This window comes from Hyphomicrobium sp. (assembly GCF_009026145.1).
In the GTDB taxonomy this organism is placed as follows: domain Bacteria; phylum Pseudomonadota; class Alphaproteobacteria; order Rhizobiales; family Hyphomicrobiaceae; genus Hyphomicrobium_A.
Genome location: NZ_WBUE01000004.1, coordinates 1 through 57,671 on the forward strand (window position 1 = coordinate 1; position 57,671 = coordinate 57,671).

General features: G+C 65.4%; 50 protein-coding genes, 1 tRNA gene and 1 pseudogene (1 of these 52 running past the window's edge). 25 read left to right on the plus strand and 27 right to left on the minus strand.

Going from position 1 to position 57,671, the window contains the following annotated elements; translation table 11 throughout:
- From F9K20_RS04595 to F9K20_RS04640, 10 genes and pseudogenes are all read left to right on the plus strand, one after another.
- Nucleotides 1–183: pseudogene (locus F9K20_RS04595) on the plus strand (30S ribosomal protein S6); the annotation flags it as partial.
- Nucleotides 184–186: 3 nt separating this feature from the next.
- Nucleotides 187–441 (plus strand): 30S ribosomal protein S18, encoded by a 255-nt coding sequence (gene rpsR / locus F9K20_RS04600; protein WP_290997854.1) that lies wholly within the window; start codon nt 187–189, stop codon nt 439–441.
- Nucleotides 442–576: 135 nt separating this feature from the next.
- Nucleotides 577–1,536, plus strand: a complete 960-nt coding sequence (locus tag F9K20_RS04605; RefSeq protein WP_290997856.1) for a DUF2232 domain-containing protein — start codon at nt 577–579, stop codon at nt 1,534–1,536.
- A 46-nt stretch (nt 1,537–1,582) separates the two neighbouring features.
- Entirely contained in the window at nt 1,583–2,167 is a 585-nt protein-coding gene (rplI, locus tag F9K20_RS04610; protein ID WP_290997859.1) for a 50S ribosomal protein L9, read from the plus strand.
- Between the two features lie 142 nt (nt 2,168–2,309).
- Nucleotides 2,310–3,821, plus strand: a complete 1,512-nt coding sequence (locus tag F9K20_RS04615; RefSeq protein WP_290997862.1) for a replicative DNA helicase — start codon at nt 2,310–2,312, stop codon at nt 3,819–3,821.
- A 264-nt stretch (nt 3,822–4,085) separates the two neighbouring features.
- The gene (gene alr / locus F9K20_RS04620; protein WP_290997866.1) at nt 4,086–5,294 is read left to right on the plus strand and encodes an alanine racemase; all 1,209 of its coding nucleotides are present in this window, start codon (nt 4,086–4,088) and stop codon (nt 5,292–5,294) included.
- A 74-nt stretch (nt 5,295–5,368) separates the two neighbouring features.
- Nucleotides 5,369–6,745: a DNA repair protein RadA gene (gene radA, locus F9K20_RS04625; RefSeq protein WP_290997869.1), complete on the plus strand. Its 1,377-nt coding sequence runs from the start codon at nt 5,369–5,371 to the stop codon at nt 6,743–6,745.
- 53 nt (nt 6,746–6,798) lie between these two features.
- Entirely contained in the window at nt 6,799–7,461 is a 663-nt protein-coding gene (locus tag F9K20_RS04630) for a CvpA family protein (protein ID WP_290997872.1), read from the plus strand.
- A 72-nt stretch (nt 7,462–7,533) separates the two neighbouring features.
- Nucleotides 7,534–9,039, plus strand: a complete 1,506-nt coding sequence (purF, locus tag F9K20_RS04635) for an amidophosphoribosyltransferase (RefSeq protein WP_290997875.1) — start codon at nt 7,534–7,536, stop codon at nt 9,037–9,039.
- 90 nt (nt 9,040–9,129) lie between these two features.
- Entirely contained in the window at nt 9,130–9,876 is a 747-nt protein-coding gene (locus tag F9K20_RS04640; RefSeq protein ID WP_290997878.1) for an SDR family NAD(P)-dependent oxidoreductase, read from the plus strand.
- Nucleotides 9,877–10,042: 166 nt separating this feature from the next.
- Here F9K20_RS04640 and F9K20_RS04645 read toward each other — a convergent pair whose 3' ends face one another.
- The 7 genes from F9K20_RS04645 to F9K20_RS04675 form a co-directional block, all read right to left on the minus strand.
- Nucleotides 10,043–10,840, minus strand: a complete 798-nt coding sequence (locus F9K20_RS04645) for an MBL fold metallo-hydrolase (protein WP_290997881.1) — start codon at nt 10,838–10,840, stop codon at nt 10,043–10,045.
- The gene (locus tag F9K20_RS04650) at nt 10,837–11,640 is read right to left on the minus strand and encodes a TatD family hydrolase (protein ID WP_290997883.1); all 804 of its coding nucleotides are present in this window, start codon (nt 11,638–11,640) and stop codon (nt 10,837–10,839) included. Before F9K20_RS04650 ends, F9K20_RS04645 begins: the two co-directional genes overlap by 4 nt.
- Nucleotides 11,640–13,265 (minus strand): methionine--tRNA ligase, encoded by a 1,626-nt coding sequence (metG, locus tag F9K20_RS04655; RefSeq protein WP_290997886.1) that lies wholly within the window; start codon nt 13,263–13,265, stop codon nt 11,640–11,642. Before metG ends, F9K20_RS04650 begins: the two co-directional genes overlap by 1 nt.
- Before the next feature lie 130 nt (nt 13,266–13,395).
- Nucleotides 13,396–14,529, minus strand: a complete 1,134-nt coding sequence (locus F9K20_RS04660; protein WP_290997889.1) for a DNA polymerase III subunit delta' — start codon at nt 14,527–14,529, stop codon at nt 13,396–13,398.
- 162 nt (nt 14,530–14,691) lie between these two features.
- Entirely contained in the window at nt 14,692–15,348 is a 657-nt protein-coding gene (tmk, locus tag F9K20_RS04665) for a dTMP kinase (protein ID WP_290997892.1), read from the minus strand.
- A 60-nt stretch (nt 15,349–15,408) separates the two neighbouring features.
- On the minus strand, nt 15,409–16,608 hold the full coding sequence (locus tag F9K20_RS04670) for a D-alanyl-D-alanine carboxypeptidase family protein (RefSeq protein ID WP_290997894.1): 1,200 nt from the start codon (nt 16,606–16,608) through the stop codon (nt 15,409–15,411).
- 65 nt (nt 16,609–16,673) lie between these two features.
- Nucleotides 16,674–17,699, minus strand: coding sequence for a septal ring lytic transglycosylase RlpA family protein (locus F9K20_RS04675; protein ID WP_290997897.1), 1,026 nt, complete (start codon nt 17,697–17,699; stop codon nt 16,674–16,676).
- Nucleotides 17,700–18,047: 348 nt separating this feature from the next.
- On the opposite strand from F9K20_RS04675, the gene F9K20_RS04680 reads away from it, so the two are divergent.
- From F9K20_RS04680 to F9K20_RS04735, 12 genes are all read left to right on the plus strand, one after another.
- Nucleotides 18,048–19,721 (plus strand): diguanylate cyclase, encoded by a 1,674-nt coding sequence (locus F9K20_RS04680; RefSeq protein ID WP_290998459.1) that lies wholly within the window; start codon nt 18,048–18,050, stop codon nt 19,719–19,721.
- 132 nt (nt 19,722–19,853) lie between these two features.
- Nucleotides 19,854–19,943 (plus strand) — tRNA-Ser (locus F9K20_RS04685).
- 326 nt (nt 19,944–20,269) lie between these two features.
- Nucleotides 20,270–21,403 (plus strand): copper-containing nitrite reductase, encoded by a 1,134-nt coding sequence (gene nirK, locus F9K20_RS04690; RefSeq protein ID WP_290997899.1) that lies wholly within the window; start codon nt 20,270–20,272, stop codon nt 21,401–21,403.
- 143 nt (nt 21,404–21,546) lie between these two features.
- Nucleotides 21,547–22,431 (plus strand): SUMF1/EgtB/PvdO family nonheme iron enzyme, encoded by an 885-nt coding sequence (locus tag F9K20_RS04695; RefSeq protein WP_290997902.1) that lies wholly within the window; start codon nt 21,547–21,549, stop codon nt 22,429–22,431.
- A 123-nt stretch (nt 22,432–22,554) separates the two neighbouring features.
- Nucleotides 22,555–23,250: a Crp/Fnr family transcriptional regulator gene (locus tag F9K20_RS04700; RefSeq protein WP_290997905.1), complete on the plus strand. Its 696-nt coding sequence runs from the start codon at nt 22,555–22,557 to the stop codon at nt 23,248–23,250.
- A gap of 117 nt (nt 23,251–23,367) precedes the next feature.
- Entirely contained in the window at nt 23,368–23,820 is a 453-nt protein-coding gene (locus tag F9K20_RS04705; RefSeq protein WP_290997908.1) for a cytochrome c, read from the plus strand.
- A gap of 24 nt (nt 23,821–23,844) precedes the next feature.
- On the plus strand, nt 23,845–25,221 hold the full coding sequence (locus F9K20_RS04710) for a cbb3-type cytochrome c oxidase subunit I (RefSeq protein WP_290997910.1): 1,377 nt from the start codon (nt 23,845–23,847) through the stop codon (nt 25,219–25,221).
- 6 nt (nt 25,222–25,227) lie between these two features.
- Nucleotides 25,228–26,034 carry a CbbQ/NirQ/NorQ/GpvN family protein gene (locus F9K20_RS04715; protein ID WP_290997914.1) on the plus strand — a complete coding sequence of 269 codons (807 nt, stop codon included), beginning with the start codon at nt 25,228–25,230 and terminating at the stop codon, nt 26,032–26,034.
- A gap of 10 nt (nt 26,035–26,044) precedes the next feature.
- Nucleotides 26,045–27,994, plus strand: coding sequence for a VWA domain-containing protein (locus F9K20_RS04720; RefSeq protein WP_290997917.1), 1,950 nt, complete (start codon nt 26,045–26,047; stop codon nt 27,992–27,994).
- A gap of 8 nt (nt 27,995–28,002) precedes the next feature.
- Nucleotides 28,003–28,569: a cytochrome c oxidase subunit 3 gene (locus F9K20_RS04725; protein ID WP_290997920.1), complete on the plus strand. Its 567-nt coding sequence runs from the start codon at nt 28,003–28,005 to the stop codon at nt 28,567–28,569.
- A gap of 4 nt (nt 28,570–28,573) precedes the next feature.
- Entirely contained in the window at nt 28,574–28,843 is a 270-nt protein-coding gene (locus F9K20_RS04730) for a cytochrome C oxidase subunit IV family protein (protein WP_290997923.1), read from the plus strand.
- Between the two features lie 3 nt (nt 28,844–28,846).
- On the plus strand, nt 28,847–29,101 hold the full coding sequence (locus F9K20_RS04735; protein ID WP_290997925.1) for a hypothetical protein: 255 nt from the start codon (nt 28,847–28,849) through the stop codon (nt 29,099–29,101).
- Between the two features lie 106 nt (nt 29,102–29,207).
- Here the strand turns inward: F9K20_RS04735 and F9K20_RS04740 are convergent, their stop codons facing one another.
- From F9K20_RS04740 to F9K20_RS04755, 4 genes are all read right to left on the minus strand, one after another.
- Nucleotides 29,208–30,665, minus strand: coding sequence for a lyase family protein (locus F9K20_RS04740; protein WP_290997928.1), 1,458 nt, complete (start codon nt 30,663–30,665; stop codon nt 29,208–29,210).
- A gap of 80 nt (nt 30,666–30,745) precedes the next feature.
- On the minus strand, nt 30,746–31,642 hold the full coding sequence (locus tag F9K20_RS04745; RefSeq protein WP_290997931.1) for a hydrolase: 897 nt from the start codon (nt 31,640–31,642) through the stop codon (nt 30,746–30,748).
- A 103-nt stretch (nt 31,643–31,745) separates the two neighbouring features.
- Nucleotides 31,746–34,079, minus strand: coding sequence for a hypothetical protein (locus F9K20_RS04750; RefSeq protein WP_290997935.1), 2,334 nt, complete (start codon nt 34,077–34,079; stop codon nt 31,746–31,748).
- Between the two features lie 431 nt (nt 34,080–34,510).
- On the minus strand, nt 34,511–35,449 hold the full coding sequence (locus tag F9K20_RS04755; protein ID WP_290997938.1) for a LysR family transcriptional regulator: 939 nt from the start codon (nt 35,447–35,449) through the stop codon (nt 34,511–34,513).
- A 461-nt stretch (nt 35,450–35,910) separates the two neighbouring features.
- Here F9K20_RS04755 and F9K20_RS04760 point away from each other — a divergent pair, with 461 nt between their 5' ends.
- Entirely contained in the window at nt 35,911–37,245 is a 1,335-nt protein-coding gene (locus tag F9K20_RS04760) for a dicarboxylate/amino acid:cation symporter (RefSeq protein ID WP_290997942.1), read from the plus strand.
- Between the two features lie 56 nt (nt 37,246–37,301).
- Here F9K20_RS04760 and F9K20_RS04765 read toward each other — a convergent pair whose 3' ends face one another.
- From F9K20_RS04765 to F9K20_RS04775, 3 genes are all read right to left on the minus strand, one after another.
- Nucleotides 37,302–38,675, minus strand: coding sequence for a DEAD/DEAH box helicase (locus F9K20_RS04765; RefSeq protein WP_290997945.1), 1,374 nt, complete (start codon nt 38,673–38,675; stop codon nt 37,302–37,304).
- Between the two features lie 264 nt (nt 38,676–38,939).
- Nucleotides 38,940–39,287, minus strand: a complete 348-nt coding sequence (locus F9K20_RS04770) for a hypothetical protein (protein ID WP_290997948.1) — start codon at nt 39,285–39,287, stop codon at nt 38,940–38,942.
- A 168-nt stretch (nt 39,288–39,455) separates the two neighbouring features.
- Nucleotides 39,456–39,914 (minus strand): TerB family tellurite resistance protein, encoded by a 459-nt coding sequence (locus F9K20_RS04775; protein ID WP_290997952.1) that lies wholly within the window; start codon nt 39,912–39,914, stop codon nt 39,456–39,458.
- Between the two features lie 158 nt (nt 39,915–40,072).
- On the opposite strand from F9K20_RS04775, the gene F9K20_RS04780 reads away from it, so the two are divergent.
- Both F9K20_RS04780 and F9K20_RS04785 read left to right on the plus strand, forming a co-directional pair.
- Complete coding sequence (locus tag F9K20_RS04780) at nt 40,073–40,492, plus strand: hypothetical protein (protein ID WP_290997955.1); 420 nt, start codon at nt 40,073–40,075, stop codon at nt 40,490–40,492.
- A gap of 100 nt (nt 40,493–40,592) precedes the next feature.
- Nucleotides 40,593–40,853 (plus strand): hypothetical protein, encoded by a 261-nt coding sequence (locus F9K20_RS04785; protein ID WP_290997958.1) that lies wholly within the window; start codon nt 40,593–40,595, stop codon nt 40,851–40,853.
- Nucleotides 40,854–40,859: 6 nt separating this feature from the next.
- Here the strand turns inward: F9K20_RS04785 and F9K20_RS04790 are convergent, their stop codons facing one another.
- The 13 genes from F9K20_RS04790 to dusB form a co-directional block, all read right to left on the minus strand.
- Nucleotides 40,860–41,960, minus strand: a complete 1,101-nt coding sequence (locus F9K20_RS04790) for a cytochrome c peroxidase (protein ID WP_290997961.1) — start codon at nt 41,958–41,960, stop codon at nt 40,860–40,862.
- A gap of 79 nt (nt 41,961–42,039) precedes the next feature.
- Entirely contained in the window at nt 42,040–44,811 is a 2,772-nt protein-coding gene (locus tag F9K20_RS04795) for a TonB-dependent receptor (RefSeq protein WP_290997964.1), read from the minus strand.
- Nucleotides 44,812–45,113: 302 nt separating this feature from the next.
- Nucleotides 45,114–45,548, minus strand: coding sequence for a hypothetical protein (locus F9K20_RS04800; protein WP_290997966.1), 435 nt, complete (start codon nt 45,546–45,548; stop codon nt 45,114–45,116).
- 154 nt (nt 45,549–45,702) lie between these two features.
- A complete protein-coding gene (locus F9K20_RS04805; protein WP_290997968.1) occupies nt 45,703–46,347 on the minus strand; it encodes a nucleoside deaminase in 645 nt (214 codons plus the stop codon).
- 133 nt (nt 46,348–46,480) lie between these two features.
- Complete coding sequence (locus F9K20_RS04810; RefSeq protein ID WP_290997970.1) at nt 46,481–48,157, minus strand: hypothetical protein; 1,677 nt, start codon at nt 48,155–48,157, stop codon at nt 46,481–46,483.
- A 117-nt stretch (nt 48,158–48,274) separates the two neighbouring features.
- Entirely contained in the window at nt 48,275–49,585 is a 1,311-nt protein-coding gene (gene hflX, locus F9K20_RS04815) for a GTPase HflX (protein ID WP_290998462.1), read from the minus strand.
- A gap of 105 nt (nt 49,586–49,690) precedes the next feature.
- A complete protein-coding gene (gene hfq, locus F9K20_RS04820; RefSeq protein WP_072377609.1) occupies nt 49,691–49,936 on the minus strand; it encodes an RNA chaperone Hfq in 246 nt (81 codons plus the stop codon).
- Between the two features lie 141 nt (nt 49,937–50,077).
- Nucleotides 50,078–50,941 carry a D-amino-acid transaminase gene (locus F9K20_RS04825; protein WP_290997976.1) on the minus strand — a complete coding sequence of 288 codons (864 nt, stop codon included), beginning with the start codon at nt 50,939–50,941 and terminating at the stop codon, nt 50,078–50,080.
- Nucleotides 50,942–50,969: 28 nt separating this feature from the next.
- A complete protein-coding gene (locus F9K20_RS04830; protein ID WP_290997979.1) occupies nt 50,970–52,367 on the minus strand; it encodes a sigma-54 dependent transcriptional regulator in 1,398 nt (465 codons plus the stop codon).
- A 31-nt stretch (nt 52,368–52,398) separates the two neighbouring features.
- Nucleotides 52,399–54,699 carry a PAS domain-containing sensor histidine kinase gene (locus tag F9K20_RS04835; RefSeq protein WP_290997982.1) on the minus strand — a complete coding sequence of 767 codons (2,301 nt, stop codon included), beginning with the start codon at nt 54,697–54,699 and terminating at the stop codon, nt 52,399–52,401.
- Nucleotides 54,700–54,890: 191 nt separating this feature from the next.
- Complete coding sequence (gene ntrC, locus F9K20_RS04840; protein WP_290997985.1) at nt 54,891–56,339, minus strand: nitrogen regulation protein NR(I); 1,449 nt, start codon at nt 56,337–56,339, stop codon at nt 54,891–54,893.
- A 3-nt stretch (nt 56,340–56,342) separates the two neighbouring features.
- A complete protein-coding gene (locus F9K20_RS04845) occupies nt 56,343–57,494 on the minus strand; it encodes an ATP-binding protein (protein WP_290997988.1) in 1,152 nt (383 codons plus the stop codon).
- Nucleotides 57,491–57,671: the 3' portion of a tRNA dihydrouridine synthase DusB gene (gene dusB, locus F9K20_RS04850; protein ID WP_290997990.1), read on the minus strand. The gene runs 827 nt beyond the window's last position; 181 of the gene's 1,008 nt are visible here — the last part of the coding sequence; its start codon lies off the right edge, out of view; its stop codon occupies nt 57,491–57,493. The genes F9K20_RS04845 and dusB overlap by 4 nt, the downstream gene beginning before the upstream one ends.

Below are 57,671 nucleotides of genomic sequence, written 5' to 3' on the forward strand. Positions count from 1 at the left end.
GGTGGTTTCCGCGGCGGCGACCGTGATCGCGGCGGCGGCGGTGGTTACCGCGGCGGTGATCGTGAAGGCTCGACCTTCCGCCCGCGCCCGCCGCGTGACGGCGACCGTCCCCCGCGCGAGGGCGACCGCGCTCCCCGCCCGCCGCGCGAAGGCGGCACGTCTGGCTCCGGCTCGGAGGAATAAAGTATGGCTGAGATCGCAACCCCGGGCGGCGGCGGCCGTCGTCCTTTCCATCGCCGGCGCAAGACCTGCCCGTTCTCCGGCCAGCATGCGCCGAAGATCGATTACAAGGACGTGCGCCTCTTGGGCCGCTACGTCTCCGAGCGCGGCAAGATCGTGCCGAGCCGCATCACCGCGGTATCCGCCAAGAAGCAGCGGGAGTTGGCGCGCGCCATCAAGCGCTCGCGCTTCCTCGGGCTGCTGCCGTACGTGCTGAAGTAGGACAACACGCGGTGTCTGACCCTCCGGTCTGACACCGCCCACCACGTAAGTGCCGTCCACAATGGCCGGCACGAGGTTGGGCCGCGCGGATCCTCGCGCGTCTCTAACCGCGATAACCGCGGGACAGCTGCTTTGATGCCGTATCGTCTCATCATTGCATTGGGGGCCGGGCTCATCTCGGCGGTCGTGTTCGCCTCGGCGGCCACGGGCCCGCTGCTGATGCGCATGGCCCTGTTCCTGTTGACGCCGCTCGCGCTGTTTCTCGCCGGGCTCGGCCTCGGCCCGCTTGCCGCCGCCGTGGCCGGGGTCGCCGGCGCGCTGCTCGTACTCCTCGCCGGCAGCCCGCTGGGCGCGCTCGTCTTCGCCGCCAGCCAGGCGGTCCCGGTGATCCTGCTCACCTACCTCGCCTCGCTCAACCGGCAGATCACCGATGGCGCCGTCGAGTGGTACCCCACCGGCCGCCTGGTCGTCGCCGCCGCGCTGCTCGCCGGCGCCTTCGCAACCCTCACCCTGTTCCTGCTCGGCGGCGACATCGACGCGCTGCGCACGGCGCTGCGCGACATGCTGCAGTCGTTCGTCAACACCGAGCTGCCGAAGATGCCCGATGCGCCGACCCTCGGGCCGGCGGAGATCGACGAGGCGACGGCAATCGCGCTGGCGCTGCTGCCCGCCGCCTCCGGCATCTCCACCATGGGCAGCCTGCTGTTCAATTTCTGGCTTGCCGGGCGCATCACGCTGGCGTCGGGACGCCTGCAGCGCCCGTGGCCGGACCTGGCCGCCATCGTCTACCCGCCGGCGACACCGCTGTTGCTCGCCGTGGCCACCGGCGCCGGTTTCCTCGCCGGGGTGCCCGGCATGATCGCGGCTGGCTTCGCGGGGCCATTGTTTTTTGCCTATGTGCTGCTCGGCCTCGCCGTCGTGCACTACGTAACGCGCGGACGCCCGTGGCGCCCGTTCGCGCTATGGGGGCTCTATGCCTCGCTGTTCATCATGAACACGATCGCCTCGCTGGCCATCGCGCTGCTCGGGCTCGCGGAAGCGGTGTGGCCGATGCGCAAGATCTCACCACCCCCCAACCAACCGCCGACGAGTTGATCGCCGGCTCAACCCAACCCCGCATTAGAGAGAAGGAGTTTTGAAAATGCAGGTCATTCTGCTCCAGCGCATCGGCCGCCTCGGTCAGATGGGCGATGTTGTCAACGTCAAGGACGGATACGCGCGCAACTTCCTTTTGCCGCAGAAGAAGGCACTGCGCGCCACGGAGGAGAACCGCAAGCACTTCGAATCCCAGCGCGCGCAGCTCGAAGCCAATAACCTCGAGCTGAAGAAGGAAGCCGAGGCCGTGGCCGAGAAGCTCGACGGCAAGGTGTTCGTCGCCATCCGCTCGGCCGGCGACACCGGCCAGCTCTACGGCTCCGTCGCCACGCGCGACATCGCCGAGGTGGTGACGGCCGGCGGCTTCACCATCGACCGGCGCCAGGTCATCCTCGAGCGGCCGATCAAGACGCTCGGCCTGCACCAGGTGCGCGTGGCGCTGCACCCGGAGGTCATCGTGTCGGTGACATTGAACGTCGCCCGCTCCGAGGACGAGGCCGAGCGCCAGTCGCGCGGCGAGGACGTGACCATGATCAAGGAAGAGAAGATCGAGCTCGAGACGTTCAATCCCGAGATGTTCGAGGAAGGCGCCGCCCCGGCGGAAGGCGAGGAGCAGCCGAAAGCCGAGTAGCCACTAGTGTCCTGATCGCGAATCGATCACCGCACTGGCGATTCGCCCCCTGCAAAGCAAAATCCCGTCCCCGTGTGCATAACGGGGACGGGGCCCTCCGGGCGCTCGACGGCGAGCCGATTGAATCGGATACCGTCGACCCATGGCAAAAAACGCTCTCCAAGTCGCCGACCGTCTCGCCGCCGCCGCGGCCGACGAGGCCCTCCCCTTCCGTCAGGCGCCGCACAACCTGGAGGCCGAGCAGGCGCTGCTCGGCGCCATCCTCGTCAACAACGAGGCGATGGACCGCGTCTCCGCGTTCCTCGATCCGCACCATTTCTACGATCCGCTGCACCAGCAGATCTACGAGACGGCTGGGAAGCTGATCCACGCCGGCAAGCAGGCGACGCCGATCACGCTGCGCACCTTTTTCGAGACGGCGGAGCCGATCTCGCCCACGCTGACGGTGCCGCAGTACCTCGGCACGCTGGCCGCCAACGCCACGACCATCATCAACGCCGAGGACTACGGCCGCACCGTCTACGACCTCGCCACCCGCCGGGCGCTGATCATCATCGGCGAGGACATGGTCAACAACGCTTACGACAGCCCGGTCGATCTGCCGCCGCAGAAGCAGATCGAGGAATCGGAAACGCGCCTCTACGATCTCGCCGAGCAGCGCAAGTACGGCTCCGGGTTCGTCAACTTCGGCACGGCGCTGACGCACGCCATCGAGATGGCGAACGCCGCATTCGCGCGCGAGGGCCACCTGTCGGGCCTCGCCTCCGGCCTGATCGACCTCGATAGCAAGATGGGCGGCCTGCAGCCGTCCGACCTCATCATCCTCGCCGGCCGTCCGTCGATGGGGAAGACGGCGCTCGCCACCAACATCGCCTACAACATCGCCAAGGCCTACAAGAGCGAGACGCAGCCGGACGGATCCGAGAAGACTGTCGACGGCGCCGTGGTCGGCTTTTTCTCGCTGGAAATGTCGGCCGAGCAGCTGGCAACGCGCATTCTTTCCGAGCAGGCGGAGATCGCCTCGGAAAAGATCCGCCGCGGCATGATCACCGAGAGCGAGTTCCGCAAGCTCGTCGACGTCTCGCAGGAGATGGGCCGCATCCCGCTCTATATCGATCAGACCGGCGGCCTCACCATCGCCCAGCTCGCCGCGCGCGCCCGCAAGCTGAAGCGGCAGAAGAACCTCGGCCTCCTGGTCATCGACTACCTGCAGCTGCTGTCGGGCTCATCGAAGCGCGGCGACAACCGCGTGCAGGAGATCACCGAGATCACCACCGGACTGAAGGCGTTGGCCAAGGAGCTCGCCGTGCCGATCCTGGCGCTGTCGCAGCTGTCGCGTCAGGTCGAGCAGCGCGACGACAAGCGCCCGCAGCTCTCCGACCTGCGCGAGTCGGGCTCGATCGAGCAGGACGCCGACGTCGTCATGTTCGTGTTCCGCGAGGAGTATTACGTCGAGCGCCTGAAGCCATCGGAGGGCACGGCCGAGTTCGTCGAATGGCAGCAGAAGATGATGTCCGTGTCGGGCAGGGCCGAGGTGATCATCGGCAAGCAGCGCCATGGTCCCGTCGGCATGGTGCCGCTGTCGTTCGAGAGCCAGTTCACGCGCTTCGGCAACCTCGCCCGCGACTATCAGGTTCCGAGCTTCGACCGCTAACTCTCGCGCTACTGTCATCCCGGGCGAGCGAAGGCGCAAGCCGAAGCGAGATCCGGGACCCAGGATAGGTGACGCCGCAGGCGTCCAAATTGGGCTACGACGATTCTTGTGCTGGGTCCCGGATAGCCCCGCGTCCATGCGAAGCATGGCTCCCCCATGACGCTCGGCTTCCGGGATGACAGGCGCGGGGGGCGGATACACGCCTCGTTTGCGGCCCGATTCGGCGCTAGAAAGGGTCCTCATCGAGGCCCTGGGAAGCATCCCTTGTCGGACAGGAACGCGCGCACAACCCCGACCATCGACAACCCGCAGCGCGAGGCGCCGCGACGCGTCATCGAGTGGGCGCAGGCCCCGCCGATTCCGCCGGGGGCCACCGGCGTCGTCACCATCGACCTGTCGCAGATCCGCGCCAACTGGCGCGCGCTCGCCAAGCGCGTCGCGCCGGCCGGCTGCGGCGCCGTCGTCAAGGCGGATGCGTACGGCTTGGGCGCGGCGCGCGTCATCCCGGCTTTGTATCACGCCGGCTGCCGCAACCTCTTTGTCGCCACGCTGGCCGAGGCCAAGGCGGCGCTGGCGTACGCTCCCGGCGCGACGGTGTACGTGCTGGACGGGATCCTGCCCGGCGCGGCGCGCGAGCTGGCCGGCATCGGCGCGCGGCCGGTGATGGCGAGCATCGAGGAGGCGCGCGCGTGGGCGGCGCTGGCGCCCCCTGACTCTCCCGCGCCACCGGCGGCGCTGCATGTCGATACCGGCCTCAATCGCCTCGGCCTGAGCGAGGACGAGTTCGCCGCGCTCATCAGCGATGCCGAGCTGATGCGCCGGCTCGATATCGCTCTCATCATGAGCCACCTCGCCTGCGCTGACGAGGCGCAGCATCCGATGAATCGCGAGCAGCTAGACGCTTTCAAGCGTATGCGGAGCAAGCTGCCGAAAGCGCGCGCCAGCCTCGCCGCCTCCGATGGGCTGATGCTCGGCAAGGAGTTTCACTTCGATCTCGTGCGGCCCGGCTATGCGCTCTACGGCGGCCAGGCGAGCCCGCAGCGCGTGACACCGGTCGAACCCGTGGTGCGCGTCTCGGCGCGCATCCTGCAGGTGCACGAGGTGCCTGCCGGTGGCCGCATTGGCTATTCGGCCACCTACCGCGCCGCCTCGCCCCGGCGCATCGCCACCGTCGCTGCCGGCTATGCCGACGGCGTCTTTCGTCACGCCAGCGCCAGCAACGAGACGCCGGGCGGCGCCGTCGCCGTGCGCGGCAAGCTGGCACCGATCGTCGGCCGCGTGTCGATGGACCTCATCACCGTGGACGTCACCGATGTCGGCGATCCGGCGCCGGCGCGCGGCGACTTCGTCGATCTCATCGGCCCCGATCTGCCGCTCGAAGCCGTGGGCCTCAGCGCGCGCACGATCGGATACGAGGTACTGACGCGGCTCGGCACGCGCTTCTACCGCCACTACGTCGATATCGGTGACTGACTAGTGTGATGATCGCGAAATTCGTTCCGATCTCGCCGCACACTGAGACGAATTTCGCGATCAGGACACTAGCGATGGCCAAGCCCAGCAAGACCACCTTTGTCTGTCAGAACTGCGGAGCGGTGTCGCCCCGCTGGCAGGGCAAGTGCCCGGCGTGCGGGGAATGGAACACGCTGACCGAGGAGACGGATGCGATCGGGCCGCCGGGGACGGGGCTCTCTCGCCGCGGCTCGGGACGCGTCATCGTTCTCGAGGGGCTCAAAGGGAGCAAGCAGGAGGCACCGCGCTTCTCGACCGGCATCGGCGAATTGGATCGCGTCACCGGCGGCGGCATCGTGCCGGGATCGGCGCTGCTCATCGGCGGCGAGCCGGGTATCGGCAAATCGACGCTGCTGTTGCAGCTGGCTGCGACGCTGGCGCGGTCGGGGCGGCGCGCCGTCTACTTCTCCGGCGAGGAAGCGGCGGCGCAAGTGCGGCTGCGCGCCGAGCGCCTCGGCCTCTCGGATGCGCCGGTGGCGCTCGCCTGCGAGACGTCTCTCGCCCACATTCTCGCCACCCTCGAGGCCGGACCGCCGCCCGATCTCATCGTCGTCGATTCCATCCAGACGCTATGGGCCGAGGCGATCGAGGCCGCGCCCGGCACGGTCAGCCAAGTGCGAGCAGCGGCGCAGGCGCTCATCCGCCACGCCAAGAGCGCGGGCAGCGCCCTGCTCCTCGTCGGCCACGTCACCAAGGATGGCCAGATCGCCGGCCCGAAGGTGATCGAGCACATGGTCGACACCGTGTTGTATTTCGAAGGGGACCGCGGCCATACCTACCGCATCCTGCGCGCGGTGAAGAACCGCTTCGGCGCCACCGACGAGATCGGCGTGTTCGAGATGGTTTCGGAAGGGCTGCGCGAGGTCGCCAATCCATCCGAGCTATTCCTCGGCGACCGCGAGACATCGAGTCCCGGCGCCGCCGTATTCGCCGGCATCGAAGGCACGCGGCCGCTGCTGGTCGAGATCCAGGCGCTCGTCGCCCCCTCCTCGCTCGGCACGCCACGGCGTGCCGCCGTCGGCTGGGACGCGGGTCGGCTGTCGATGCTGCTTGCAGTGCTGGAGGCGCGGGCCGGCTTGTCGTTTGCCGGCCAGGACGTCTACCTCAACGTCGCCGGCGGCCTCAGGATCGTCGAGCCGGCGGCCGATCTCGCTGCCGCCGCGGCGCTCATCTCATCGCTTTCCGGTGTGGCCATTCCGCGACACAGGGTGCACTTCGGCGAGGTGTCGCTCTCAGGCGCCATCAACGCCACGCCATTGATGAACCCGCGCTTGAAAGAAGCGCAGAAACTGGGGTTTCGCCAGGCCGTATTACCTGCCCAGGGCGAGCTCGACACGGCCGGTTTGAAGCTGCAGACGGCCCGCATTGCGCACTTGAGGGAGCTTGCCGATGAACCGCCGTCATGCGACTGACAGGCAGCGCAGGGGGCTTTCCGAACATGCCGAGTAACGGAGCATTCTAAACCATGCTGGGCCCGATCACATACCTCGACGCCGCAGTGCTCGCGGTGTGCTTCATCTCCGGTCTGCTCGCCATGTACCGCGGGTTCGCGCGCGAGATGCTGTCGATCGTGTCGTGGGCGGTTGCGGCCGCAGCCGTGCTCTACTTCGTCATCTTCCACAAGCCGTTTGCGCAGGACATGGCGGCGCAGATGGGCACCCAAGTTGCCGTGGCGCAGATCGTCGTCGGCGCCGTGATCTTTCTTATCGTGCTCATCGTGGTGCACCTGATCACCGCGCGGCTGTCGGATGCCATACTCGACAGCCGCGTGGGTATGATCGACCGGATATTGGGCTTCCTGTTCGGCGTCGTGCGCGGCTTCGTGCTGATCGTGATCCCCTACATGTTCTATGAGGCCTTCTTCCCTGACCCCAACACGCATTTGCCCTGGGTGCGCGAGGCCAAGACGCTCCCCTACATCAAGGGCACCGGCGATTCGATCCGCTACATGCTGGAGGCCTACATGCCGTCCTCACTGACGGCGCCGCCCGGCGAGCAACCGCAGGAGGAGCAGCCCGCGCAGCCGCAACAGCAGGGCGCACTGGAAAACCCTCGGAGCGACGAATTAGCGCTTGAAGCGCCGATGAGATATCATATTTCTGTCACGTGGCAGGTGCGCGCCAGCTGATCCAGCGGCATCGCCATCGTTAACGCGCGTTCATCGTATCGGGCAGCGGCACGACACCAGCGGGAGGTGGCGATGACTCAAGAGCTCGAAGAAGCCCCCCGGCTTCATGATCAGAAGCTTCGGGGGCCAGGATATCTGCGCTACGGCGACGACAGACTCCGCGAGGAATGCGGGGTCTTCGGTGTTTTTGGGCACCCCGACGCCGCCGCCATCACCGCCCTCGGCCTGCACGCCCTCCAGCATCGCGGCCAGGAAGCCTGCGGCATCGTCGCTTATGACGGCAAGCAGTTCCACTCCGAGCGCCGCATGGGCCTCGTCGGCGACAACTTCTCCCGCGCCTCCGTCATCGAGCGGCTGCAGGGCCACATCGCCATCGGCCACAATCGCTATTCGACCTGCGGCGACGCGGTGCTGCGCAACGTGCAGCCGCTGTTCGCCGACATCGACACCGGCGGCTTCGCCGTCGCCCACAACGGCAACCTCACCAATGCTTTGACGCTGCGCCAAGAGTTGATCTCCACCGGCGCCATCTGCCAGTCGACCTCCGATACCGAGGTCATCCTGCATCTGCTCTCCCGCTCCAAGAAGCGGCGTATCGTCGAGCGCTTCGTCGAGGCGATCCGCGAGATCGAGGGCGCCTACGCGCTCGTCGGTCTAACCAATGAGATGCTGATCGGCGCCCGCGATCCTATCGGCATCCGGCCGCTGGTCCTCGGGCGGCTCGGCTCGGCCTACGTGCTGGCCTCCGAGACGTGCGCCCTCGACATGGTCGGCGCCGAGTTCCTGCGCGAGGTCGACAACGGCGAGGTGGTCGTCATCACCGAGGACGGCATCGAAAGCCACCGGCCGTTCCCTATGCGCCCGGCGCGCCCATGCATCTTCGAGTACATTTATTTCGCCCGGCCCGACAGCGTCATCGGCGGACGCACTGTCTACGACATCCGCAAGCAGATGGGCGTGCAGCTGGCGCACGAAGCGCCCGCCGATGTCGACGTCATCGTGCCGATCCCCGACTCAGGGGTGCCTGCCGCCATCGGCTTTGCGCAGGAGGCCGGAGTGCCGTTCGAGCTCGGCATCATCCGCAACCACTACGTAGGGCGCACCTTCATCGAGCCCGAGCAGCAGATCCGCGCGCTCGGCGTCAAGCTCAAGCACTCGGCCAACGCCAGCGTCATCCGCGGCAAGCGCATCGTCCTGGTCGACGACAGCGTGGTGCGCGGCACCACGTCGAAAAAGATCGTGCAGCTGATGTACGAGGCGGGAGCCAAGGAGGTGCACATGCGCATCGCCTCCCCGCCCATCACGCACCCCGACTATTACGGCATCGACACGCCCGACAAGGTCGACCTCCTGGCGGCCAACAAAGACCTCGAGGGCATGCGCCAGTTCCTCGGCGCCGATAGCCTCGCCTTCCTTTCCGTCGACGGCATCTATCGCGCCGTCGGGCACGACCACCGCGACGCGCGCAGCCCGCAGTTCACCGACCACTGCTTTACCGGCGAGTATCCGACACCGCTCACCGACCAGAGTGGACAGGCGATGCCGCGGCAGCTGTCGCTGCTGGCCGAGGTCGGCTAGGCTCGGCCTGGAGCCTCGAAGGGGTTGCCTCGCCCGCCCAATGACCGTTAGCTGTCTGGGCGGGCGCTTTAGCGTCCGGCGATACAGGTCATGAAGCAAAAAAAACCGCTCAAGGACCGGCTGGCCCTCGTCACTGGAGCCTCGCGCGGCATCGGGCGCGCGGTGGCTCTCGGTCTCGCACACGCCGGTGCTCACGTCGTCGTCGCCGCGCGCACCATTGGCGCTCTGGAGGAGCTCGACGACGAGATCCGCGCCGGGGGCGGCAAGGCGACGCTGCTGCAGCTCGACGTCTCCAAAGGCGACAAGATCGATCAAGTCGGGCCGACGCTGTATCAGCGCTGGGGCAAGCTCGACATATTCGTGGGCAATGCCGGCATCCTCGGGCCGCTGTCACCCCTGCACCATGTGACCGAGGATGCGTGGAACCAGGTGATCGAAGTCAACCTGTCGGCCAACTGGCGCCTGATCCGCACGCTCGATCCGCTCTTGAAGCGCTCGGACGCGGGACGCGCGGTGTTCGTCACCTCCGGTGCGGCGAGCGGCAAGCACGCCTATTGGGGCCCGTACGCGGTGTCCAAAGCGGGGCTCGAGGCGCTGGTCAAGACGTACGCGCACGAGTTGGAGGATACCAACGTGCGCGTCAATCTCGTCAACCCGGGCCCCACCCGCACCGCGATGCGCGCCAAGGCGTTTCCCGGCGAGGACCCCAAGAGGCTGCCCGCTCCGGAGGAGCTGGTGCCGCTGTTTCTGGAGCTCGTCTCGCCCAGTTGCGACTTCTCGGGGCGCATCGTCAACTTCGCCGAGTGGAAGAAGCACCACGCCTCCACCGACGCTTGAGCGCTCGCTCTGTCATCTCGATCAAGTGAGGCGCCTTAGCCGAGCGCGAGCCGCGACCCAGGAGAAATTTCACCGAACGTGACCATAGAGTGTCTTCGACGATTCTCGCGCTGGGTTCCGGGTCATCGCTCGTTTCACTCGCTCGCCCGGGATGACAGGAGTGGGATCAATCGAACTTGATGACCATGCCGTCGTAGGCCGGCTCGACGCCTTCGGGCAGCTCGCGCCGTAGCGCCTCGTAATCGAGGTCGGTGGTCATGTGCGTGAGGATGGCGCGTTTCGGCTTGAGCCGCTTGATCCACTCGAGCGCCTGCTTGACGCTGAAGTGGCTGGGGTGCGCGGTGTAACGCAGCGCATCGACGATCCACACATCGAGGTTCTGCAACAGCGGCACCGAGGCGATGGGGATGTCGCTCACGTCGGGCGAATAGGCGAGGCCGCCGATGCGGTAGCCGAGCGTGCCGATGTCGCCGTGCAGCTGCGGAATGGGAACGACCTCGATGGCGCCTGACGGTCCCTCGACGCGGATCGGCGCCGGCGGATCGATCGGATGCGGCGTGAGGATCGGCGGATAAGCGGAGCCAATCGGCTTCTCGAAGCAGTAGCCGAAGCGCTCGGTCAGGCTTTGCCGCGTCGGCTCGTCGACCCACACGTCGATGCGCTTCTTCATGGCGTAGGCGACCATGCGCAAATCGTCGATGCCGTGCGTGTGATCGGCATGGTCGTGCGTGTAGAGCACGGCATCGAGCGTCTCGCAGCGCACGCTCAAGAGCTGCTCGCGCAGGTCCGGGGCCGTATCGATCAGCACTGTCGTGTGGCGCGGCTTGCCTAGACGCTCGATCAGTGCGCTGCAGCGCGAGCGGCGGTTCTTGGGGTTGGTGGGATCGCACGCTCCCCACATGGAGCCGATGCGCGGCACGCCGCCCGATGAGCCGCAGCCCAAGATCGTGGCGCGGTAGTTCATGCGGCGGCGGTGCTGTGCTGCGCCGGACGCTGCACCTTGCGGAACAGGCGGAAGAAGTTGTCGGTCGTCGCCTTGGCGATCTCGTCCTCCGACACGCCCTTGACCCTGGCCAAGGCCGCCGCCGTATGGGCAACGAACGACGGCTCGTTGGTCTTGCCGCGGTAGGGCTCGGGTGCGAGGTACGGCGCGTCGGTCTCCACCAGCAGCCGGTCGAGCGGCACGGCTTTGGCGATATCGCGCAGCGCCTCGGATTTCTTGAAGGTGACGACGCCGGTGAAGGAGACATAGAGCCCGAGCTCGACGGCGCGTTGCGCGAGCTTTGGCCCGCCCGTGTAGCAGTGCAGGATGGCTGGGAAGGCGCCCTTGGCGTGCTCGTCCTCGAGGATGGCGATCGTGTCCTCGTCGGCATCGCGGGTGTGGATCTCGAGCGGCAGGCCGGTGAGGCGCGCCGCCTCGATGTGGGTGCGGAAGCCCTCGGCCTGCGCTTCGGGCGAAGACTTCTTGTAGAAATAGTCGAGCCCCGCTTCGCCGATGGCCACCACCTTTGGGTGCTGCGACAGGCGCACGATCTCGTCCGCCGCAATGCCGCGCTCCTCGTCGGCGTTGTGGGGATGCGTGCCGACCGAGCAATAGATGTTGGGATGCGCGTCGGCGATCTCCAGCAACGTGGGCAATTGGCGGATGCGTGTCGAGATGGTCACCATGACGCCGACACCCGCAGCCCTGGCGCGTGCGAGGATACCCTCGCGATCGGCGGCGAGCTGCGGGAAATCGAGGTGGCAGTGGTGGTCGACGAGCATCACGCTTTACCCTTGGGACCCTTCTTCGGCTTGTCCGGCTTCTCCGGCGGCGGCTCCGCCTCGGGCGCCACATAGCGCGGGAAGACACCGGACGGCTCGGGAAGCACGGTGCCGGGCTTGAGGCGTCCGCCCTCGCCTAGCGCCCTAAATGTGTGCGCTTCCTCGGGCTGGCCCAAGAGGTCGAGCAGCCTTGTGGCGGCGTGCGGGGTTACGGGTGCGGCGAGAATGGCGATCTGCCGCACCACCTCGGCCGTCACGTAGAGGACGGTCTCCATCCGCTTGGGGTCGGTCTTCTTTTTCGCCCACGGCTCCTGGCCCGCGAAATAGCGGTTGGCGTCGGCAACCACGGCCCACACGGCGTCGAGGTACTTGGTGATCGCCTGGCGGTCCATCGCCTCGCGCGCCTTGCCGTAGAGCGCGTCCGCCGCGGCAAGGATCGCCCGGTCGGCGTCGGTCAGCGCGCCCGGCTCGGGAACGCGAGCGCCGCAGTTCTTGTTGATCATCGACAGCGAGCGCTGGGCGAGGTTGCCGAGGTCGTTGGCGAGATCGGCGTTGATGCGGTTGGCGATCGCCTCCGCGCTGTAGTTGCCGTCCTGCCCGAAGTTCACCTCACGCAGGAAGAAGTAGCGCACCTGCTCGAGGCCGTAGGCGTGCACGAGATCGAACGGATCGACGACGTTGCCGACCGACTTCGACATCTTCTCGCCCTTGCTCAAGACGAAGCCGTGGCTGAACACGCGCTTGGGCAGCTCGATGCCGGCCGACATGAGGAACGCCGGCCAGTAGACGGCGTGGAAGCGCAGGATGTCCTTGCCGATGACGTGCACGTCGGCCGGCCAGTAGTGCCACAGCTCGCTATCCTCGTCGGGAAAGCCGACGCCGGTGATGTAGTTGGTCAGCGCGTCGACCCACACGTACATGACATGCGGCGGCAAGTTCTTGCCCTCCTCGCGCTTGCGCTCTGGTACGGGGATGCCCCAGTCGAGCGTCGTGCGCGAGATCGACAGGTCCTCGAGGCCGCCTTTGACGAAGCTCACGACCTCGTTGCGCCGCTCAGGCGGCAGGATGAAGTCGGGGTTGGCGTCATAGTGCGCGAGCAGCTTGTCCTGGTAGGCGGACAGGCGGAAGAAATACGTCTCCTCCTCGGTCCATTCGACCGGCGTGCCCTGCGGGCCGCGGCGGATCTTGTCCTCGCCGAGGGTGGTCTCGCTCTCATTGTAGAACGCCTCGTCGCGCACCGAGTACCAGCCGGCATACTTCTGCAAGAAGATGTCGCCCGCCTTCTCCATGCGGCGCCAGATCTCCTCGCAGGAGCGGTAGTGGCGCGGCTCGGTGGTGCGGATGAAGTCGTCGTTCGACAGGCCGAGCAGGCCCGCCATCTCGCGGAAGCGCTTGGCGTTGCGGTCGGCGAGCTCGCGCGGCGTCAGCCCCTCTTTGGCGGCCGTCTGCTTCATCTTCAGGCCGTGCTCGTCGGTGCCGGTGAGGAAATAGACGTCCTTGCCGTCGAGGCGCTCGAAGCGCGCGATGGCGTCGGTGGCGATGGCCTCGTAAGCGTGGCCGATGTGCGGCTGGCCGTTGGGGTAGGAGATCGCCGTCGTGATGTAGAACTTGGGGCGCCCGCTCATGGACTATGGGTCCTCGGTATGGGGATGCTGTTGTGCAAATGCAGCTTGCCGGCGCGCAGCCAGGCTACCCGCCTCACATTCGGGCAGGGCGCGGGAAGGCGGTCATGGGCCGGCGCTGCGCGTGCATCTCTCAGGCGGGCTTTCGATCTTGTGCGGCGGCGGCAAGGCCGGCGACGATTTCCAGGATAAGGCTCTTGCGATCGAGGTTGAGCGCAAGCGTATCGGCCTTTTCGCGGGCTACTCTTTCCCACAGGGCGGCAAACGAGGCAAGCCGGCTATCGCCGATCAGCCGGGCGGCCAGCGCGCGCTCCTCCGGGGTGCCCTCGCCCGTCGCCGCGGCGCGGATGAGGCGGGCCAGCGCGGCCAGCAACAGCTCGAAAAACAGCTCGAAGCGGGCCTGCGCGGCAATGGGTTGTAGCTCGTCGGAAAGGGTGTGGACGGCTCGCCAGTCGACGCGCGGCAACAGCTCGATGAGCCGCATGATGCGCGCCTGCAGCTCGATGCCGCCGGATCCGAGCAGGCCGAGGAGGCGACCGACGCTGCCCGCAGCGAGGCGCTCGAGCGGCGCCCAGTCGGCAGCGGCGGGAAGCGGCGCGGCGACGGCGGCAAGCGCCTGTATGGCGGCGGCGCGCAAGGCCTCATCGTCGAGCGGCTGCAGGGCCAGCGCGCGGCAGCGCGAGCGGATCGTCGGCACGAGCTGTCCGGGGGCCGACGACACGAGCAGGAATACGGTACGCCCCGGCGGCTCCTCGAGCGACTTCAGAAGCGCATTGGCGGCATTGACGTTGAGCTCGTTCGCCTCGTCGACGATGACGACGCGCCAGCCGTCGCCGGCAGCACGATGAGCGAGGAACGAGCGCAGGCGGCGCACCTCGTCCACGGGGATGGAGGTGGCAAACCGCTTGGCCTTGACGTCGTAGGGACGGCGGATGAGCAGCAGGCCCGGATGCGAAAGGGCCCGCACCTGCCGGCTGGCGCTCGTCAGTTCCGCGACGGCGAGGCTTTGCCCGGAAGGATGCCGCTCCTCCGGCGTCGCGAGGGCCGCGCGCGCGAAGCGATAGGCCAGCGTCGCCTTGCCGACGCCCTGCGGCCCCGTGAGCAGCCAGGCATGGTGCATGCGCCCGCTGGCCAACGCTTCGGCGAGCGTGCGCTCGGCGCTGGCGTGGCCGAACAGCTCTTTGGTCTCGCGCGGGTGGGGAAAGCCTTCGAGGCGGTCCGCCTCCGGCAGCTCCTCGATCTCAGCCGTGACGGGCGCGCGGGCCATCAGCGTCCCGATTCCGAAGGTCGCCGGAGTTCGCTGCTGGGGCCTGGAGCGACCTTCGGAATCATAAGGGGCACTGAAAGCATATGGTAGCTAGTGTGATTCAGATCGAGAAATTCGCTCGAGACCTCGCTTCTAATGATGGCGAATTTCTCGGTCATCACACTAGCGGGCCAGCGCAAAGAGACGCGTCTGCACCGCCTTCCACACGGCGGCGAAGACGGCACGCTCGTCTTGTCCCGCATCGATGAGCACGCAGCGCTCGGGCTCGGAGCGCGCGATGTCGCGGAAGGCGTCGCGCAGCTTCCAGTGGAAGGCAAGGTCGCGCTTCTCATACGCATCCGCCTCGGTGTCGGGATTGACTTTGTCCACCCGCCGGCTGTGCGCGCGCCCGAGGCCCAGCTCGGCGGGAACGTCGAGGATGATGGTGAGATCGGGAAACGTCGGGCTGACGATCATGTCGTTCAACGCGTCGATGATCTCGCCCGGGAGGCCGCCGGCGACGCCCTGGTAGACGCGCGTTGAATCGATGAAGCGGTCGCAGATCACCCACAGCCCAGCGTTGAGCGCCGGCCGCACCGTGTTGTCGAGGTGGTCGGCGCGCGCCGCATAGAACAGCAGGGCCTCCGACAGGGCCGAATGGGGCGGCATGTTGGGGTCGAGAATGACCTGGCGCAGCGCCTCGGCGAACGGCGAGCCGCCCGGCTCGCGCGTGATGAAGGAATGGACACCGACGCGCCACAGCTGCTCGGACAGGAGCCGCGCCTGGGTCGACTTCCCCGACCCCTCCCCGCCTTCGAATGTAATGAACTTGCCGAGCACGATAATGCGGTCCTAACGCCACAGCCGTGGTGCGTCGGTAACACGCCGCGCGGCGGCGAGCTAGAGCGGCACCCAGCTCAGGGCAAGATGGGCGAGCGCATCGAGACCGCGGCGCATCAGGCCGCCCGGCTCCACGTCCTCGGCCGCATAGAGCGGCACCTCGTTGACGGAGTTGGTCTGGCTTGTCACGCGCAGGATGGCGACCTTGTCGCCCTTCTTGATCGGCGGCTTCAGCGGGCCCTTGTAGACGATCTCTGCCTTGAGGCGCGGGTTCTCCGGCACGCGCGGCAGGATGACCGTCACCGGACCGTCGCCGGTCAACGGCACAAAGAACGTCTTACCGCCCCACACGCGGGCGCTGCCGACGGTCTCCCCGGCGTCGAATAGCTTGAACGGCGCAAAGCTGCGATAGCCCCAATCGAGCAGCTTTCTCGCCTCCGCCGTGCGCTCGTTCTCCGTCGCCAGGCCCATGACGACGACGATCAGCCGCTTGCCGCCCTGCACGGTGGAGCCGGCGAGATTGTAGCCCGACTCCTTGACGAACCCGGTCTTCAGGCCGTCGGCGCCAATGTCGAGCGTCAGCAGAGGATTGCGGTTGTAGAACTTGTGCTTGCGGTACTCGAACAGGCGCTGCGAGAAGATCGGATAATATTCCGGGTAGTCCTTGATGATGTGGCGCGCCAGGATGGCGATTTCGCGTGCCGTCATCAGTTGCCCCGGATCGGGGAGCCCGCTCGGATTGGCGAACGTCGACTTGGTGAGGCCGATGTTGCGCGCTTCGGCCGTCATGCGCTTGGCGAACTGTGCCTCCGACCCCCCGAGGCCCTCGGCGAGGCAGATCGCAGCATCGTTCCCCGATTGGATGATCAATCCTTTCAGGAGATCCTCGATCGTCGCTGCCATGTTGATCGGCACGAACATGGCCGAGGTGCGCGAGGGTGCACCGCCCGTGCGCCAGGCGTGCTCGCTCATCGTGAATTCGTCGGTGAGCTTGAGGCGGCCCTCCTTGAGGGCGCGAAAGACTACGGCAGCCGTCATCAGCTTGGTGAGGCTGGCGGGCGGCAGCAGCTCGTCGGCGTTGTGCTGATAGAGGACGGCACCAGTGTCACCGTCGAGCAGAACGGCGGCCTTGGCGCGGGTCGTGAAACCACCGCCCTGCGCATGCGCCAATTGCGGCACCGACGCGGCGAAGGCCGCCAGGAGCAGCATCATGGGCAGCAGGAGATGGCCGCGAACGCGCCGGCTGGGGAAAAAGAGCATTGCGCTTTTGCACCTTACGGAATGGCGTGACGCACCACGACTATCAAGTCAGTGCGCGGCCCATGTCAACGATCGAGGGCATCCCCTCCCCTAACAGTCTGCGCGCTCGCCTCGGGGTCAAATCCCGCGGCGGCGATTCGAGCCATGGCCGCAGCGGCCGCGACGTCATCATAGGGGCCGAGGCGCACGCGGTAAGCCGGATCGTCACGGGTTCCGCCAACTTCGATGGTGGTGGCGTCCTGCCCCGCCAGAAGATGGCGAAGCCGCTCGGTCTCGGAGCGCGTGGCAAAGGGGCCAACGCGCAGGTAGGTGTCGGCGGTGGACGCACCAAGGGCGGCAGGCACCTTATCTATCTGCGCACCGCGGCGGTACTGCATCACCGACCAGGTGGGCGACGGTGATTGCGACAGGCGTTGCTCCCCGGCGCCCGCCGCGCCGATAGAAGCGGTGGAGATCGAGGCCGTGCGGCCCTCCGCGACCCGCCCGCCGTACCAGCTCTGTGCAGCGAGGTAGCGGCGCTCGGCGCTGTCGTCGCCGTTGAGCGGCGCACGTCCGGCGTAGCGGATCCGTACACGCGCGAGGCCGCGGTTGTGGAACCCGAGCGTGTGCGCCGTCCGATACGACAGGTCGATGAGCCTGTCCCTGGCGTAGGGTCCGCGGTCGTTGATGCGCACCAGCACCGTGCGCCCGTTATGCAGATTGGTGACGTAGGCGTAGGACGGCATGGGCAGCGTCGGATGCCCCGCCGTCAGGGCGTGCATGTCGTAGACCTCACCGTTCGAGGTGCGCCGTCCATGAAAGGCGGCGCCGTACCAGGAGGCGGTGCCGACACGATCGTAGCTCGGGTTCTCGCGCGGGTGATACCAGCGCCCAGCGACGCGGTACGGCCGGCCGACCTTGTAGATGCCCCCGCCCTTGGGAATGGATCGCCCGGCGGCGACGCGTGGGCTGGCGCTGACGCCAAGATCGGCATCTATGGCTCCGCCTCCCGAGCAGGCGGCCAGCCCGGCCGTCAGGAGTGCAGCCAAGACTGGGGCGAGCGGAAGCGGCGCAGGATGACGCGGCTCGGTACGCAACAACGCTATCGTCATGGCCTCACGCAAAACGCCAACTCAAGGGGCCGTTACCTTGCGGAACGACTGTAGTCGCGGCCCGTGGCTCAGCGCATCGCGCGCGGCGAGGGTGATCGCAGCGCTGGAGGATGGCAAAACGCACTTGAGATTGCGTAAAGGCCAGGCCCAGCTTGGGTCGAAGACCAACCTTGCCCGCGGTGCCCAGCGCAGAGGCCACGCGGTGCATTGCGATGTGCGTGAACGCCGGCTGGTACAGCCGGCTCGATATCAACCAAGTCGGCTCTGCGACTCTACTAATGGTGAAAGAGTTGTTTCAGGAATTCCTCGTATCATTTGCGTTGTATCGGCACCGGTGGTCGCCATGTGATGTACCGCGTCCTCACATGCCTAGGGACTGAGCACGACCACTGGCTCGTCAGCCTCGCAGTGCTGGTGTGCGTGGCCACGGCACTCACCTCCTTCTTGATGTATTCCGTCGCCGGCGCCTGCGGTGGCCGCCGAATGCTGTTGTGGGCGGCCCTTACCGGGGTGAGCGCCGGATCGGGCATCTGGGCCACGCACTTCGTCGCCATGCTGGCGTACAGGGGCGCCTTGCCGACCCACTACGAGCCCGTTGCCACCATTGCCTCGCTCCTGATCGCAATCGCGGTCGCGGCCGCGGGCTTTGTCGTGTCGACGGGCCGCAGTCGCCTGTGGGCCGGCCTGGGCGGAATTCTCATCGGGCTTGCCATCGGCACGATGCATTTCGCCGGCATGGCCGCCTTGGTGATCCCGGGGACGATCGCCTGGGATACGACGCTGGTGGCCGCAGCTTGGATCCTGGGCTGCGCCATTGCCGGGGCTGCGCTGCTGGCATTCCATGCCAGCGACGGTTACCGCGCCATCCTGCGTGCCGGCGGACTGCTCGCACTCGCCATCTGCGCGCTGCACTTCACCGCCATGAGCGCGGTGCTGATCGAGCCAGATCCCACCATTGCGTTTCAAGGCTTCGGCATGAATCGCTCGCACCTTGCCGTGGCCATCGCGCTCGTGAGTTTCATCGTTCTGCTTTCGGCGTTTTCCGCTGCCGTCGTACAACGCGCCAACATGCGCTGCGAGGCCACTCTGCGGGCGCGGAACTCACTGTTCGAGGCTGCTCTGCGCTACCTGCCGGTGGGCCTGTCGATGTTCGACGGCCAGCAGCGGCTCATCATGTGCAATCCGGCCTACCGCAAGCTCTACAGCCTGTCCGAGGACCTCACGCGCGCCGGGGCCAGCTTTGCGGAAATCGTCGCCAACCTGGCACTGCATGAGGGCCGTGACGGCGCGTGCTTCTCCGTCGCCCGGCATCAGCGGAAACTCGGCTCTGGCACTGCGTTTACGGAGACGGTGCGCCTCAACGATGGACGCACGATCTCCAAGCGGGTCGGGCCGATCGCCGGCGGTGGCTGGGTCGACGTGCAAGAAGATATCACCGAGCGCATCGAGCAGGACGCCAAGATCGCCTACATGGCGCAGCATGACATACTGACGGGCCTCGCCAATCGCGCCCAGCTCCTGCAGCAGCTCGACGCAATGTTGAAGCGGCGTCGCCGCGGCGAGATGGTAGCCGTGCTGCTCATCGATCTCGATCGCTTCAAGCCCATCAACGATCGGCTAGGCCATCTCGTTGGCGACGCCTTGCTCAGGGGGGTCGCCGCCCGGTTGCGCGGCACCGTCCGCGAGCCCGATCTCGTCGCGCGCCTCGGCGGCGATGAGTTCGTAATCCTGCAGATTACCGCCCAACCGGCGGTGGAGACGGCGGAGCTGGCAGCGCGCATCGTCGCCACGCTGAGCGCACCATACGAGGTGGACGGCCGAATTCTCGAGATTGGCGCGAGCATCGGTATTGCCGTGTCGAGTGAGGGCAGCGAAGAGGGAGAAGCCGTGCTTGGCCGCGCCGATACGGCTCTCTACTGGTCAAAGGCCGCCGGCGGCGCCGGCTACTGCTTCTTCAACGAAGACCGCCGGCGCAAGGCCCTGGAGCACACCGCCCTGGTGAAGCTGCCGATGGCAAGCTGAGGGGGCGATGGCCCCGGCTAGTGGCGCCTCACGGCCGATGGAACATTGCACCTGGAGATTGGGTAAAAGCGAGGAGCGCTTGAGGCGCGCGGCCGACCCCTATAGGGTCCGCTGCCCGTTGCCGGCGGGCACGGAAGGGTGGCCGAGTGGTTTAAGGCACCGGTCTTGAAAACCGGCGTGGGTGCAAGCCCACCGTGGGTTCGAATCCCACCCCTTCCGCCAGCTCACGCCTACTCACAGAACGCGGGACGGTTCACCAGTGCGCAAAATGGTCGCGATGGCGGACAGTCAGCGCGCGACCTGGATATGCCAAGCGGCTCAGGCCAGATTGCCGAATCGAACTACAGCCCCACCGCTCCGCGGGTACGTACGAAGGTGGCTACCCCCAGACACCCGCGCCAGGGCCGGATGCTGAGGCGTCCGGCCAATTTGCCGCATAGCCGTGACCCCTCTCTTTGTTCCGCCGCAAAGAGTGCGCGGCCAGCCCTCCTATCATTCATAGACCAGGCGGCGCTCGCTCCGTCCTGTTGAAGACGGAGAGAAGGCCGATGCCTGAGCGGATCAATAAGATGACGCGCCGCGCCATTATTGCCGGCGCAGCCATTGCCGGGGCGTTGCTGCCCCTCGTCAGCGCGATGTCCTCGCATGCGCAAGAAGCGGGTACGAAGGTCAAGCCCGCCGACATCGCGTCGCTGCCGCGCGTAAAGGTCGAGTTGGTGAAACCGCCCTTCGTTCACGCCCACACGCAGAAAGCGGAGGGCGGACCGAAGATCGTCGAGTTTACCATGACGATCGAAGAAAAGAAGATCGTCATCGACGACAAGGGTACGGAAGTTCATGCCATGACCTTCAACGGCTCGGTCCCGGGCCCGCTGATGGTCGTGCATCAGGGTGACTACGTCGAGCTGACGCTGATCAACCCCGCCAGCAACACTATGCCGCACAATATCGACTTCCACTCGGCAACTGGTGCGCTGGGCGGCGCTGGGCTCACTCTCATTAACCCAGGCGAGAGGACGGTTCTGCGCTTCAAGGCGACCAAGGCCGGCGTCTTCGTCTACCACTGCGCACCTCCCGGCATGGTGCCGTGGCACGTCACGTCGGGCATGAATGGCGCCATCATGGTGTTGCCGCGGGAGGGACTGACAGACGGCAAAGGTAAGGATCTCCCCTACGATCGCGTCTACTACGTCGGCGAGCAGGACTTCTATGTTCCGCGTGATGAGAAGGGTAACTTCAAGAAATACGCCACTGCCGGTGAGGCCTATGAGGACACGGTAGAGGTCATGCGCAAGCTGACCCCGAGCCACGTCGTGTTCAACGGCGCGGTGGGCGCGCTCACGGGCGACCATGCGCTGAAGGCGGCCGTCGGCGAAAGGGTGCTGATCGTGCATTCGCAGGCCAACCGCGACACGCGTCCGCACCTCATCGGCGGCCACGGTGACTACGTGTGGCCGACGGGCAAGTTCCGCACCCCGCCGGATGTCGATCAGGAGACCTGGTTCATTCCGGGCGGCACCGCGGGGGCTGCCTACTACACCTTCGCGCAGCCCGGCATCTACGCCTACGTGAACCACAACCTCATCGAGGCGTTCGAGCTCGGGGCCGCGGCCCACTTCACGGTCACCGGCGACTGGAACGACGACTTGATGACGTCCGTGACGCCTCCCACAGGGAGTTGATCTCTCCCTGGCAAGGCGCGCCGTACGGGCAACCGAGCGGCGCGCCTTTCCGAGCGGCGCGCCTTTCCGTGGAACCCAGCCCTCACATTCGCCGGCGCCGATGCTGACCCCTGCACGTTCGGGAGACGCACAAGGAGGCCTTCATGGCCACGATTTCCTCCAGATCTGAGGCATGGTGGGCACTCATAGTTGCGCCGACGTTGCTTGCTCTCATCGCCGGTGTGCTTGCGCTCAAGGCGGCTTTCGTCGGCGGCGCGCCGGATGGCCTCGTTGCCGCGGCGCCGCAAACGATCATCGTAGCGCCGCGTACGTTCAGCTACCGAGCCCCCGGCGAATACACTCGCGACGGCTATGCCGTCGACGGACCGCTGCTGACCATCTCAGCGACGCACCCGCTCACGATCATGAAGTATCAGGTCTCCAAGGCCGACTATGCGCGCTGCGTCGAGGATGGCGCTTGCGCGGCCCCTGAGCCGGAGTTCTCCACGCCGGATGAGAACGATGTGCCGGCGACGGGCGTCAACTTCGAAGACGCGCAAGCCTATGCGGCATGGCTCAGCCGGGAGACCGGCGAGGTCTGGACGCTGCCGACGGACGAGCAGCTCGCGTTCGCCGCCGGCTCGCGCTTTCCGGACGACGCCTTGGGTACCGAGAGCTCCAATCCTGCCGACCGCTGGCTCGAGAGGTACCGCCGCGAGACGGCGCGCAGTGCGGCCCGCGATTCGGTGCCGAAACCGCTCGGGCATTTCGGCGAGAACGAGTTCGGCCTGGCCGACTTTGCGGGCAACGTCTGGGAATGGACCACGACCTGTTATCGCCGCACCGCTCCCGACAGTGTCGATCCGGTTGACACGTCCTCCTGCGGTATCCATTTCGTGTCAGGGCAGCATCGGGCAGCGATGGTCTTCTTCATCCGTAATCCAAAGGGCGGCGCCTGTGCGGTTGGCGCCCCACCCGACAACTTAGGATTCCGCCTCGTCAAGGACACGCGGTGGTATGCGCCGCTTCTCAGGGCCTTGCGAGGGTGAGTCCTGCTACCCTAGGGGGCCGGACTGCGACGCCAGGGCGCTCCGCGCGGCCGGTGCTCTTCTTTCTCGACTCTTCCCGCCATGGTAGGTTTTCAAGACCAATCGCGCTGAGGCCGCCTGGTCGTGAAAATAGACCCGACCGTCGTCAGGTCGCTCCCCTTATTCGAAAGGATGAGCGACGCCGACGTCGACACGTTCCTGAACCTTGCGTCGGCACGGCGCGTGCTTCAGGGTGAAACGGTATTCAAGCAGGGCCAGCACGCGGACAGCTTCTATCTGCTTGTTAGCGGACGGCTCAAGGTGACCCAGGTTACGGGAGATGGCCAGCAGGTCATCGTCCGGGTTGTGCATCCCGGCGAATTGTTCGGATTCGCCGTGGCACTGCAGCGCCCCGACTACCCCGGCACGGCAACGGCCGTGACGGATAGCGTCGCCCTCGCCTGGCCCAGCGAGCTTTGGGCGCAGTTCATCGAGCAGAACGGCACTATCGCCGTCAGCGCCATCCAGACGATGGGCCGGCAGCTCGAGGACGCCCATACGCGCATCCGGGAGATGTCGACGCAGGAGGTGGAGCGCCGCATCGCCCATGCCATTCTTCGCCTCTCCCTGCAGGCGGGCAGGAAGGAGGCGAGCGGGGTCCAGATCGCCTTTCCGATCTCCCGTCAGGACATCGCCGAGATGACGGGGACGACCCTGCACACGGTCTCGCGCATCCTCAGCTCCTGGGAGGCGCAGGGTCTCGTCGAGTGTGGGCGCCAGAAGGTCCTCGTCCGTGATTTCTCCGGCTTGTCGCTTCTTGCCGAGGGCGCGCGAGACTGAGGTCCGTGCGCCGCTTCGTCGCGTCTGCCGGCTGACGAGCACTTGTCTTTCGTCAAGGCGTCTGGGTGCTTCGCGCCACAGTTTCGCTCCGTTGCCCCTTGGCGGAGACAATCGAAAATGCGCGAAGTCATGACGAAAGCCATGGCCCGGAATATTTTCTACGGCGGGTCACTGTTCTTCATTCTGATTTTCGTCGGGCTCACGGCCCACAGCCACTACTACGTGGTCGCCAAGTCGACCGCGGGTGTGCCGCTGACGGACTCCGTCGCGCGCGGCAAGCGCGTGTGGGAGGCGAACGCCTGCATCAACTGCCACACCATCCATGGAGAGGGCGCCTATTTCGCCCCCGAGGTCGGAAACGTCATGACCCGCTGGGGCGTGGTCGATTCGCCCGAAGACGCCTTCCAGGCGCTCAAAGGCTGGCTGGAAGCCCAGCCCAGCGGAACTCCGGGACGGCGGCAGATGCCGCGCTTCCACCTGTCGGACGAGGACATTCGAGGCCTCTCAGATTTCCTCATCTGGGCGGACAAGACCAACACCCAGACCTGGCCCCCGAAGGATTCCGGCTGACGCGGACGCACGGAGAACAATGCCATGAAATACCAGACTCAGAAGATTGCCCTCGCCTACTTCGCCGCCGCGCTCGCCCTGTTCTTCGTGCAGGTCTCGGGCGGACTGCTGGCCGGCTGGATCTACATATCTCCGAACACGCTGTCGGACGTGCTGCCGTTCAACATCGTGCGGATGCTGCACACGAACGCGCTGATCGTATGGTTGCTGCTTGGCTTCTTCGGCGCTGCGTACTTCATCATACCCGAGGAGTCCGAGCACGAGATCTATTCACCGAAGATTGCCTACTTGCAGCTCGCGATCCTGCTGGTCGGCACGCTCGGCGCCGTCGTCACCTACGTATTCGACCTGTTCCACGGCAACATCCTGCTCGGCAAGGACGGCCGGGAGTTCCTGGAGCAGCCGCTGTGGGTGAAGATCGGCATCGTCGTCGCGGCGCTGATGTTCCTCTACAATATCTCGATGACCGTGCTCGCCGGCAAGAAGACGGCGATCACCAACGTGCTGCTCATCGGACTCTGGGGCCTTGCGCTCCTGTTCCTGTTCGCCTTCTACAACCCGCCCAACCTCAGCGTCGACAAGATGTACTGGTGGTACGTCGTCCATCTCTGGGTCGAGGGTGTGTGGGAGCTGATCATGGCCTCGCTCCTCGCCTATCTCATGCTGAAGCTTACGGGCGTGGATCGCGAGATCGTCGAGAAGTGGCTGTATGTCATCGTCGGCACGGCGCTTTTCTCGGGGATCCTCGGCACCGGTCACCACTACTATTGGATCGGGACGCCCGGCTACTGGCAGTGGATCGGCTCGATCTTCTCCTCGCTGGAGGTCGTTCCCTTCTTCCTCATGATGGCGTTCAGCTTCGTCATGGTCTGGAAGGGGCGGCGCGAGCATCCGAACAAGGCAGCGCTGCTGTGGTCGCTCGGCTGCACGACTCTCGCATTCTTCGGCGCCGGCGTGTGGGGCTTCCTGCATACGCTGCACGGCATCAACTTCTACACGCACGGCACGCAGATCACCGCCGCGCATGGGCATCTCGCCTTCTTCGGCGCCTACGTTTCGCTCAACCTCGCCATCTTCACCTATGCATTTCCGATGCTGAGGAACCGCGATCCGTACAATCAGGTGCTCATCATGGCGAGCTTCTGGCTGATGGCAGGCGGGATGGCGTTCATGACCTTCGTGCTCACCTTCGCGGGCACCATCCAGACGCATCTCCAGCGCGTCATGGGGCAGCCCTATATGGACGTGCAAGACCAGATCATGCTGTTCCACTACATGCGCTTCGGCGCGGGAGTGGCGGTGGTGCTCGGCGCTCTCCTCTTCATCTTCGCCACGCTGGTGCCGCGCCGCGAGATCATCGGGGCCGGCTCCCCGACGCCGCAACTGTCGCCGGCGGAGTAGACATCGATGCAAGCTGTTCAACGCGCGCAGGAGGGGGCCTCGGCCCCCTTCTATCTCCCCCAGGGCGACGAATGCACTGTCTTCGAGGCCGCATACCACCGGCAAATTCCGCTCCTGCTCAAGGGGCCGACGGGCTGCGGAAAGACCCGCTTCGTGGCGCACATGGCGGCAAACCTCGGCCGGCCGCTTTACACGGTCGCCTGCCATGACGACCTCTCGGCCGCCGATCTGATCGGACGGTTTCTGCTCAAGGGCGGCGAGACCGAGTGGGTCGACGGGCCGCTGACGCGCGCCGTGCGCGAGGGCGCGATCTGCTACCTCGACGAGGTCGTCGAGGCCCGCAAGGACGTGACCGTCGTCCTGCACCCGCTGACCGACGACCGCCGCATGCTGCCGATCGAACGCACCGGGGAGGTGCTGGAGGCGGACGGGCAATTCATGCTCGTTGCTTCCTACAATCCCGGCTACCAGAACATCTTAAAGACGCTGAAGCCATCCACCCGGCAGCGGTTTCTCGCCATCGACTTCGACTTCCCGGCACCGGAGCGGGAGATCGAGATCGTCGCGCGCGAGAGCGGGCTCGGCAAGGAGCGCGTCGCGCCGCTGGTGCGGCTCGCCGGCAAGCTGCGCGCCCTCAAGGGGCAGGATCTGGAGGAGGGCGTTTCGACACGCCTCATCGTCTATTGCGCCGGCCTGATCCAGGGCGGCATGCCGATCGACCGCGCGGTTCAGGTGGCGCTGATCGAGCCGCTGAGCGACGAGGGAGACATCAAGCAGGGGCTGCGCGATCTCGTCTCGACGATCTACGGGTGAGCTGAGTCGGATGCCGGCGGTCGAGTTCGAGCCCTGGGAGCCGGAGGAGAGCGTCGGGAAGCTGTGGCATTCCCTTATCGACGCGCTCGATGCTCCGAGCCTGTTCGAGGATGCGGCAGCAACGCTCGAGGGGACGCGCGGACGCCTCGGCGTTCTCTTTCGCGGGCTCGGCGGAGCGCGTGACGTTGAGATCAAGGTAGCGACGGCCGAGGCCTCTACGCACCGACTGTCGTGGCGGCGTGCGCTCGGCCGCAGTGCCGAGCGCCTCGCGGCGCCGAGCTTCGACGGCGAGACGCTGCGTCTGCCGGAGCGCATCGCGGCGTTTTCCGAGCGCGAGGCGAACATCGCCCTCTACCTCTGGCTCGCGGCTACCGCCGTCTTCGCGCGCCGTCCGCAGACCGAGCGCGATCCGCTGAGGGCCGACATCCGCATGCTGCAGGCGGCGCAGATGATGACGCGCGATACCCTCGCCGAATGTCCGGGCCTGCGCCGGACGTATGCGGCGCTCGCCCTTGAGACGCGGGAGCGGCGACCCGAACGGCGCCTGCCCTGTGCCGAGGCCGCCGTCGAGGCGACCATCCTTCACCTGCTCGGCGCCCCGCCGCCGAAGGACGATCTGGCGGCGGCGCTTTCGGCGGCGGTTCGCGGCCAGGCGGCCGATCTTTCGGCGTTCTCGGCGCCGCGTGGCTACCGCCCGTTCCTGCCCGTGCTGCTGTGGCCGGACCTGCGCGCCCTCTCCGAGAGGGGCAGGACCGTATGCGAGGAGGCGCCGCACGAGGCGGCGTCGACACCTGCGAATGCCGAACCGGGCACGTTCAGGGCGTCGCGCAAGCCCTCCGACCAGGCGGCGCGCAGGGACAGTCTCATTCTCCACAAGTTCGAGGCCATCCTCTCCTGGGCGGAGCTCCTCAACATAAATCGCCGGGTCGATGACGACGACGAGGACAACGCCAGGAAGGCCGCCGACGACCAGGATGAAATCGGTCTCGCGCAAGTGCCGCAACGCGCGCGCACGCGCCTCAGGCTGCACCTCGATCTGTCGCCGGAAGAGGTCGAGTTCGAACGGCTCGCGGGGCGTCACGTCTATCCCGAGTGGGATCATCGCACGCGTGCTTACCTGCCGGATTATTGCCGGGTTCTGGCCGGCAAGGCCGAGCCAGCGACGGAAATTTTGGAGACGCCCGACAGTGCGCGCACGCGGCGCCGGATACGCAGCGTGCGCCGCCAGTTCGAGTCGTTGCGGCCGAAACGCGTCCAGCTCACGAGGCAGATCGAAGGGCACGATATCGACATTGCGGCCGCGATCGAGGCGCGCGTCGACCTTGCAACGACAGGCGAGCATTCCGACCGCGTATATATCGCGAGCCGCAGTCAGGAGCGCGACCTTGCCGTCTCCATCCTGCTCGACGCTTCCCGCTCCACGGAGACCTATGTGGCGGGACGGCAAGTTATCGACATCGCGCGCGAAGCGCTGATCGCGCTCGCCTGGGGGCTCGACGCCTGCGGCGACGACACGGCCATCGACGCGTTCTCGTCGCGGCGCCGCGACCGCGTATTCGTCCAGACCTGCAAGGGCTTCGATGAGCCCATGGGCTCCGCTGTCGAGGCGCGCATCGCGGGTCTCCGGCCGGGGCACTACACGCGGCTCGGCGCCGCGCTCCGCCATGTCTCGAGCAAGCTTGCCGAGCGCCCGCGCCAGCGCCGCCTGCTGCTCGTGCTTACGGACGGCAAGCCCAACGACATTGACCATTACGAGGGGCGCTACGGCATCGAGGACACGCACATGGCGGTGCGTGAGGCGCGGCGTCGCGGGCAATCGGTCTTCGGCGTCACTATCGACAGCAAATCGCAAGCGACCTTCAGTCGAATCTTTGGCAAGGGCGGTTACGTCGTCATTCCGGATCCTGAGAGGCTGACCACGGCGCTTCCGCATCTCTATCGCCACCTGGTCCACGGATGAGCAGCACCGTGCACACGCGATCTGCGGCGGATGGCTCCGACGTTCTGTCGGAGCTGCCCGGCGAGCTTATGATGTGGGTGCTGATCACGAGCGAGCTCCTAGTGTTCGGCGCGGCACTGCTGGCCTGCCTCAGCGTACGCATCGCAGATCCGGGAAGATTTGCGGCGGACCAGGCTTTGCTCGATCAGGGCGCGGGTGCCATCAATACCATCGTGCTCGTGACGAGCGGGCTCTGCGCTGCTGTCGCAGTCCGCGCCAGAGAGGCCGAGCGGCGCAAGGCCGCGCGCCTCTGGCTGCTCGCCGCCGGCAGCCTCGGGGTGGTGTTTCTGATCGTGAAGGCGTTCGAGTATGCCAGCAAGGCGTCGCTCGGCATCGACATCGAGACGAGCCCATTCTTCACCTTCTACTACCTGATAACCGGCTTTCACGCGCTGCACGTGGTGGCAGGACTCATCGTGCTCGGGCTCGTCGCCTGGGCAGACAGCGTGCGCAACATGGAAGCCGCCGCCGCGTTCTGGCACCTCGTTGATCTCGTCTGGGTGCTGCTGTTTCCCATCATCTACGTCTTGAGGTGAGCTGATGCCGGCCCGCGACCTCCTCGAAGCCTGGGTAGCGCTCCTCGCCCTGAGCCTCGGGACCGTGCTGCTCGCGACCGCCGACGTCTCGGGACGCGGTGCGACGTTCGCAGCAATTGGAGTCCTAAGTCTGGCCGGTCTCAAGGCGCGCGTGATCCTGACGCGCTACCTTGGACTCGCGGGCTCTCGGTTCTGGACGCGTGCCTTCGACCTGACAATCGGGCTCTTTCTGGTCCTCAGCTTTGCGCTCTATTCGTTCGGCTCAGGAGGCTGATGCATGCCGAAGAGCGGAAGCATTGTAGCCGGGCGCCCCGCGAAGCACGCGGTGCGGTTGGGGCTGCTGTTGTTCTGCTTTGCGTTGATGGGGCCGGCGTTCGCCATCAACTCGGCCTTCATTGCCATCACCATTCCGGCCATGGCGCCCTACGGAATATACGGTCTCGTGGTCGCGGGGCTCGTAGGATCGGTGTTCGGGATTTTCCCAGCCCTGTGGCTTGCCCGCCGGTTCCACGAGGGCCTCAAGGACGAGTGATTAGACACCGAAGAAGCTAGCGGCTTGCGGGGCCACAGCAATCTGCAGCCGGTTAGGCACCCACCCCTTCCGCCACTTTGTCTCGCCGATGTTGCCCTCATCCGGACTACCGGCCGGCTCGACGTTCGCTCACGGGATCGGTTCGACGCAGCGCCTCGGCGTGGCCAATCACGGCGTTGACGGAATCGCGCGCCAGTCCGAGATAGCCTTCCGCCTGCAGAAGCCTGTCGATCTCCGTCGGCGAAAGCAGCTTGGAAACAGTCGGATCGCTGAGCAAGGCGGGGCGGAACTCGACGTTCATCTCCATCGCCCGATAGATGATGCCGTGCACCAGCTTGTCGGCCTGCTCCTTCCCCATGGCGGGCGATAGTGCAAATGCCACCCGCTGCGCCATGATGAATCCCTTCGTCCTGTGGAGGTTTTTGCGCATTGCGGGGCGATTGACCTCGAGCTGCTCGAGGAGGGCCCTCGCGACCATGAGGTTGGCTTCCGATTTGACGGAGATCTCCTCGAGGACTGCATTGGGTCCGGACGTGTTGTCCCGCTCGAAGAAGTTCACGACATCATCGAGAATGACCTCCGCCAAGCGCGGAATGGTGCGCGCCGCCTGGATGAGCGTCTCCGACTTGTTTGGGTTCACCTTCTGCGCCATCGAGCTGCTGCTTATGGAATTGCGATCGCGCGGCTCGTCGGCCTCGCCGATATCGGTGGTCTGCAGCAGAAAGATCTCCTGTCCGACTGCGCCGAAGGACTTGGCGATCAGCGCCAGCGTCAAGGCGTAGTTGGCGTAGACGTCGCGCGAGCCATGCCAGTCGTCAGGGTACGGCGGCCGCAGTCCCAGCTCCTTGGCGAACGATTTTTCGATCGCCATCGCCTCTTGACCCAGGCCGGCGTAGGTGCCGACCGCGCCCTTCAGGATGGCTGACTGTTCCAATTCGCCGAGCACGCGCTTGAGGCGCTCTATGTTCCTGCGGTTTTCCGCCAGCCAAGTGCTGACCTTCTTTGCAAACGTGATCGGCAGGGCATGCTGGCCCAGCGTGCGGCCGGGCATGATGGCGTCCTGATTGGAGCGCGCCGTGTTGATCAGAATGCTTTCGATCTCGCGCAGGTGTCCGATGAGGATGAGCGCAGAGCGGCGCAATTGCAGGGTGAGCGCGGTGTCGTATATATCCACCGTGGTGGCGCCGTAGTGAACGTATTGGCGGGCACTGGCATCCAGCGATTCCCTCCACACGTTGATGAGCGCCACCATGCGATGGTGAACGATCTTCCGTTCGGCAGCGATCTTGTCGCGCGAAGCGAAGCGGACGTTCGCCTTGCGGGAGATCTCGTCCGCGGCAGAGCGCGGGATGGCGCCGTGGGTTGCCTGCGCGCGCGCCAGGGCGGCCTCGATGTCGAGCACGTATTGGTTGGTTTGATCGGGGTCGAAGACGGCCTCGACGGAACCGCCGCGGCCATCCAGCTCGAGGTCATCGGAGAGCGAGGGATCGCTGGCCACCGCCGCTACGGCGGCCGCCGCGAGCGACAGAGCGAGCAGCAAGGATCGCAACAGCGTAGCGCTCATCGGCTTGCCCGAGCCATGGCCGGCCCCAATCGGAGTTTCGATCGAGCTCTTCTCGTCCTCGCCGCCGCCGCGCGGCGCGATCAGCTGTCCGGCAGCGCGCGTCCGGCTAAAATGGCAGCACCGGCAGGCGCCATCCTGGCGGCCTCATGGCCGACGCCGCGCACCTCGTCGAGCTGCCAGTTGAACGCTGCCCCCATGCGCTCGGCAACCCGCCTCGACCGATCGAAATAGAAGCGCCCGCGTTCATAACGCGTTTTACCCTGTGCGAGGGCATCGGGTTCGTTGCGCAGGCCGGCATAGTTGACGTCGGCGGTGCCCAGCAACAGCGTATAGTTGCAGCCAAAGGCGCTACGCAAAGTCGCCTCGCTGATCGGAGCACCGCGCAGACCGAAGGGATATTTGTATTCGTTGTCGGGCAGCATGTACCAGCCGGGGTTCGCCGACACCGCGCGGTCGATCATCCGGCAGCCCGAATGCAGGACATATCGCTGGATGAACTGCGATCCTGCACCGTGCCCGAACATGCTGAACCGGCGGCGCGAGCTGCCGAGGCTGCTCGCAGCCATGCGGAAAGCCTGCTCGACAACGTAGAAGCTGGTCTCGGTCCAGCGCTTGGGCTGCAGGCGCTGGCTGCGCACGTTCCCGAGGTTGTACGTCCATGGGCCCGGCCACTTCTCCGCCGTGAACTCAGGCACGAGCAGAATTGCGCCGTAGCGTTCAGCGAGCGGCCGCCAGGTGTCGTAATAGTCGAACGCCAGGTGGCGATGGGCTTCGCGTCGCAGGCCCGGCATTACGACCCAGATGGGACTGTTGCGCGTCGCTGACGAGGGACGGTACGTGTAAATCGTCACTGGCCCGCGCGGCACATCGACGACCTCGAATGAACCATCCCCCAGCGGCATGCGTTCGCCGCGGCTGGCGTCGAACGCCCTTTCCGTGGCATGGGATGCGGCCGCTCCGCATAGGAGCGCGGCCAAGAGAAGAACCGTGCGAAGCCTTATCGCGCTGAACATGCGCCGCTCTCCAAGGTATCGGTCAATGGGCATTCTGTTACGCATCTGTCCTCCGGCAGGATCCTGATCAGAACCTGATGCGCGTGCCGGCGTAGCCGAACACGAGATCGGTGAGAGGTACCGGGCTGGTTGGCGTCGGGACGTTGCTACGCAGCTGAACTCCCTCAGTTTCGAAGCTGTAGACGCGGAAGCCCGCATAGACATCCATGCCGGCCGCCGTGATGTCCTGCGAGACGGCGGCGCCGACCATGGTGAGGGTGCTGTCCGTGACCTCGCGCAAGCCAGCCTCGCGCAGCCCCGTGATGGCGTCATCGACGCGGGCGAACTCACCGTAGACCGATGTGTCGCCCATCGACCAGTACCCGCGCCGCATGCCGGCCGCCGTATAGAGATAGTCGATCGGCGGGCGGTTGCTGCCGGGCGGCGTTACGAGCCCCACGGTGTTCTCGCCGAATACCGCCTGCGGGGTGGCAGCGTCGAAACCGTTGAACATCCGGTGGACATAGGCGACCGTTCCGAACAGTCCGCTCGGAATATGCAGAAGGCTCGCCGACCCTTTGTACTCCTCCCGGTCGCGGCTGCTATTGGCGCGGCCGCCTTCGTCAGTGTCGTGCAGATATCCGGCGCCGAAGCGGAACTTCCAGTCGTTGTAGTTGATGCCGTACTCGAGGGCAGCATCCCAGAAATCATCCTCGCCCCAGGCCACGGACGCGTCGAAGTTCCCCCACTGGCTGGATATGCGCGGCGCATCGTAGCGAATGTTGTTGCGCCGCAGGGTGTCGACGCTCGCCCCGGCCGAAAAGTCATTCAAGGTCGTTGTAAATGCTCCTGAGTTGACGAGCGCATCGTCGCCCTGCTCGTAGAAACCGGCGCGGCGAACCAGGAAGCTGCCGCCGATCGTGGCGATGTTGGCGGCGCCCGCCATGATGCCCCCGACATCCTTGTGGATGATGTTGTCGGTCGCCGTCGAAGTGTAACCGACGGTCATCGTGCCGAGCTGGTTGTTCCGCACCCACCATGCCGAGTGGCGCGTCTCGATCTGCTCTTCGCCGTGCGCGGTGAATTGATCGACGTCGTTGGCCGCCGTGTCGTCGAGGCCGACGGAGAGTATGTAGCCGGCACTCCAGCCGCGCGCGATTTTGACCGCTCCCCTGAACTCGAAACGGCTTCTGGCCGCCGTGTTGTCGACGACGTAGACATCCTGGTCCTCTCCGTCGTCCCATGCCAGGAACATGCGGTTGATAGAGCCGGAAATTTCCAGCGAGACCTTACGATTGCCCTTCAGCGCCGCGCTGTCTTTGAGGTCGCCAATCCGATCCTCGACGTCGGCTTCCGAGGCGTATGCTGCCTCGTCCGTGCGGGCCAGCAGGCCGCCGCTCGCGGCTGATGGAGCATCGAGCTGGAAGGTCAGTCCGAGCGAGCCGCCGTAGAAGAAGACGTCATCGTTGGCCCGCACGTCGTGGTCGCCATTGAGATCAGTGACCGTCCTATAGTGCGGCAACGCCGTGCTCACATTGTTGAGCCACATGAACGTTCCGGCGGCGGTGAGGAATACGCTATCGGAAAGCTTGAGCTCGATGCGCGGATTGAACTCCACCGCCTGTGCAAAGACATTGTCGCTGTCGTTCCTCTCGAAGCTTCTGAGGTCCGGGCGGTTCTCGGAAAGAAAGGTTCGGTTGCGATCGACGTAGTTGTTGTAAAGGCCGGCCTTGATGCTGCCTCCGACCCGCAGGCCGTCGCTCAAGTCGAACATGTGCTGCAGACCAAGCTGCAGACCGACCAGCCGATTGTCGGTTCCGATGGTTACGTGATCGCGCGCCGTGCTCGATCCACCAGGCACATCGTTTGGCGTGTCGATCGTCGTGGTGCTGAAGGTCTCACCGAAGAAGATGCCGCGCGCGCCGACGAGAAGGCCGGGGATACCGAACGGCCGTATCGCGTTGACCTCGGCGCCGTACAGCGCGGTCTCATGGTGCGCGACCAATCCATAGATATCATCCGAGTTGACCGAGCTGACGTCGGCTCCGGGAGCGTTGTCATAGATCATATCGGTATCGGCGGGGTTGGCATTCCCTTGGCCGAGGTCGAATTTCGTCCGCTCGATACCGATCGGATTGATGTAGAAGGCCGACAGCTCGATGGCCTGATCGAAGATCGAGCCCTGCAGAGTGCCCCGAATACCAGGCGCGAAGTCATCACCCTCGAGTTCGGAGGAATCGAACTTCACGAAGGTCGTCGGGCCCCCGTCGCCCAGCGTCGTTAGCGGGAAATTGCCGATCTTGTCGCGTGCGAGCACCAGCCCCTCGATCGTGAACGGCGCGCCCTTGGCAGCGCGCGGCTCGTACTTTGCCGCTATCGAGGCAGGATCCCCGTCGACCGCATCGCCGTCATCGCCGACCACAGTGTTATCACTGGCGACCGTATCGCTCTCTTTGACGTCGCCTCCATCTGCGCGTGCCGCTGATAGCCAAAGCGACAGAGCGACGACGGAGGCGGCTATCAGGACGGCTGAGCGACACAGGATGCAACTGACACCGCACTCGAGCGCCGAACGCCAATTCGGTACGCAACCGAACGCACCCCACATTTACTCACTCCCTACGCAACGCACTTTTTTCACGACGCGCTTCGAACACACCGCATCGCGTTTGATCGGGAGTGTGCGGTGAAGCTCTCGCAGACGGGATACGAATTAGCGAAAGAGTCGTTCAGGATTATGCATTCGTCGCCAGAAGCGACAAATATTTCAGCGTGTTATGAGACACCGCAAAGACGGGAGCTGCCGCGCGAATTTTTCCGCGTGTGACTGCGGCATCACAGATGGCATTAACCTTACGCGTCGGGGAGCAGCTCGACTGCGGCGGCGTTTTCGGCGCTTTGCTTTCTAAACTCCGCCAGCGCTTCCAGCACGCAGTCGATCAGGACCGTGGCGTTTCCGGATGGCTTCTGATCGCTGTGATGCACGTAGCCGAAGGCAATCCAGCGCTCGGGCTCTAGCGGGCGGAAGGTCACGCCACTGAGGTCTAGACCGCGCGAGCTCACGCGATCGAAGACGGCGATGCCGGCACCGTCGATAGCCAGTTGGCACGCCATCAATGACGAGCGGGTCTCGACGGCATAGTGGCCGGTCTCGCCGTTCGAGCGCATGAAGTCGTTCATCTGCTGACGCCACAGCTGGTCCTCCCACAGGCCGAGCAGATTCTCTCCGGAAAGATCAGCCGCCGTGACGCGCGTGCGCGCGGCCAAGGGATGATCCTTGGGCATCACCGCTTCCAGGCGCACGCGGAACAGCGGTTGATTCTTGAGCTCGACCAAGGCGTGAGTGACCGGTAGCGAGGCTATGGCGAGATCGAAGCGGCGTAGACCGACGAGGTTGTCGATATCGAAACGCGACAGTACATCCACCGAGCAGCGCAGGTCGGGGTTGGCGCGCCGCAGCCGAGCGATGGCTGGCGACATAAGACCTTGAGCGATGCGCGGCGTCGTAATCACCTTGAGCTGCTTGCCGCTCGTGTTGATTTCCTTGGCGATGCGCGGAATCTCTCTCAATCCAGTCAATATGTGCCGCGTCGCGACATAGAATGCGGCGCCCTTGTCGGTCACGCGCAGCGTGCGGCCCGACCGGTTGAAGAGCAGAAGCTTGAGCTCTTCCTCGAGCAGTGCGATGAGGCGGCTGACGGCGGGTTGGCTAAGGCCCAGGCTCTTTGAGGCCGCCGTAAGCGAGCCGCCCTCGACGATGAGTTGGAATGCGCGTAGCGCTTTGAGGTTCATTCTATTGCTCGTGCGGTGTGTTCATCGGCCGCCGCATTCGGATGTCTCATCTCATGGATTTCAGCGACATCGCTACGCTGCGGTAGCGTTAACGACTCTACTATCGCCGGCAAGGTCTTCGCTCCCCACGATTGCAGGCAAACGGGCGCGGACCGCGGATGTGGTTCGAAGATGCGATGAACAGGACGACGCATCGATCGGTCAAGAGCGGCGCTGCTACGGATAACATGAAACAACGCACTGCAATGCTGAACTCACGCAGGATGTGCCGTCTGCTCGCGTTAGCGCAAACGCGAAACGCGATGACTCATCCAAGTTGCGAAACAGATCAAAACCTTCTCTGAAGAGTGGGCGCGGCGATCGCAATAAATCGCACCCGCCCGCTCAAAGAGACTCCGCTCTCGGCCAAGAACTGACTTATGCTTTTGCGAAAAGCCGAAGCTTCGGGGGAGTTCGAAACGATGTTGGTCGCGGCGCCGCTGGACAATGAGTTGCCCAGCGCATCAACCAAGAGGCGGTTCTATTCCCACCTCTATGTGCAGGTGCTGACTGCCATCGTGATCGGCATTCTGCTCGGCCACTACTATCCGTCGCTAGCCGTGCAGATGAAGCCGCTGGGTGACGCCTTCATCAAGCTGATCAAGATGATCATCGCGCCGATCATCTTCTGCACGGTCGTGCATGGCATCGCATCGATGTCCAATTTGAAGGCCGTCGGGAGCGCGGGCATCAAAGCCCTTGTTTATTTCGAGATCGTGACGACGCTTGCCCTCGTCATCGGCCTCGGCGTTTCGAATATTCTTCGTCCCGGCGACGGCATGAACGTCGATCCGAGCCAGATCGATGCAGCCGCGGTCGCCAGCTACGTCACCAAGGCGCACGGAGAAAACAGCATCGAGTTCCTGCTCAACATCATTCCTACGACCGCCATCAGCGCCTTCGTCGACGGCAACATTCTGCAGATCCTGCTGTTCGCGCTCCTCTTCGCTTTCGGCCTGCAGGCGATGGGCCAACGCGGAAAGATGATGCTCGACATGATCGATCAAGCATCGCACGCGCTCTTCGGCGTGGTCGGCATTATCATGAAGGCAGCACCGATCGGGGCCTTCGGCGCCATGGCATTCACGATCGGAAAATACGGCCTGTCGACGCTTGGCTCGCTCGCAACCCTGATGGGGGCGTTCTATCTGACGTGTATCGTCTTCGTGCTCTTCGTCCTCGGCCCCATAGCCTGGTGCGCCGGCTTCAGCATTTTCAAGTTCATCCGCTACATCAAGGACGAGCTGCTCGTCGTGCTCGCGACGTCGTCGTCGGAATCCGTGCTGCCGCGCATGATCGCGCGCATGAAGCGGCTGGGTTGCGATGAATCCATCGTCGGGCTGGTCATCCCAACGGGCTATGCATTCAACCTGGACGGCACCTGCATCTACCTGACGATGGCGACGCTGTTTCTGGCACAAGCGACGAATGTCGATTTGTCGTTGGCGCAGCAGCTCGGAATCCTCGGGGTTCTCCTCTTGACCTCGAAGGGCGCGGCGGGCGTGACAGGATCAGGCTTCATCGTGCTCGCGGCAACGCTCTCCTCCACCGGCACCATAGACGTCAATGCGATGGCCATCATACTCGGCATCGACCGCTTCATGTCCGAGGCGCGCGCCTTGACGAACCTGGTCGGCAATGGCGTTGCCACGGTCGTTGTCGCCAAGATGGAGGGAGCGCTCGATAAGGAGCGCATGCGTGCCGAGCTCGGTCGACATGCAAGCTTGGATCAGAGCCAGCCGCAGCAAACTGAGTGAACGGGCGGGCGAAGAAGCGACCACGCCGCCCGTGCATCAGGCCTGTGTGTGCCGCGTCAGCGCACCGACGCGGCGCCACCGGAACGCTGACGCTTGCCGCCGCGCGCCTCTGCGCCCCGCTGGGGGCGGAACTTGCCTGAGCCGCTCCCACTGCCGCCCGATCCGGGACGGCGCCCACCACCATGCTTGTGGGCGCCGTTGCCGTGACCACCCGGCTTGTGACCGCTCGGCGCATGACGATGGCCGCGCTCGGAGCCGCCTCCGCCGACGCTGGCGAGAGTTGTATCACCCGTGCGGTCGGAAGCCGGGATCGACTGCCGGGTCACCCGCTCGATGTCGCGCAGGAAGGCACGCTCCTCGCCCGAGCACAGCGAGATGGCGATACCCTCGGCACCGGCGCGCGCGGTGCGACCGATGCGGTGCACGTAGCTTTCGGGAATGTTCGGCAGCTCGAAGTTGACGACATGCGTCACCTCGTCGATGTCGATACCGCGCGCGGCGATGTCGGTCGCCACGAGACCGCGGATGCGGCCGTTGCGGAACTGGGCAAGCGCCGCCTCGCGCTGACGCTGGCTCTTGTTGCCGTGGATCGCCGCCACCATGATGCCGGCCGTTTCCAGGTGGCGTGCCACCTTGTCGGCGCCGCGCTTGGTGCGCGTGAACACGAGCGTGCGCTTCATCGCCGGATCGGCGAACAGCTCCACCAGCAGCGAATGCTTCTTCTGCGGCTCGACGTGGATGACGCTCTGGCGCACGCGGTCGGCGGTCTTGGCGACCGGAGTTACCTGCACGCGCAAGGGATCGCGCAGCATCTCGGCGGCCAGCGCCCCGATCTCGCGCGGCATCGTGGCTGAGAAGAACAGGCTCTGGCGGCGCTGCGACAGCTTCGACAGGATCTTACGGATGGGTGCGATGAAGCCCATATCGAGCATCTGGTCGGCTTCGTCGAGCACCAGGATCTCGGTACCGGACAGGTTGACGCTGCGCTGATCGAGATGATCGATCAGGCGTCCGGGGGTGGCGACGAGAATGTCGACGCCGCGGGTCATGGCGTTGACCTGCGGGCGGAACGGCACGCCACCGAACATCACGGCGACGGTGAGGCCGGTGTGCCGGCCGTAGGTGCGGAAGCTCTCGGCGATCTGCGAGGCAAGCTCGCGCGTCGGCGACAGAATGAGGGCGCGCGCGCCGCCCCGCAGCGCTGCCCGGCGGTCGGCGGCGAGGCGGTGCAGGATGGGCAGCGCGAAGGCTGCCGTCTTGCCGGTGCCCGTCTGCGCGATGCCCATGAGGTCGCGCCCGGCCATGACGCCGGGAATGGACTGCGCCTGGATGGGGGTTGGCGTTGCGTAGCCCTCGGCGTCGAGTGCCTTGAGCAGCGCAGTGTTCAACCCGAGCTGGCCAAAAGTGGTCGTGGAAGTGGTGGTGGTCAAAATCATATCTTTCATGTGCGGGCCAACGCGCGCCGACACGGCGCAGCACAGGCTGGCCGGACGCGAGCGAACGCGGCGGTACTCGAGAGAGCCCCGCGTGGCCTGGGCTTTCGTATGGAAGGGAAGATCAGAGGCGCTCAACAGGAGGACGATAAGAGCGTCCGTTCACGCGGCTGGAGCGCCGATGGCCGCCCGAGATTGCCTCGGACGATGCACGCCATATGGCATGCTGCCGTGCCGAATGCAAGGCGCGACTCGCCGCGCCTACTTGCATGCGATCCCTGTGACCTTCTGCAGGCCCCACCAAGCGTCCATGCGCTCGTAAACCTTGCCGGTCGCGGTGATCTGCTGACCCACCTTGCACTTGCCGAGCGCTGGCTTCGGCACGCCGGTGAGGAAGGTGAGGCAGTGATCGAACGCCGAATTATCGAGAGTAACCCACACGGCTTTGGGGTCGTCTTCCTCCGGCTCGATCATGTCGATCTTCGCCGTCATGGTCATTTTCTCGCCGAGCATGCTCTGCAGCTCGCGGTACTTGCACTCCCTGGCCGAGAGCGGGCTCGATGCCGATGCCGCGAGCAAGACGGTGAGCAACAGAAGCCTCAGGGGCACGGATCCCTCCCTGACAAGTTCGCCGGCCCGGGAACTGCGCGGACGACGACTCCCGGCAGCGCTGTTCCGGTGGGTGGGAATTTATCTCATCCGGCGATGACGCAAACCGCACCCGGCCGCGACCTACACGATTTTTCTGTGAACGAATCGGCGGCGGCGGCTTATCCCCTAGTCCGGCGACTTCGCTTCCGAAAGGGCCCGCTGACGCGCGAGGCCCCGTTCGCGATCCGGCACGTGGATGAGACCGGCGATCTGACGTATCAGCATGTCCTCGTGCGGATCGAGCACCCCATCGGCGTAGGCGACCCGCCACAGCATTTCGATGATCTCGGCGCGCTCCTCGCAGCTCAGCTCGCGGGTGATCCTGCTCGTGAAGGGAAAGTATTGCGCCGAATACTCGACCTTGCGGTGCGCCCCGGCCACCAGCGTCTGCACGTCCTCGTGCGACAGGCTGAACCTCTTGGCCAGCAGGCGCTCGATCATCGTCCGCTCCGCGTCGGCGAACGTGCTGTCCATGCGCGCCGCCTCGATCAACAGCGCCGCCACGGCGAGGTCGAGGCCGTCCTGCACGGCGTGAAGCTGCGGGACCTCGCGGCCGGTCAAGACATTCAGCAGTCGATCGAGCATCAGGGTTCCTAGATCAGACCCGGGATGGCGTTGGAGGCGCGCCTCGTACATGTAGGGGGAACGCCCGCGCATGGCTAGACAGCTGCGCTGAAGCGCCATTGCGCTCAGGCACCTGGCAGGGCTCTAATGGAGGCAGCCAAGAAGAAGCGAGGAAGAATATGCGCTCGCCCATCGCCAAGAGTGCTGCGGCTCTCTATCTCGGCACCGCTGTTTTCGCCACCGTCGTGGCCAGTCCATGGCACCCCGTCTCCACCGCGCCCGGCGAATCCGAACCGCTGACGGCGAAGGATGCCGGCGCGCATTATGGCGAGGCGGCGGGTGCCGTGCTCGTTTGCAGCGGCCTTAGGATAACGCCGGCGGTCGCCGAGCTGCGGGCGCGCTATCAGGGCGCCGACCTTGCCGAGTTCGACGCCCAGGCGGCCAAGATTCTCGGGGCTTGGCGCGACACGCTCACCTGCCAGCACGCCGACAGCCCCAGCGACTGCAAGCTGTCGCAGCAGTTGAGCTGCCGGCAGGCGCTGCAGGACATTGGACCGAGCGGAACCAAAGTGCGCGGGCTGGTCGAGCCGATAGAGTAGGGCTGCGACCCTCGCCGCCCAGACGATCTCTCGGCGAACCGATCCTCGAGCATGCGCGTTATCGTTTGACGATGAACCTCGTCCTGCGAGGCATAAAGCTATGCTCAAGCTCGTGTTCGTCTCCCTCGTTGCGCTGTCCGGCAGTGCCGCGCTGGCGCAAGACGTACCGCACGACTTCAGGCAGGACACCCCGCCGGTTCCCGGGCAGATCGTCGAGGCGCCACGCGACAAGCTGCGCCTCGCCCCGCTTCCGCTACGCGACGTGCGCGCCGAGGCGCTCGCCCTGCCGTCGAATGGACCCAAGGGGCTCGTGCGGGAGTCGCGCAACGAGGGGAACTACTCCCCGCCGGTCGATCGCTGAAAGCAGCTATAGGGTGCGCAGGAAAGCGACGAGCGCCGCACGCTCAGCCGGCATCAGCGTGAACGGCTGCAGCAACGATGACTTCCTGCGCGCGGCTTCAAAAAGCGCCGGCCGCTGTGCGTCCTTTCGGTCGTCGCGCACTCTTCCCCCGCCACCCTCGTAGAAGCGCACGACGCCCGGCAGGGTGGGGAAAACGCCATTGTGCATATAGGGCTGCGTTTCGGACAGGTGGCGCAGCGAGGGCGTGCGAAAGCGGCCCGCATCCTCTGGCTTGCCGGTCACTCCATAGCGGCCCAGGTCCTCGAGCGCGCGGCCGAAGTAGCTGAGACCGATGTTGTGGGCGCCGCCGTCGCTGAAGAGCGGGCCGTTGTGACAGTTGGCGCACCCGGCCTTGGTGCGAAAGAGGTGCAGGCCCCAAACCTCCTCGTCGGTGAGGGCCTTCCGATCGCCGGCGGCGAAGCGGTCGAAGCGCGTTGCGCGTTCCAGCGTGCGCTCAAAGGCGGCGAGCGCAGCTGTGATGTCTTGCAGCTCGATCGTATCGCGACCGGTGAGCGCGGCGAACCGCTGACGATAGTTCTCGATGGCGTTGATGCGGTCGGCAACACCCGTCAGCTCGCCATTGGCCATCTCGCGGCCGTCGGTCAGCGGGCCCAGCGCCTGTTGCTCGAGGGTCGGCGCGCGTCCATCCCAGAACAACGCGGATTGATAACCGGCGGTGAACAGCGAGGGTGCGTTGCGCTTGCCTTCGGCGCGGCCGTGGCCGAACGAAACCGGCAGGCCGTCGCCCCAGCCGAGGCGGCGGTTGTGGCAGCTCTGGCAAGCGAAATGGCCGGAGGCCGAGAGGCGCGGATCGTTGAACAACTCGCCGCCGAGGCGCGCGCGGTCGAGGTCGTTGCCCTGTGGCCGAGGATGCAATCGCAGCGGCGCCATCTCGGTGAACTTGGCGCCCGGCCGCAGGCGCGGCCGCGCCCAGGTGGCGGGCGCGCCGGTGTAGAGCTTGCGCAGCTCAGCCAGCTCGCCCGGGCTCGGAACCTCCGAAAGCGGTCGACGGTTCGCACCGACGAACGACGCCAAAGTGAAAACGCCGACAATCAGGGCAAGCGTCACCACAGGCCTGCTGCGTCGGCTTGCTAGGCCCCCGAGCTTGAACCAAGCCGCGCGTAGTCTCGCTGCGCTCACGCGGTCTTCACATCCTCAGCTTGGTTCCGAGCCAGAAGCTGCGGCCGCGCACCCACGGGTTGGTGTTTGTGGCCACGCTGTTCCCGGCCGTGTCGAGCAGGTTGTTCACTTCCAGCTCGATGGCCGCCATCTCGCTCACGTTGTATTGGGCGTGCAGATCGACCATCAGCGTCGGCGAGAACGTCCTGTCGTCGTAGACGTGATAGTCGACGCCGGGGATGGGACCCGGCACCTCCTCGTCCGTGTCGTAGACGCCCTCGTAGGCGAAGTTGTAACCCGCGTTGAAATCTACGAACAACGCGTCGTTGAACCAGGACGTGGTCAGGGTGGCGCCGACGCGCACCGGGATGTCGAGGTTGCCGGTGATCATCTTGAACGTATCGGCCGTATAGTACTGTCCCTTGTATTCGATGTGGACCTCGTCGGACAGATCGGCGTCGTAATAGTACGTTCCGGTATTCTTCTCCTGGTCGGCCCAGGTGATGTTGGCGCTGATGCCGAGCGACGACAGCAGCGGGTTCTTCAGGTTGTGCCAGTACTTCGAGTACTCGGCCGTCACCGATTCATAGTAGCTCGAACCGTTGTTGGTCAGCACATTGCACAGGCTGCTGCCGCACTCGTCGGAGGAATATTCGTCCTTGCCGTGCCGCTCCGCGTAGCGGACTCGGAACTGTCCACCTGCCAGCGGATCGAGAATGCGCGCCGTGGCCGTGTACTCGTCCTTGTAGGGTGTATCGAGGCCGTTCGCCGTCATCTTCCAGTTCGTGACAGGGGCATTCATCGTGTAGTCCGCTGGGACGTCACTGCCCACGTGCGTTCTCGTCCAAGCCTGTGACCGAGGCTGGCCGTCTCGCACGGCGTAGTAGAGCGCCTCACCCTGATAGTAGCGGTTGTAGCCGGCGGTGAAGCTCAGCCCGTTGAATGGCGTGACGGTGGCGGCAACGCGGGGCGATAGGTTCGGGTTCTTCTGATAATCATCATAGTCGAAGCGAACGCCGGTCCTGAAATTGAACCAATCCAATGTCTGGTCGATCTCCGAGAAGAGGTGGATCGAATCCACCGTCGCCGACGTCTCGAAGGCGGGCGTGATCGTCTTGATTCGGTTGTAGTACTCGCTGGTGCAGAGCTCATCGCCTGGAGGGCAGTTGAAGCTCCCACTGGCTGGACTATTCGGACTCGTGTTGCCCGTTGCCGTGACCCACGAGGAATACGAGATATACTCCTCGGGTCGGGCGCGCCGCCCCTCGATCGAACGGGCTTCGCCGCCGAGAAGGAACGTGCCCCACAACAGCCGGCCGGTCATCTCGTGCTGCAGGCCTATATCGGTTTGTCCCTGCTCTATGTCGCCCGTGCTGCCGTCTCTGCAACTGGTATTGTTCTGGACGGCCGTGGTGCCGAGCGTCGACGTCGGAACCTCGCGGCACCAGTCCTTGAAGTCGTCTGTTTCGAACGTCGTCGACCACACGTTGCCCGATCTTCTACGCCGCATGGAAATGTAGCTATAAGAGACGTTGCCGTTGGCGTCGTTGTAGGTGTTGCCGTCGTTGAAGTAGCCCCGCGTCATGATATTGACGCCGCCAAGCCCGATCCCCGGCGCGACGATCTGATCGAGCTTGGCGCGATGCTCGATCTGGTTGGTCCAGCCGTGGCTTTCGATGTCGACCTCGGCATCGCGCCAGTACGCGTTCTCCCAGAGCTGGTGATACTTGGTCAGCGAGGAGTCGAACACGAAACGGCCGATATCGGTTTTCACCGCCGTGGCGAAGCGGAAGAAGATGTTGTCGGAATCCTCCTCCAGCGGCTTGTTGTAGAGCTCGTAGATCTTCTGCTTGCTCGTCTCGACCGTCTTGCGGCTCGCCTGCGCGATGAACGACCAATCGTTGGTGATAGGTGCGCCGACGGACACGGCAAGATTGCTCTTCGTGAACTCCGGGTGCTTGACGCCGTTGGGATTGGTTCCGGTTTTTGTGCCGATGATGTAGTGCACCATCTCGTCGGTGTGCCGCGAATAGCTGACTGAGGCGTGGTAACGGTCCGTCGGCGGCTGGGCGAGATCGTAGATGACCGCGCCGCCGAGAAACTCGCCGTACTTTGCCGAAGCGTTACTGTCGATGATCGTCGCCTGACCCACGAACTCGATCGGCACATAGACCGTTTGCGGATGCAGACCGTAAATATTGTCGGTGATCACCGTCTGCTGGTTGTCCGTGAACATGTTGTTGGAGTTGTCGATGGGACCGGTGTTGGTATTGATGCTCACGCCGTTGAGGATGATGTTGTTCTCATACGTCTTGCCGCCCATGATGGTGAACTGCATCGGACGCGTGTCGAGCTCCTTCTGCCCGGACATACCGGCGTCCTCATTGGTGTCGTTCTGATACTGGACGTTCGGCAGGTTGCGCACGAAGGTGTTGGCGTCCCCGCCGCCGAGGGTGCGCGCCCGCGCGTTGTCACCTGAGAGAACCGTCGTTCCGGTGTCGGACAGAGACTGCCCGAGGGTGACCGGATCGGGCTGTTCGGCTTGCGCGCTCGGATCGGCGACGACCACCGCGCCCGCCTTGGGTTTGGCAACTGCCTTGGTCTTCTTCTTTGCGGGCTTGGGCGAGGCCTCGACGATCATGTCGGGGAGTGCCGCGCTTGGCTTTGCCGCCTTCTGCTGAACGGGCGCGGCATCCTTCGGCGGATCTGCGGGCGTTTCAGCCGGCGTCTGCACGGGAGCCTGTTCTCTGCCCTGCGTTTCGGTCGCGGTCTGCGCCGCAGCGCCTTTCGCCCCCATCATCAAGGCGCACACCAACACGCACGCGCAACCGCGCGCGAACGCACACCCACTCATCGTCCCCCCAACGCCTACGCAACGCTACTGGCAGGTTGGCTCGCTGGGACGAAGCGTATGGTGGCGCTCGCCTTAGGCTGGCTTGTCTGGAATCCCGCTATTCCCCGCGACCCGCAGGCCGCATTCTGTAGTATCTAAACATTACTCATTTAGTCAACAATCTATCGCGGGACGCGGCGCGACATGGTGTCGAGGCGGCTGACGCACGTCAGCTACCCACTCCGATCGATGTGGCACTCACGCAGGGTTCAGCCGCTGCTCACGCGCCGCCGCCTCTCCGTAAGGCTGAGCGGGACGGCCGCATGTGCGGGCCGCTGCTCGTGCGGGAACAGTGCGCGTGGTGCGGCGCTCACGCTCATGGGAGCTTCGAGGTCGTCGTGGATGTTGCTGGCCGCCTCGCGCCAGTCGCCGGCGGTCGGAAGGTACGTGGTCGCTTCGTCCGCGGCGAGCGCCGGACGCGACACCTGGAACATGCCGATGCTCGACGCGAGTCCCTGCAGCTCGCCGAGGATGGCAGTGCGCCGCGCCTCGTGCTCGCTGGCAATGCTCTGCACGTCTTGCAGAAGCTGCTCGTCGAGGCGGCTGAGCGCCTCCCCCAGCGCCTTGACGAGCGCCTCCTCATGCGTCGCCGTTTCGGCAATTCGGATGTGCATATCTTCGAGTTGCTGCAGCAGCTTCCTCATTCCTGGCCCCCTCGCGGTTCTCTGCCGAATCAAACACTTGAGGCCATTTGGCCATTTGTTCGGGCCGGAATTGAGATGGCGTGACAGGACGATGCGCGCGGCCACCGCAACGGCGCCGCCTTGAATGGACTGCGCGCCTGTCTCTGGCTTGCCGTTAGTAGCGGGCGCCGTCAGGCAGCTGGCGGAACTCCTCCCATACCTTCTGCGCTTCGGGGCGCATGATCTGCTGCACCGCTATATGGCGCTGGCCGTAGGGGAGGTTGAGGTCCTTGGCGATGTTGCTGTCGTCGAACAGGTCGCCGTAGTCGGCATAGGAGGCGCCATAGAAGATCTTGCCGACGCGCGCCCAGTAGGCGACCGAGTAGCACATCGGGCACGGCTCGCAGCTCGAATAGAGCACCGCGCCGTCGACGTGCGGACTGCCGACCTTGCGGCACGCCTCGCGCAGAACATTCACCTCCGCATGCGCCGAAGGATCGCTGTCGCGCATCACGCTGTTGCCGGCGACGGCGAGCACCTTGCCGTCGAGCACTAGGACGGCGCCGAACGGTCCGCCGGTCTTGTTGACCACGCCCGCTTCGCGCATCCTGTCCAGCGCCATCGCCATGTATTGGCGATCCTCATCGGTAACCTCCCCAGCCGGCTTTGCCGCCTGCGCCGCCGTCTCGGCCAGCGCGCCGGTCGGAATGACGGCGCCCGCCGCAACCGCTGCTCCGGCAAACAGGAAATCGCGCCGCGCAACGGAGCGAACGCAGGCCAGAGCTCGGGCCAATTCGGGATCGCCGTGCAGTAAGGACATGGTCGCCTCCTGAGGTGTTGTCGCGCCGCAGATTGCGCGGCCGCACCTTAGGTTGACGTGTGAGTAGCCTCCCGCGGGGCGGCTTTTGGCCGCCATGCTTTCACAGTCCTTGCGGCATTAGGTGCGATTGTCGCTAGCGCTTTTCCCAGATGGCGAAAAACGCCTGCAGCTTGCGGCGCCAGTAAAGGCGCGTGTCGGCCAGCGCATCGAGGAACTCGGCAAGTCTATTGGCCTTGATGACCGTATATACGGTGAGCATGGTTGTCAGGACGGCAACAACGCCGAAATAGCCGACCTTGATGGCCAGTGGAGCATCCGCCTCGTCGAGCAGGTTCATGCCGAGGAAGCCCGTCGTCGCCGTACCGATGAGGCTGAGAATGGCAACGACGGTGAGCCGTACGATCGTCGCCGACGAGCGGCGCAGCAGGTCGCTGTCGAGGTACTCGCTCATGTCGCGCAGCTCCTCGCGCACGTCGTTGTAAAGACGCGTCGTGGCCAGGTGGTCCGACCACAGGCGAAACAGATCGCGGGCAACCGCCTGATTGCTCACCTCGTAGAACCAGTAGCGATGCGAGAAGCGCAGGAAGATCTCCAGCGCCTGGCGAATATCGGCGTGAAAATTCTCAACGCTCTGCGGGCGTCGGGTGTCGAGCCGTCCGATGATGCGTGCCAGGCGATCGGAGAGCACGAGCAGTGCGGCGCGATGCAGATGCGCGATCAAACCTAGGAGAAAGAAGGTATTGCGAAACTGGGCGAGCAGCCCGCGCTCGGCATCGGTGACCACCTCCTGGCGCGCGTCTGCGACCATCACAAACGCGTGCCCGCAGCACATCATGCGGGTATCGATCCAGTCGTCGCCGCGCCGTGGATCGTGAAAGCGGTCGTAGCAGTAACGTTGGTTGAAATCGCCCAGAAAGGCCGCCGCGTAGGGGGCGGATGCCGGGTCGCCGGGCGGCAATACCAGCCCGAGACGCGCATGATCGTGCGCCGTAAGGCTGTGCGGATCCCCCATGGCGAGATAGGCCATCAACGGGATCCAATTGTGCTCCACCAGTCCGTACGTGAGCGGCGCCTCGCCCTCGCGGCTGAGCGGCGCCAGTAGGTACTTCCAATGCGAGGCGATGGTCGGAACCTGTCGGCGGCAGACCGATGACAGGAATTTGTCGCGCTGCTCGTAGTCGGAGGTTGCCAGAACGCGGCCCTTACCATCGAGCCATTCGACCCGCTCCGGGCAGTGCCAAGCTTCGCCGTGATCGGTCCATCCCGCCGGGTAGGAACGGCCGAAGCGGTACATGACCTCCTGCACGTCCTCCAGCGCCAGATCGCGGCCCTCGATCTCGACGGCGAGGATGGCCACATCGACGTCCTGGAAGAAGTGCAGCTCGACGCGCGCTACGTTGAACGCTAACGGGGCCTCCCCGCTCGTCGGCGTGATCCGCGTCGCGGCGATGTCGTGGCGGGCGAAGACGCGAATGGGTCCACCCCGCGCGAGCGCGCCTCCATAGAGAAAGCGCTGCACGTGCGGAAGGAAGGACACGTATTCGCGATAGGCGTGCTCCTGAAGTGCGCCCGGATCGAGCGGAATTGCCTCCTCGGTCTCCGCCCAATGGGAATCGGTGCCGCACATGAGGGCGGCAAGCGCATCCTGGTCGCCGGCCCCGGTGTCCCGCGGGATCAGCTGCAGCGGCCAAAGGAGAATCTGCCGGAACTGCCGCACGACCCGCCCCGGGTCCGCAGATCGCGGCGCCGCGCGCGCTGCCGGCTCGGCGCTCTCAAGCGATTTGCGGTCGGCATTGTTCGTTGCGGCCATGGCGTCATGCTGGCTCGAGCACCGGCTCCCTCGATTAGGAGTTTCAACCCTTAAGATTGGGTGCCGGGGCGAGCGCCAGGTAGGGGCAGTCGCCGTGAACGTGCATCACCCGAACGCTCAAACGGGTGTCAAAGCAGCGCCAGCCCGGCGGGCCTGCGCCAGCAGCCGCTCCTTCTTCTCGGCCGCGACGCGCACACGCGCGCGTACCTCGCCATTATCGAGTGCCTCGCGCGCGAGCACCTCGGCCTCCTCGTACAGCCAGTTGAGAAGCCGACCCTCGTGCACCGGGATGACCAGCTCGAGAATGGCATCGCCGCGGCCGAGGCGACGGTCGATGTCGCCGAGCAGGGCGTCGATCCCCTCCCCTGTCACCGCCGAGACAAGCGCCGGCGGGCGCTCCGACCAGCGGGCGGCGCTCATCGCTTGCTCGCGCGTCACCGGGGAGAGCAGGTCGATCTTGTTCCACACCTCGAGGATTGGCGCGTCGGCAGCGAGGGTGTCGATGCCGAGATCGGTCAGCACCGCTTCGACGTCGCGCGCCTGGCTGTCGGTCTCCGGCTGCGAGATGTCGCGCACGTGCAGGATGAGGTCGGCCTCGATCACCTCCTCCAGCGTGGCGCGGAAGGCCGCGACCAGCATGGTCGGCAGGTCAGAGATGAAGCCGACCGTATCCGACAGGATGATGCGGCGGCCGCTCTTCAAGCGCACCTCGCGCATGGTCGGATCGAGCGTGGCGAACAGTTGGTGCTTGGCGAACACCTCGGCGCCGGTAATACGGTTGAACAGCGTCGACTTGCCGGCGTTGGTGTAGCCGACGATGGCCACGACCGGGTACGGCACGCGGCGGCGCCCCTTGCGGTGCAGCTCGCGCGTGCGCACCACGACCTCGAGCTCCTTGCGGATAGCCATGATGCGCTCGTCGATCATGCGCCGGTCGAGCTCGATCTGCGCTTCGCCGGGGCCACCGAGAAAGCCGTAGCCGCCGCGCTGGCGCTCCAAGTGGGTCCATGTGCGTACGAGCCGGCCCTTCTGATACGAGAGATGCGCCAGCTCGACCTGCAGGCGCCCTTCCTTGGTGCGCGCGCGGCGGCCGAAGATCTCCAGGATCAAGCCGGTGCGGTCCAGCACCTTCGCGTTCCAGGCCCGCTCCAGGTTGCGCTGCTGAATAGGGGAGACCGGGTGGTCGATGATGACGAGCGCGATGTCGTGCGCGGCAATCAGCGCCTTGAGGCTTTCCACCTTGCCGGTGCCGAACAGGGTGGCCGGGCGCGGGTTGGCGACCGGCACGAGCAGGCTCTCTATGACATGGAGATCGATCGCCTCGGCGAGGCCGACGGCCTCCTGCAGGCGGTCATGCGGGGAATGCAGGGGAGCTGCCCGGGTGGCGCCGGTTACCTGTTCGAAGCCGGCGCGTGGCGCCCGCTTCAGGTCGGGAACGAGCACGAGCGCGCGCGCACCATTTGCCCGCCGCCCTTCTTCGCCTCCAAGCTGCTCCGCTATGTCAACGCGTTCGTCGATAACTGCCGTCCGAGCTTAGGCCTCGGTCGTTTCGGTCTCCATGAGGTGGACCGGCTGGCCGGGCATGATGGTCGAGATCGCATGCTTATACACGAGCTGCGAATGACCGTCCCGCCGCAACAGCACACAAAAGTTGTCGAACCAGCTCACGATCCCCTGGAGCTTGACGCCATTGATCAGAAAGATGGTCAGGGGCGTCTTGTTCTTGCGCACGTGGTTCAGGAACGTGTCCTGAAGGTTCTGGACTCGATCTGCGCCCATTTTTTTTATCCGCCTGTTCTAGGTCTGCATGGGGTAGTTTAGTCACTTCGGTGAGCGACACGCAGTGACTGTAATATAATAACATTATGTCGCACTGCACACTAAAAGGTATACCAACTCCGTCATCAAAATGAAGCGGCTTCAGGCGCTCGAAATGGCGGCAATCTGGTGAAATTTCAAGCGCAGGCGCTGGGTCACCGGACCCGGTCTGCCGTCGCCGATCTGACGTCCGTCGATGCGGACGACGGGCATCACCGTCTGCGTCGCGGAGGTGATGAAGGCCTCCCGGGCAGCGTAGGCCTCGGTCAGCCGAAAGGGGCGTTCGATCAGGGGCATCCTCTCCTCGCCGAGCACATCGCGCAGCGTCGCGCGTGTCACCCCCGGAAGAATATCGGTGCCCAATTGCCGCGTGATGACAGAACCGTCGTGATCGACGATCCAGGCGTTGCTGGAGGCACCCTCGGTGACGCAGCCGTCAGCGTCGACGAACCAGGCTTCGCGCGCGCCATCCTTGCGGGCGGCCTCCTTGGCGAGGCACGCGGGCAGCAGCATCACCGTCTTGATGTCGCAGCGCTGCCAGCGGATGTCGGGCATCGACTTGACCGCGATGCCGTTGAGCGCAGCGGCCGCCAGCCGCGCTGTCGATACCGGGCGCGCCAGGCAGACGACCGTCGGCGACACGTCGGGCCCAGGAAAATAGAACTCGCGCGGCGCGGCGCCGCGCGTCACCTGCAGGTAGACGAGTCCGTCACGCACGCGATTGCGGCGGATTACCTGGCGCATGACGTGGGCGAGCGCAGGCCCGCTCATTGGCAGTGCGATCTCGAGCTCGCCGAGCGAGCGGGCAAGCCGCGCCATGTGACGCGCCTCGTCGATGAGCTGTCCGCCGCGGACTTCGCACACCTCGTAGATGGCGTCGGCGAACTGGAAGCCGCGGTCCTCGACGTGAACGGCGGCTTGTGCGTACGGCACGTAGCGGCCGTTGACGTAGACGATGCGGCTCAAGAGATCCCCGCCGGTACTGATTCAAGAACTAGGCTTGGCGCACTTCCATGCCGCGGTGCTCGGACGAGACCCCGAGCGCCCGCAGCTTGCGGTGCAGGGCCGACCTCTCCATGCCGACGAACTCGGCCGTGCGCGAGATGTTGCCACCGAAGCGGTTGATCTGCGCCAAGAGGTACTCGCGCTCGAAGATTTCGCGCGCCTCGCGCAAGGGCAGCGACATCAGATGCTCGGCGCCGCCATTGACCGGCAGCGGCACGTTGGAGCCGATCTCCTCGGGCAGCATCTCGGCCGTGATCACCGTCGAAGGATCGCCGCCGGCGAGGATCATCAGCCGCTCGATATTGTTGCGCAACTCGCGCACGTTGCCCGGCCAGTCGTGCGCCTGCAGCACGGCGATAGCGTCCTCGCCGATGCGCCGCGGCGCGAGGCCCGAGGCGTTCGAGAGCTGGCCGACGAAGTATTGGATCAGGTCGGGGATGTCCTCGCGTCGCTCGGCGAGGCTCGGCACGCGCAGCGGCACGACGTTGAGGCGGTGATAGAGATCCTCGCGGAAGCGGCCCTCGGCGATCTCGCGCTCGAGGTCGCGGCTGGTCGAGGAGATGATCCGCACGTCGACTGCCACCTTCTGGCTGCCGCCGAGGCGCAGGAACTTCTGCTCGACGAGCACGCGCAGCACTTTGCCCTGCGTCTCGACGGGCATGTCGGCGACCTCGTCGATGTAAAGAGTGCCGCCATGCGCCTCCTCCAGCGCGCCCACCTTGCGCGGGCCGCCACCGGTGCGGTCCTCGGTGCCGAACAGCTCTTCCTCGACGCGGTCGGGCGCCATGGCTGCCGCGTTGAGGACGACGAATGGCCCTTCGGCGCGCGCCGACTTCATATGGATGACGCGCGCGGCCAGCTCCTTGCCTGAGCCGGAGGCGCCGCGGATCAGGATACGGCTGTTGGTCGGTGCGACGCGGTCGATGGCGTTGCGCAGCTGGTTGATGGCCGGCGACTTGCCAACCATCTCAGCGCTGAAGGTCGATCGTTCGCGCAGCTCCCTCACCTCGCGCTTTAGTTGCGAGGCCTCGAGCGCGCGGAGCGTGACGAGGATCAGGCGGTCGGCCTTGAACGGCTTCTCGATGTAGTCGTAGGCGCCGCGCTTGATGGCGGTAACGGCGGTCTCGATGTTGCCGTGGCCGGATATAATGACCACCGGTAGGTCGGGGTAGGTGCGCTTGATGTAGGACAGTACCTCCAGCCCATCGAGTCGGCTGCCCTGCAGCCAGATGTCTAGCACCACGAGGTGCGGGCGCCGCTCTTCGATGGCCTTCAATGCCTCGTCGCTATCGCGCGCCAGGCGTGCGTTGTGTCCCTCGTCCTCGAGAATGCCAGCCACGAGGTCGCGAATGTCGGCCTCGTCGTCGACGATCAGGATGTCAGCCATCTCTCACAACTCCTTGTCGATAGCGTCAGGCCTAGTGGGCCGCGGCTTGTTCGGTTGGCGAATGCGGTGTGATGGGGCGTGCCGGCCCGTGCCCGTGCACGAGCGGCAGGGTGATGCGCACCAGGGCGCCGTGCGTACGTCCGGGGGCCGGCGGGGCATCCTCCAGTGCCAGGGTGCCCCCGTGCTGCTCGGTGATTTTCTGCACCATGGCGAGACCGAGGCCGGTACCCTTGTGCCCTTTGGTGGTGACGTATGGCTCGAGCAGGCGCGCGCGGTTCTGCTTCGGCAGGCCGATGCCGTTGTCGATGACCTCGATCATCACCCGGTCGGGGAGCGGCGTGACGATGGTCTCGATGCGCCCCTTCCAGTTCTTGTCCTCCTTCAGCGCCGCCTCGCGCGCCGTCTCCACCGCCTCGCTGGCGTTCTTGACCAAGTTGGTGATGGCACGAGTGATCAGGCGCCGATCGATGGACATGAGCAGCGGTTTCTCCGGCAGGCGCAGGTCGTACTCGATCTCCGGGTGCCCCTCGCGAAAGAGAACCACCGGCTCCTGCACCGCATGGCGCAGATCGTGCGGCGCCATCTCTGGCTTCGGCATGCGTGCGAACTCGGCGAACTCGTCGACCATCGTCTTCAAGTCGGTGACTTGGCGCTCGATCGTGGTCGTCAGCCGGTCGAACGTCTCGCGGTCATTGGTGATGCTCTTGGCGTACTTACGGCGCAGCCGCTCGGCCGAGAGTTGGATCGGCGTCAGCGGATTCTTGATCTCGTGCGCGATGCGCCGCGCAACGTCCGCCCAGGCGGCAGTGCGCTGGGCAACGACAAGATCGGTAACGTCGTCGAACGTGACCACCGAGCCGACATCGCCTTCGCTGGCACGCTCGCGCGTCACCATCACGGCGAACGTGCGCTCCTCGCCGCCGACGTAGAATGTGACCTCCTCCTGCGAGCGCTGCTTGAGCGCGTGCTCGTCCTGCTTGTCGACGACGGCGCCGAAGGCGGGGATGGCATCGCGCAGCTTCTTGCCGACGAGGTCGCCCTCGGTCAGGCCAAGCAGGCTCCCGGCGGCGCGGCTGACGAGGGTGATGCGGTCCTGGCTGTCGAGGCCGATGACGCCGGCCGAGACGCCCGATAGCACCGCCTCCATGAAGTGGCGCCGCTCCATGAGCTGCTCATTGGCCGTAACGAGGGCGTCGTGCTGGTTTCTCAGCTCGCGGGTCATGGTGTTGAAGGTCTGGGACAGGCGCCGCAGATCGCCCTCGCCGCGCTTCTCGGGGAGCTCGATATTGAGGTTGCCGGTCGACACCTCCTGCGCCGCCCCGATCAATCGCCGGATGGGCGCCACGAAACGCCCCGCGAACCACAGGCCGATCCAAATGGCGGCGAGCAACGCCGTCATCGAGATCATCAGATACATGAGGCCGTGCGCGACCTTGAGGCCGCCGCGCGCCTTACGCAGACGATTGAACTGGTCGACGTTCTGCGCCGTCAGCTTCAGGTGTTCGATGACCTGCGGGCTGACGCCACGCATCACGTAGAGGTAGTTGCCGGGATATCGCTCGAGCTTGGTCAGCGCCCCGACGCGGTAGCTGCGCGCGCTCGGCATCAGCAGCGCGACCTGCCCGGACGCCGCCTGGGCTAGGGCGGCGGGAGGCGGCGAGACGTACGGCAGCCGGCTGTCGGCGCTGGTCTCGATCACGGGCTGACCTTCGCCGTTGATGATGTAGGCCGCCGGCAGATCGCGCAGTCCTGCCTGCACCATGACGAGGCGCTGCAGCTTGGCCGGGTCGCCGGCGATCGAGGCGGCGGCCATGTCGAGGTCGCGCGCCATGTTGACGAGGTCGGTGCGGATCACCTGGCCGTGCTCGTCGAGATAGGCATTGGCCACGTCGCTGGAGCTGGCGACGATGGCGCGCGTGCTGGTGGCGAACCAGCCGTCGAGCGAGCGGGAGAAGGTGACCGTGGCGCCGATCGCCAGCAGCAGCGTCGGCAGGGCGGCGATGACCGAGAACAACGCCACGATGCGAATGTGCAGGCGGGCGCCCGGCGTGCGCTGCTTCCAGGCGTGGGCCAGGCCGACGATCTGCCACGCCAGCAAGGCGATCATCGACAGGATGAGCAGCACGTTGATCGACAGCACCACCAGCACCACCTCGTTGCGGGGCCGAATGGGTGTCAGATCGGTGAGGATCAGATAGGTCGCGAACGCCGAGACGAGCGACAGCAGCACCAGGCACAGGCCGATCCAAAAGGCCCGATCACCCGGATTGAGGGCCGACGGGCCCTCGTCCAGGCTATGGCCTCGCTGCGGTGCAACTTGCACGGCCGGCATCAGCACACTTTCGATGGTGGCCGGGGGAGGCCGGTTTCATGGTGGCCACTGACGAGCGTCAGGCGGTCAAATCACAGCAAAACAACAGACTGTGACATTTTCGCGACGTGGCCAATTGGTAACGCCAGGCGCGCCCAGGCGCAAGCCGCCTCGAATATTGGCTTGGAATCTCAAGGGGACAAGGCCGCTGACTAGGCCTGCGGCGTGCGGAAGACGCGGATATCCAGGGCGCGGATGCGCGAGCGCAATGTGTTGCGGTTCAACCCCAACAGCTCAGCGGCACGGATCTGATTGCCTCGCGTTGCCGCCAGCGCCGCTGTCAGCAGTGGAAGCTCGACCTGGCGGATGATGCGATCGTAGAGGCCGGGCGGAGGCAGCTCCTTGCCGAAGCCTGAAAAGTAGCCGGCGAGGTAGCGTTCGACCTGCTCGCTGAGATCCTTCGAGTCGCTATTGCCGATGTCGCTCGCCTTCTCGGGAAGCGCTTCGGCCAGTTCTTGCTCGATAATCTGGCTGGTCAGAGTGTCCTGTGTGTAGAGCGCGGCGAGACGGCGAACGAAATTCTCCAATTCGCGGATGTTGCCCGGCCACGGGTGCGCCTTGAGGCGATCGATGGCGGCCGCCTCGATAGACTTCTGGCCGAGACCTTCGCGCGCCGCCTGGCGCAGGAAGTGGCGCACCAGGTCGCCAACGTCCTCCAGGCGCTCGCGCAACGGTGGGATGCGGATCGGCACGACGTTGAGGCGATAGTAGAGGTCCTCGCGGAACAGGCCTTGGGCAATCTGCGATTTCAAATCGCGGTGCGTGGCAGCGATGATGCGCACGTTGGTCTTGATCGGCGTGCGGCCGCCGACGGTCGTGTACTCGCCTTCCTGCAGCACGCGCAAAAGCCGCGTCTGCGCATCGAGTGGCATATCGCCGATCTCATCGAGGAACAGCGTGCCGCCCTCGGCCTGCTCGAAACGGCCCTGCGTGCGCGTCTGCGCACCGGTAAAGGCGCCCTTCTCGTGACCGAACAGCTCGCTCTCGACCAACTCGCGCGGGATCGCCGCCATGTTGATCGGCACGAACGGGCCCTGACGACGACGGCCATAATCGTGCAGCACGCGCGCCACCAGCTCCTTGCCGGTGCCGCTCTCGCCGTTGATCATGACCGTGAGATCGGTCTGCGTCAGGCGAGCGAGAACGCGGTAGATTTCCTGCATCGCCGGCGAGCGGCCGATGAGAGGGAGCTCCTCGCTCTCCATCTCCTGGGCGGGCCGCTGCAGCCGGCGCCCCGGTTGCGTCAACGCGCGGCCGACGACGGCAACCACTTCGTTGAGGTCGAAGGGCTTGGGCAGATATTCGTAAGCCCCTTTCTCCGCCGCTGTCAGTGCCGTCATCAGCGTGTTCTGGGCGCTCATGACGATGATCGGCAGATCGGGGCGGATCTTCTTGATGCGCGGGATGAGGTCGAAGGCGTTCTCGTCCGGCATCACCACGTCGGTGAGCACGACGTCGCCCTCGCCCTGGCTGACCCATCGCCACAGCGTGGTTGCGTTTCCGGTGGCGCGCGGTGCGTAGCCGGCGCGGGCGAGCGCCTGGTTCAGCACCGTGCGGATTGCGGTGTCATCGTCGGCAATAAGTACGGTGCCACGGGCCATGGCCTACCTCGGGCTCGAGCGGGAGTTCGGGGCGGATGGGCGATCCTGCATCGGGAGCAGGACGCGGAAGACGGTGCGATTGGGCTCGCTGTCGAGCTCGATGATCCCCCCGTGGTCGTTGATTATCTTGGCAACGAGCGCGAGCCCGAGCCCGGTGCCGTACGGCTTGGTGGTGACGAATGGATCGAACAGATGCTCTTTCAGGTGCTCGGGAACACCCGAGCCGTTGTCTTCGATCTGGATCATCAGCGGCAGGCTGATGCGCGCGTCGGAGCCTTGCACGGATAGGCGTACGCCGGGACGGAACGAGGTCTGGATGACGACGCGACCCTGGGCCTTGTTCTCGCCGATGGCCTCGACGGCATTCTTCACCAGGTTGAGGATGGCCTGCACCAGCTTGTCGCGATTGCCGTGCACCGGCGGCAGCGAAGGGTCATAGTCCTCGATGAAGCGGATGCCGCGCCCAAAGCCGGATTCGCATAGCCGCCGCACGTGATCGAGCACGTCGTGGATGTTGACCGGCTCCTTGACGAGCGGGCGCTCGTCGCCGAACACCTCCATGCGATCGACGAGATTGCGGATGCGGTCGGTCTCCGAGCAGATGAGCTGCGTCAGCGACCGGTCGGCGTCGGTCAGGCCCTGCTCGAGGAGCTGGGCGGCACCGCGAATGCCCGACAGCGGGTTCTTGATCTCGTGGGCGAGCACGGCGGCGAGGCCCGATACCGAGCGGGCCGCGGCGCGATGGGTGAGCTGACGCTCGATCATCTGCGCCATGTTCCGCTGCTGCAGCATGAGGACGACGAGCTCGGGGTGATCCGGCATCGGGCCGCCATACACGTCAACGAGCTTCGGACTTTGAAACTTCGGCCCGGCGACCTCGACGCCATACTCGTTCACCGTGGCGCCCGATGAGCGCACCTGATCGACCAGCGCCAGCAGCGGACAGCCGAAGGCGACGATCTCGTCGAGCTTGGCGCGCTTCAGGAGCGCGATTCCGCTCGAGAGAAAGGCCTCGGCCGCCGAGTTGGCGTAGACGATGCGATTGTCCTCGGCGAGCACAATGATGGGGTGCGGCAGTGCCGTGAGCAGCAGGTCATGCTCGACCGGTCGACGGATAGCCGCCGGCGCGCGGGTTGCGGTGGCGGTCTTGCTCATGCCGCCGCCTCCTGCGCGTGCTCGTAAAACGCGGAAAGACCGTGCAGCACGCGCGCCGGATTGGTCTCGGTGCACAACTGGCGGCGCCACGCCCTGACGGTATCGGCGGCGCGACCGCTCTTCTCCAGGTACCAGCCGATGTGCTTGCGCGCATTGCGCAAGCCGAGCTGCGCCCCG

What these genes read in the sequence shown, in the direction of transcription:
- F9K20_RS04645 (WP_290997881.1), bottom strand. Translation starts at nt 10,840, where the DNA reads ATGAACTACCGCGCCACGATCTTGGGCTGCGGCTCATCGGGCGGCGTG.
- purF (WP_290997875.1), top strand. Translation starts at nt 7,534, where the DNA reads ATGACTCAAGAGCTCGAAGAAGCCCCCCGGCTTCATGATCAGAAGCTT.
- F9K20_RS04730 (WP_290997923.1), top strand. Translation starts at nt 28,574, where the DNA reads ATGCCGGCCCGCGACCTCCTCGAAGCCTGGGTAGCGCTCCTCGCCCTG.
- F9K20_RS04805 (WP_290997968.1), bottom strand. Translation starts at nt 46,347, where the DNA reads ATGTCCTTACTGCACGGCGATCCCGAATTGGCCCGAGCTCTGGCCTGC.
- F9K20_RS04710 (WP_290997910.1), top strand. Translation starts at nt 23,845, where the DNA reads ATGAAATACCAGACTCAGAAGATTGCCCTCGCCTACTTCGCCGCCGCG.
- F9K20_RS04670 (WP_290997894.1), bottom strand. Translation starts at nt 16,608, where the DNA reads ATGCTCTTTTTCCCCAGCCGGCGCGTTCGCGGCCATCTCCTGCTGCCC.
- metG (WP_290997886.1), bottom strand. Translation starts at nt 13,265, where the DNA reads ATGAGCGGGCGCCCCAAGTTCTACATCACGACGGCGATCTCCTACCCC.
- ntrC (WP_290997985.1), bottom strand. Translation starts at nt 56,339, where the DNA reads ATGGCCCGTGGCACCGTACTTATTGCCGACGATGACACCGCAATCCGC.
- nirK (WP_290997899.1), top strand. Translation starts at nt 20,270, where the DNA reads ATGCCTGAGCGGATCAATAAGATGACGCGCCGCGCCATTATTGCCGGC.
- F9K20_RS04835 (WP_290997982.1), bottom strand. Translation starts at nt 54,699, where the DNA reads ATGCCGGCCGTGCAAGTTGCACCGCAGCGAGGCCATAGCCTGGACGAG.
- F9K20_RS04720 (WP_290997917.1), top strand. Translation starts at nt 26,045, where the DNA reads ATGCCGGCGGTCGAGTTCGAGCCCTGGGAGCCGGAGGAGAGCGTCGGG.
- F9K20_RS04675 (WP_290997897.1), bottom strand. Translation starts at nt 17,699, where the DNA reads ATGACGATAGCGTTGTTGCGTACCGAGCCGCGTCATCCTGCGCCGCTT.
- F9K20_RS04780 (WP_290997955.1), top strand. Translation starts at nt 40,073, where the DNA reads ATGCGCTCGCCCATCGCCAAGAGTGCTGCGGCTCTCTATCTCGGCACC.
- F9K20_RS04715 (WP_290997914.1), top strand. Translation starts at nt 25,228, where the DNA reads ATGCAAGCTGTTCAACGCGCGCAGGAGGGGGCCTCGGCCCCCTTCTAT.
- F9K20_RS04775 (WP_290997952.1), bottom strand. Translation starts at nt 39,914, where the DNA reads ATGCTCGATCGACTGCTGAATGTCTTGACCGGCCGCGAGGTCCCGCAG.
- rplI (WP_290997859.1), top strand. Translation starts at nt 1,583, where the DNA reads ATGCAGGTCATTCTGCTCCAGCGCATCGGCCGCCTCGGTCAGATGGGC.
- radA (WP_290997869.1), top strand. Translation starts at nt 5,369, where the DNA reads ATGGCCAAGCCCAGCAAGACCACCTTTGTCTGTCAGAACTGCGGAGCG.
- F9K20_RS04785 (WP_290997958.1), top strand. Translation starts at nt 40,593, where the DNA reads ATGCTCAAGCTCGTGTTCGTCTCCCTCGTTGCGCTGTCCGGCAGTGCC.
- F9K20_RS04800 (WP_290997966.1), bottom strand. Translation starts at nt 45,548, where the DNA reads ATGAGGAAGCTGCTGCAGCAACTCGAAGATATGCACATCCGAATTGCC.
- F9K20_RS04605 (WP_290997856.1), top strand. Translation starts at nt 577, where the DNA reads ATGCCGTATCGTCTCATCATTGCATTGGGGGCCGGGCTCATCTCGGCG.
- F9K20_RS04615 (WP_290997862.1), top strand. Translation starts at nt 2,310, where the DNA reads ATGGCAAAAAACGCTCTCCAAGTCGCCGACCGTCTCGCCGCCGCCGCG.
- F9K20_RS04705 (WP_290997908.1), top strand. Translation starts at nt 23,368, where the DNA reads ATGCGCGAAGTCATGACGAAAGCCATGGCCCGGAATATTTTCTACGGC.
- F9K20_RS04660 (WP_290997889.1), bottom strand. Translation starts at nt 14,529, where the DNA reads ATGGCCCGCGCGCCCGTCACGGCTGAGATCGAGGAGCTGCCGGAGGCG.
- F9K20_RS04740 (WP_290997928.1), bottom strand. Translation starts at nt 30,665, where the DNA reads ATGAGCGCTACGCTGTTGCGATCCTTGCTGCTCGCTCTGTCGCTCGCG.
- F9K20_RS04760 (WP_290997942.1), top strand. Translation starts at nt 35,911, where the DNA reads ATGTTGGTCGCGGCGCCGCTGGACAATGAGTTGCCCAGCGCATCAACC.
- F9K20_RS04795 (WP_290997964.1), bottom strand. Translation starts at nt 44,811, where the DNA reads ATGATGGGGGCGAAAGGCGCTGCGGCGCAGACCGCGACCGAAACGCAG.
- F9K20_RS04810 (WP_290997970.1), bottom strand. Translation starts at nt 48,157, where the DNA reads ATGGCCGCAACGAACAATGCCGACCGCAAATCGCTTGAGAGCGCCGAG.
- F9K20_RS04830 (WP_290997979.1), bottom strand. Translation starts at nt 52,367, where the DNA reads ATGGCTGACATCCTGATCGTCGACGACGAGGCCGACATTCGCGACCTC.
- F9K20_RS04845 (WP_290997988.1), bottom strand. Translation starts at nt 57,494, where the DNA reads ATGAGCAAGACCGCCACCGCAACCCGCGCGCCGGCGGCTATCCGTCGA.
- F9K20_RS04695 (WP_290997902.1), top strand. Translation starts at nt 21,547, where the DNA reads ATGGCCACGATTTCCTCCAGATCTGAGGCATGGTGGGCACTCATAGTT.
- F9K20_RS04650 (WP_290997883.1), bottom strand. Translation starts at nt 11,640, where the DNA reads ATGCTCGTCGACCACCACTGCCACCTCGATTTCCCGCAGCTCGCCGCC.
- F9K20_RS04630 (WP_290997872.1), top strand. Translation starts at nt 6,799, where the DNA reads ATGCTGGGCCCGATCACATACCTCGACGCCGCAGTGCTCGCGGTGTGC.
- hfq (WP_072377609.1), bottom strand. Translation starts at nt 49,936, where the DNA reads ATGGGCGCAGATCGAGTCCAGAACCTTCAGGACACGTTCCTGAACCAC.
- F9K20_RS04755 (WP_290997938.1), bottom strand. Translation starts at nt 35,449, where the DNA reads ATGAACCTCAAAGCGCTACGCGCATTCCAACTCATCGTCGAGGGCGGC.
- F9K20_RS04735 (WP_290997925.1), top strand. Translation starts at nt 28,847, where the DNA reads ATGCCGAAGAGCGGAAGCATTGTAGCCGGGCGCCCCGCGAAGCACGCG.
- rpsR (WP_290997854.1), top strand. Translation starts at nt 187, where the DNA reads ATGGCTGAGATCGCAACCCCGGGCGGCGGCGGCCGTCGTCCTTTCCAT.
- F9K20_RS04680 (WP_290998459.1), top strand. Translation starts at nt 18,048, where the DNA reads ATGTACCGCGTCCTCACATGCCTAGGGACTGAGCACGACCACTGGCTC.
- F9K20_RS04640 (WP_290997878.1), top strand. Translation starts at nt 9,130, where the DNA reads ATGAAGCAAAAAAAACCGCTCAAGGACCGGCTGGCCCTCGTCACTGGA.